General features: G+C 67.6%; 52 protein-coding genes (2 of these 52 only partly in view). 33 read left to right on the top strand and 19 right to left on the bottom strand.

Annotated features, from left to right (window positions below):
- The 4 genes in view from AC731_RS16040 to cysT are tightly spaced (at most 1 nt apart) and all read right to left on the bottom strand, a layout consistent with a single transcriptional unit that may run on beyond the window.
- A protein-coding gene (locus AC731_RS16040; protein ID WP_048707564.1) for a CysB family HTH-type transcriptional regulator crosses the window boundary here: on the bottom strand, window positions 1-174 show its 5' end (the start). 756 nt of this gene lie to the left of the window's left edge; 174 of the gene's 930 nt are visible here — the first part of the coding sequence; its start codon is at window positions 172-174; its stop codon lies beyond the left edge, outside the window.
- Complete coding sequence (locus AC731_RS16045; RefSeq protein WP_048707567.1) at window positions 171-1,268, bottom strand: sulfate/molybdate ABC transporter ATP-binding protein; 1,098 nt, start codon at window positions 1,266-1,268, stop codon at window positions 171-173. Before AC731_RS16045 ends, AC731_RS16040 begins: the two co-directional genes overlap by 4 nt.
- The gene (gene cysW / locus AC731_RS16050; protein ID WP_048707570.1) at window positions 1,265-2,173 is read right to left on the bottom strand and encodes a sulfate ABC transporter permease subunit CysW; all 909 of its coding nucleotides are present in this window, start codon (window positions 2,171-2,173) and stop codon (window positions 1,265-1,267) included. Before cysW ends, AC731_RS16045 begins: the two co-directional genes overlap by 4 nt.
- Window position 2,174: 1 nt before the next feature.
- Window positions 2,175-3,050, bottom strand: a complete 876-nt coding sequence (gene cysT / locus AC731_RS16055; protein WP_048707572.1) for a sulfate ABC transporter permease subunit CysT — start codon at window positions 3,048-3,050, stop codon at window positions 2,175-2,177.
- A 139-nt stretch (window positions 3,051-3,189) separates the two neighbouring features.
- On the opposite strand from cysT, the gene AC731_RS16060 reads away from it, so the two are divergent.
- Window positions 3,190-3,450 carry a hypothetical protein gene (locus AC731_RS16060; RefSeq protein ID WP_048707576.1) on the top strand — a complete coding sequence of 87 codons (261 nt, stop codon included), beginning with the start codon at window positions 3,190-3,192 and terminating at the stop codon, window positions 3,448-3,450.
- Window positions 3,451-3,501: 51 nt separating this feature from the next.
- Here AC731_RS16060 and AC731_RS16065 read toward each other — a convergent pair whose 3' ends face one another.
- Window positions 3,502-4,521: a sulfate ABC transporter substrate-binding protein gene (locus AC731_RS16065; RefSeq protein ID WP_048707579.1), complete on the bottom strand. Its 1,020-nt coding sequence runs from the start codon at window positions 4,519-4,521 to the stop codon at window positions 3,502-3,504.
- A gap of 97 nt (window positions 4,522-4,618) precedes the next feature.
- Window positions 4,619-5,509 (bottom strand): LysR family transcriptional regulator, encoded by an 891-nt coding sequence (locus tag AC731_RS16070; protein ID WP_048707582.1) that lies wholly within the window; start codon window positions 5,507-5,509, stop codon window positions 4,619-4,621.
- Window positions 5,510-5,647: 138 nt separating this feature from the next.
- Here AC731_RS16070 and AC731_RS16075 point away from each other — a divergent pair, with 138 nt between their 5' ends.
- From AC731_RS16075 to AC731_RS16100, 6 genes are all read left to right on the top strand, one after another.
- Window positions 5,648-6,184 carry a cytochrome b gene (locus AC731_RS16075; protein ID WP_048707585.1) on the top strand — a complete coding sequence of 179 codons (537 nt, stop codon included), beginning with the start codon at window positions 5,648-5,650 and terminating at the stop codon, window positions 6,182-6,184.
- Between the two features lie 30 nt (window positions 6,185-6,214).
- Window positions 6,215-6,772 (top strand): YceI family protein, encoded by a 558-nt coding sequence (locus AC731_RS16080; protein ID WP_048707587.1) that lies wholly within the window; start codon window positions 6,215-6,217, stop codon window positions 6,770-6,772.
- 61 nt (window positions 6,773-6,833) lie between these two features.
- A complete protein-coding gene (locus tag AC731_RS16085; RefSeq protein WP_048707590.1) occupies window positions 6,834-7,409 on the top strand; it encodes a YceI family protein in 576 nt (191 codons plus the stop codon).
- A 76-nt stretch (window positions 7,410-7,485) separates the two neighbouring features.
- Window positions 7,486-8,202: a pirin family protein gene (locus AC731_RS16090; RefSeq protein WP_082794421.1), complete on the top strand. Its 717-nt coding sequence runs from the start codon at window positions 7,486-7,488 to the stop codon at window positions 8,200-8,202.
- A gap of 126 nt (window positions 8,203-8,328) precedes the next feature.
- Window positions 8,329-9,459: a trans-sulfuration enzyme family protein gene (locus tag AC731_RS16095; RefSeq protein WP_048710263.1), complete on the top strand. Its 1,131-nt coding sequence runs from the start codon at window positions 8,329-8,331 to the stop codon at window positions 9,457-9,459.
- Between the two features lie 38 nt (window positions 9,460-9,497).
- Window positions 9,498-10,463: a D-2-hydroxyacid dehydrogenase gene (locus tag AC731_RS16100; RefSeq protein WP_048707593.1), complete on the top strand. Its 966-nt coding sequence runs from the start codon at window positions 9,498-9,500 to the stop codon at window positions 10,461-10,463.
- A 96-nt stretch (window positions 10,464-10,559) separates the two neighbouring features.
- On the opposite strand, the gene AC731_RS16105 is transcribed toward AC731_RS16100, so the two are convergent.
- Window positions 10,560-11,813 carry a D-amino acid dehydrogenase gene (locus AC731_RS16105; RefSeq protein WP_048707596.1) on the bottom strand — a complete coding sequence of 418 codons (1,254 nt, stop codon included), beginning with the start codon at window positions 11,811-11,813 and terminating at the stop codon, window positions 10,560-10,562.
- 31 nt (window positions 11,814-11,844) lie between these two features.
- Window positions 11,845-12,666: an IclR family transcriptional regulator gene (locus AC731_RS16110; RefSeq protein ID WP_048707599.1), complete on the bottom strand. Its 822-nt coding sequence runs from the start codon at window positions 12,664-12,666 to the stop codon at window positions 11,845-11,847.
- A 162-nt stretch (window positions 12,667-12,828) separates the two neighbouring features.
- Here AC731_RS16110 and xsc (AC731_RS16115) point away from each other — a divergent pair, with 162 nt between their 5' ends.
- From xsc (AC731_RS16115) to AC731_RS16135, 5 genes are all read left to right on the top strand, one after another.
- On the top strand, window positions 12,829-14,652 hold the full coding sequence (gene xsc, locus AC731_RS16115) for a sulfoacetaldehyde acetyltransferase (RefSeq protein ID WP_237266548.1): 1,824 nt from the start codon (window positions 12,829-12,831) through the stop codon (window positions 14,650-14,652).
- A 188-nt stretch (window positions 14,653-14,840) separates the two neighbouring features.
- Window positions 14,841-15,857, top strand: a complete 1,017-nt coding sequence (gene pta, locus AC731_RS16120) for a phosphate acetyltransferase (RefSeq protein WP_048707602.1) — start codon at window positions 14,841-14,843, stop codon at window positions 15,855-15,857.
- 56 nt (window positions 15,858-15,913) lie between these two features.
- The gene (locus AC731_RS16125) at window positions 15,914-17,794 is read left to right on the top strand and encodes a methyl-accepting chemotaxis protein (RefSeq protein ID WP_048707604.1); all 1,881 of its coding nucleotides are present in this window, start codon (window positions 15,914-15,916) and stop codon (window positions 17,792-17,794) included.
- Window positions 17,795-17,880: 86 nt separating this feature from the next.
- A complete protein-coding gene (locus AC731_RS16130; protein ID WP_048707607.1) occupies window positions 17,881-18,633 on the top strand; it encodes a sulfite exporter TauE/SafE family protein in 753 nt (250 codons plus the stop codon).
- A gap of 8 nt (window positions 18,634-18,641) precedes the next feature.
- Entirely contained in the window at window positions 18,642-19,898 is a 1,257-nt protein-coding gene (locus AC731_RS16135) for a putative Na+/H+ antiporter (protein ID WP_048707609.1), read from the top strand.
- Between the two features lie 13 nt (window positions 19,899-19,911).
- Here the strand turns inward: AC731_RS16135 and AC731_RS16140 are convergent, their stop codons facing one another.
- A complete protein-coding gene (locus tag AC731_RS16140; protein WP_048707611.1) occupies window positions 19,912-20,763 on the bottom strand; it encodes an IclR family transcriptional regulator in 852 nt (283 codons plus the stop codon).
- Window positions 20,764-21,023: 260 nt separating this feature from the next.
- Here AC731_RS16140 and AC731_RS16145 point away from each other — a divergent pair, with 260 nt between their 5' ends.
- From AC731_RS16145 to AC731_RS16155, 3 genes are all read left to right on the top strand, one after another.
- Window positions 21,024-22,619: a GMC family oxidoreductase gene (locus tag AC731_RS16145; RefSeq protein ID WP_048707614.1), complete on the top strand. Its 1,596-nt coding sequence runs from the start codon at window positions 21,024-21,026 to the stop codon at window positions 22,617-22,619.
- A gap of 79 nt (window positions 22,620-22,698) precedes the next feature.
- On the top strand, window positions 22,699-24,030 hold the full coding sequence (locus tag AC731_RS16150) for an MFS transporter (protein WP_048707616.1): 1,332 nt from the start codon (window positions 22,699-22,701) through the stop codon (window positions 24,028-24,030).
- 213 nt (window positions 24,031-24,243) lie between these two features.
- Window positions 24,244-24,627, top strand: a complete 384-nt coding sequence (locus tag AC731_RS16155; protein WP_048707619.1) for a hypothetical protein — start codon at window positions 24,244-24,246, stop codon at window positions 24,625-24,627.
- A 16-nt stretch (window positions 24,628-24,643) separates the two neighbouring features.
- On the opposite strand, the gene AC731_RS16160 is transcribed toward AC731_RS16155, so the two are convergent.
- The 5 genes from AC731_RS16160 to cobS all read right to left on the bottom strand — a co-directional run bounded on the left by AC731_RS16160 (window position 24,644) and on the right by cobS (window position 28,543).
- Entirely contained in the window at window positions 24,644-25,021 is a 378-nt protein-coding gene (locus AC731_RS16160; RefSeq protein WP_048707622.1) for a Lin0512 family protein, read from the bottom strand.
- On the bottom strand, window positions 25,014-25,367 hold the full coding sequence (locus tag AC731_RS16165; protein ID WP_048707625.1) for a Lin0512 family protein: 354 nt from the start codon (window positions 25,365-25,367) through the stop codon (window positions 25,014-25,016). Before AC731_RS16165 ends, AC731_RS16160 begins: the two co-directional genes overlap by 8 nt.
- A gap of 33 nt (window positions 25,368-25,400) precedes the next feature.
- On the bottom strand, window positions 25,401-25,769 hold the full coding sequence (locus tag AC731_RS16170) for a cupin domain-containing protein (protein WP_082794359.1): 369 nt from the start codon (window positions 25,767-25,769) through the stop codon (window positions 25,401-25,403).
- A gap of 63 nt (window positions 25,770-25,832) precedes the next feature.
- A complete protein-coding gene (locus tag AC731_RS16175) occupies window positions 25,833-27,566 on the bottom strand; it encodes a cobaltochelatase CobT-related protein (RefSeq protein WP_237266549.1) in 1,734 nt (577 codons plus the stop codon).
- Window positions 27,563-28,543: a cobaltochelatase subunit CobS gene (gene cobS, locus AC731_RS16180; RefSeq protein ID WP_048707631.1), complete on the bottom strand. Its 981-nt coding sequence runs from the start codon at window positions 28,541-28,543 to the stop codon at window positions 27,563-27,565. Before cobS ends, AC731_RS16175 begins: the two co-directional genes overlap by 4 nt.
- Window positions 28,544-28,785: 242 nt before the next feature.
- On the opposite strand from cobS, the gene xsc (AC731_RS16185) reads away from it, so the two are divergent.
- The 13 genes from xsc (AC731_RS16185) to AC731_RS16245 all read left to right on the top strand — a co-directional run bounded on the left by xsc (AC731_RS16185) (window position 28,786) and on the right by AC731_RS16245 (window position 46,136).
- Complete coding sequence (xsc, locus tag AC731_RS16185; protein ID WP_237266548.1) at window positions 28,786-30,609, top strand: sulfoacetaldehyde acetyltransferase; 1,824 nt, start codon at window positions 28,786-28,788, stop codon at window positions 30,607-30,609.
- A gap of 108 nt (window positions 30,610-30,717) precedes the next feature.
- The gene (locus AC731_RS16190; protein ID WP_048707634.1) at window positions 30,718-31,758 is read left to right on the top strand and encodes a YeiH family protein; all 1,041 of its coding nucleotides are present in this window, start codon (window positions 30,718-30,720) and stop codon (window positions 31,756-31,758) included.
- 21 nt (window positions 31,759-31,779) lie between these two features.
- Window positions 31,780-33,696: a phosphomethylpyrimidine synthase ThiC gene (gene thiC, locus AC731_RS16195; protein ID WP_048707636.1), complete on the top strand. Its 1,917-nt coding sequence runs from the start codon at window positions 31,780-31,782 to the stop codon at window positions 33,694-33,696.
- A 5-nt stretch (window positions 33,697-33,701) separates the two neighbouring features.
- Window positions 33,702-33,905: a sulfur carrier protein ThiS gene (gene thiS, locus AC731_RS16200; protein WP_048710273.1), complete on the top strand. Its 204-nt coding sequence runs from the start codon at window positions 33,702-33,704 to the stop codon at window positions 33,903-33,905.
- Window positions 33,906-33,943: 38 nt separating this feature from the next.
- The gene (locus AC731_RS16205; protein WP_048707638.1) at window positions 33,944-34,738 is read left to right on the top strand and encodes a thiazole synthase; all 795 of its coding nucleotides are present in this window, start codon (window positions 33,944-33,946) and stop codon (window positions 34,736-34,738) included.
- 46 nt (window positions 34,739-34,784) lie between these two features.
- Window positions 34,785-36,284: a MocR-like pyridoxine biosynthesis transcription factor PdxR gene (gene pdxR / locus AC731_RS16210; protein ID WP_048707640.1), complete on the top strand. Its 1,500-nt coding sequence runs from the start codon at window positions 34,785-34,787 to the stop codon at window positions 36,282-36,284.
- Window positions 36,285-36,543: 259 nt separating this feature from the next.
- The gene (locus tag AC731_RS16215; protein WP_048707642.1) at window positions 36,544-36,930 is read left to right on the top strand and encodes a nuclear transport factor 2 family protein; all 387 of its coding nucleotides are present in this window, start codon (window positions 36,544-36,546) and stop codon (window positions 36,928-36,930) included.
- A 30-nt stretch (window positions 36,931-36,960) separates the two neighbouring features.
- On the top strand, window positions 36,961-38,400 hold the full coding sequence (locus AC731_RS16220; RefSeq protein WP_048707645.1) for an NAD(P)/FAD-dependent oxidoreductase: 1,440 nt from the start codon (window positions 36,961-36,963) through the stop codon (window positions 38,398-38,400).
- Between the two features lie 106 nt (window positions 38,401-38,506).
- Window positions 38,507-39,505 (top strand): TRAP transporter substrate-binding protein, encoded by a 999-nt coding sequence (locus AC731_RS16225; protein WP_048707648.1) that lies wholly within the window; start codon window positions 38,507-38,509, stop codon window positions 39,503-39,505.
- A gap of 165 nt (window positions 39,506-39,670) precedes the next feature.
- On the top strand, window positions 39,671-40,222 hold the full coding sequence (locus AC731_RS16230) for a TRAP transporter small permease (RefSeq protein WP_048707649.1): 552 nt from the start codon (window positions 39,671-39,673) through the stop codon (window positions 40,220-40,222).
- A gap of 27 nt (window positions 40,223-40,249) precedes the next feature.
- Window positions 40,250-41,590 carry a TRAP transporter large permease gene (locus AC731_RS16235; protein ID WP_048707652.1) on the top strand — a complete coding sequence of 447 codons (1,341 nt, stop codon included), beginning with the start codon at window positions 40,250-40,252 and terminating at the stop codon, window positions 41,588-41,590.
- A gap of 61 nt (window positions 41,591-41,651) precedes the next feature.
- Complete coding sequence (locus tag AC731_RS16240) at window positions 41,652-42,518, top strand: cache domain-containing protein (RefSeq protein ID WP_048707654.1); 867 nt, start codon at window positions 41,652-41,654, stop codon at window positions 42,516-42,518.
- A gap of 156 nt (window positions 42,519-42,674) precedes the next feature.
- Complete coding sequence (locus AC731_RS16245) at window positions 42,675-46,136, top strand: transglycosylase domain-containing protein (protein WP_048707657.1); 3,462 nt, start codon at window positions 42,675-42,677, stop codon at window positions 46,134-46,136.
- On the opposite strand, the gene AC731_RS16250 is transcribed toward AC731_RS16245, so the two are convergent.
- Window positions 46,039-46,968 (bottom strand): LysR family transcriptional regulator, encoded by a 930-nt coding sequence (locus AC731_RS16250; protein ID WP_048707661.1) that lies wholly within the window; start codon window positions 46,966-46,968, stop codon window positions 46,039-46,041. The two genes, AC731_RS16245 and AC731_RS16250, sit on opposite strands and share 98 nt — an antisense overlap.
- Window positions 46,969-47,109: 141 nt before the next feature.
- Between AC731_RS16250 and AC731_RS16255 the strand changes: the two genes are divergently transcribed.
- Window positions 47,110-48,051, top strand: coding sequence for a sodium-dependent bicarbonate transport family permease (locus AC731_RS16255; protein WP_048707664.1), 942 nt, complete (start codon window positions 47,110-47,112; stop codon window positions 48,049-48,051).
- Here the strand turns inward: AC731_RS16255 and AC731_RS16260 are convergent.
- Together AC731_RS16260 and AC731_RS16265 are read right to left on the bottom strand one after the other, a co-directional pair.
- Window positions 47,990-49,324: an MFS transporter gene (locus AC731_RS16260; RefSeq protein ID WP_048707668.1), complete on the bottom strand. Its 1,335-nt coding sequence runs from the start codon at window positions 49,322-49,324 to the stop codon at window positions 47,990-47,992. The genes AC731_RS16255 and AC731_RS16260 overlap by 62 nt on opposite strands.
- A gap of 120 nt (window positions 49,325-49,444) precedes the next feature.
- The gene (locus tag AC731_RS16265; RefSeq protein ID WP_048707669.1) at window positions 49,445-49,825 is read right to left on the bottom strand and encodes a rhodanese-like domain-containing protein; all 381 of its coding nucleotides are present in this window, start codon (window positions 49,823-49,825) and stop codon (window positions 49,445-49,447) included.
- A 235-nt stretch (window positions 49,826-50,060) separates the two neighbouring features.
- On the opposite strand from AC731_RS16265, the gene AC731_RS16270 reads away from it, so the two are divergent.
- The 4 genes from AC731_RS16270 (at window position 50,061) to AC731_RS16285 (ending at window position 53,976) form a co-directional block, all read left to right on the top strand.
- Window positions 50,061-50,549: a PACE efflux transporter gene (locus AC731_RS16270; RefSeq protein WP_088179243.1), complete on the top strand. Its 489-nt coding sequence runs from the start codon at window positions 50,061-50,063 to the stop codon at window positions 50,547-50,549.
- Entirely contained in the window at window positions 50,542-51,567 is a 1,026-nt protein-coding gene (gene murB / locus AC731_RS16275) for a UDP-N-acetylmuramate dehydrogenase (protein WP_048707673.1), read from the top strand. The genes AC731_RS16270 and murB overlap by 8 nt, the downstream gene beginning before the upstream one ends.
- A gap of 74 nt (window positions 51,568-51,641) precedes the next feature.
- Window positions 51,642-53,039, top strand: coding sequence for an FAD-binding oxidoreductase (locus AC731_RS16280; RefSeq protein ID WP_048707675.1), 1,398 nt, complete (start codon window positions 51,642-51,644; stop codon window positions 53,037-53,039).
- Window positions 53,040-53,178: 139 nt separating this feature from the next.
- A complete protein-coding gene (locus AC731_RS16285) occupies window positions 53,179-53,976 on the top strand; it encodes a type IV pili methyl-accepting chemotaxis transducer N-terminal domain-containing protein (RefSeq protein WP_237266550.1) in 798 nt (265 codons plus the stop codon).
- Window positions 53,977-54,013: 37 nt separating this feature from the next.
- Here AC731_RS16285 and AC731_RS16290 read toward each other — a convergent pair whose 3' ends face one another.
- Together AC731_RS16290 and AC731_RS16295 are read right to left on the bottom strand one after the other, a co-directional pair.
- Window positions 54,014-55,714, bottom strand: a complete 1,701-nt coding sequence (locus AC731_RS16290; RefSeq protein ID WP_156480737.1) for a nitric oxide reductase activation protein NorD — start codon at window positions 55,712-55,714, stop codon at window positions 54,014-54,016.
- Window positions 55,698-56,332 carry the 3' portion of a CbbQ/NirQ/NorQ/GpvN family protein gene (locus tag AC731_RS16295; protein ID WP_048707679.1) on the bottom strand. Its footprint extends 163 nt past the window's final position, so 635 of the gene's 798 nt are visible here — the last part of the coding sequence; its start codon lies beyond the right edge, outside the window — the gene reads right to left on this strand; its stop codon occupies window positions 55,698-55,700. Before AC731_RS16295 ends, AC731_RS16290 begins: the two co-directional genes overlap by 17 nt.

The raw sequence follows: 56,332 nt of genomic DNA on the forward strand, positions 1-56,332 counted from the left end.
GCCGAGCAGGCGCTTGCCCTTGCGGGTGAACAGCTCCACGCCGAGCTCGTCCTCCAGGTCCTTGATGTGCTTGGAAACGCCGGACTGCGAGGTAAACAGGGCGTTCGCGACCTCGGTGAGGTTGAAACCCCGTCGCACCGTCTCGCGGATGATGCGCAACTGCTGGAAATTCATCGTGCGGCTCCCGCCGCGCGGGCGGCGTGTGGCTGTTCGAAAAGGCTCAGGCGAGAGGGTAGCAGGCGCACCGCCTGGCCTTCGTGCAGGGCGAGCTGGGCGACGCGGTCGCGCGTCAGTTCGACCTCGAAGTGCTGGCCGGTCGCGCCGTTGATACCGTCGAGCTCGACGCGGGCGGTCACGCCGAAGGCGAGGATGCGGCTGACCCGTGCGGCGACGCCTTCGCCGGCGCCGCCATCGACGACGATGTCGAGTTCGTGCGGGCGGGCGAAGGCCACGACCTCGGCGCCCTGGCCCAGGCCGCTCACGCCATGCTGCAGGTGATCGTCACCGACGCGCAGGCCTTCGCCTTCGACCCGGCCATGGAAGAAGTTCACCGCCCCGAGGAAGCCATACACGAACGGTGTCGCCGGGTGGCGATAGACCTCTTCCGGCGTGCCGATCTGTTCGACATGGCCGTGGTTCATCAGCACCACGCGGTCGGCCACCTCGAGCGCTTCTTCCTGGTCGTGCGTGACGAAGATCGAGGTGATGTGCAGGTCGTCGTGCAGTTTGCGCAGCCATCGCCGCAGCTCCTTGCGCACCTTGGCGTCGAGCGCCCCGAAGGGCTCGTCGAGCAGCAGCACGCGCGGCTCCACCGCCAGCGCGCGGGCGAGCGCGATGCGCTGGCGCTGGCCACCGGAGAGCTGCGACGGAAAACGGTCGGCCAGCCAGTCGAGCTGCACCAGGTTCAGCAGTTCATGCACCTTGTCCGCGATCTGCTTCTCCGACGGGCGCTGGCCGCGCGGCTTCATGCGCATGCCGAAGGCCACGTTGTCGAACACCGTCATGTGGCGGAACAGCGCGTAGTGCTGGAACACGAAGCCGACCTGGCGGTCGCGCACGTGCGTGCCCGAGGCGTCCTCGCCGTCGAGCAGCACCTGGCCGGCGTCGGCCTGTTCCAGCCCGGCGATGATGCGCAGCAGCGTGGTCTTGCCGCAGCCCGAGGGGCCGAGCAGGGCGACCAGTTCGCCGGTGGGGAAATCGAGCGAGATGTCGTCGAGCGCGTTGAAGGCGCCGAAGCGCTTGTGGATGTTGCGTACCTGGATGCTCATGATGCCTCGTCCTGTGAATGGCGGTGGGCCGCGGCGGCACGGTGTTCGATCCAGGTCTTGATGCCCAGGGTCACCAGCGCCAGCAGGGCCAGCAGCGAGGCCACCGCGAAGGCGGCCGCGAACTGGTATTCGTTGTAGAGAATCTCGACGTGCAGCGGCAGCGTGTTGGTCTGGCCGCGGATGTGGCCGGAGACCACCGACACCGCGCCGAACTCGCCCATCGCGCGCGCGTTGGTCAGGATCACGCCGTACAGCAGGCCCCACTTGATGTTGGGCAGGGTCACGTGCCAGAAGGTCTGCAGGCCGTTGGCGCCGAGCACGATCGCGGCCTCCTCCTCTTCCTTGCCCTGCGCCTGCATCAGCGGGATCAGCTCGCGGGCGATGAAGGGAAAGGTGACGAACACGGTGGCGAGCACGATGCCGGGCACGGCGAAGATGATCTTGATGTCGTGTTCGGACAGCCACGGCCCCAGCCAGCCCTGGGCGCCGAACACCAGCACGTAGATCAGGCCGGCGATTACCGGCGACACCGAGAACGGCAAGTCGATCAGGGTGATCAGGAAGTGCTTGCCGCGGAACTCGAACTTGGCGATCGCCCACGCCGCGCACACGCCGAACACCAGGTTCAGCGGCAGCGCGATCGCCGCGGCGAGCAGGGTCAGGCGTAGCGCCGACAGCGCGTCCGGGTCGACCAGCGCGCTGGCGTAAGTCTCCCAGCCCTTGCGCAGCGCCTCGACGAACACCGCGATCAGGGGCATCAGCAGGAAGACGGCGAAAAAGGCGAGGGCCGTGCCCAGGATCAGCCATTTGACCAGCGGCGTCTCGCGCGTCGCCGCGCGGGCCTCGAAGCGTGTCTGGCCGATGGCCTGGGCGGCGCCCAGGCGGAGTGTGGTGGCGCCGGCCATGTCAGCGGTCCCTCCCGGTGCGTTTGGCGGTCCACGCCTGCAGGCCGTTGATGACCAGCAGCAGGGCGAAGGACAGGATCAGCATCACGGTCGCGATCGCCGTGGCGCCGGTGTAGTCGTACTGCTCGAGCTTGGTGATGATCATCAGCGGCGTGATCTCCGACACCATGGGGATGTTGCCGGCGATGAAGATGACCGAGCCGTATTCGCCCACCGCACGGGCGAAGGCGAGCGCGAAGCCGGTCAGCAGCGCCGGCAACACGATGGGCAGGATCACGTGGCGGAAGGCCTGCCAGCGCTGCGCGCCGAGGCTGGTGGCGGCCTCTTCCAGCTCGGTGTCGAGGTCTTCCAGGATCGGCTGCACCGTGCGCACCACGAAGGGCAGGCCGATGAAGACCAGCGCCACCAGCACGCCGAGCGGCTTGAACGCCACCTGAATGCCGAGCGGCTCGAGGAACTGGCCGAGCCAGCCGTTCTTGGCGTACAGCGCGGTCAGCGAGATGCCGGCCACCGCGGTGGGCAGGGCGAAGGGCAGGTCGACCAGGGCGTCGATCAGCTTCTTGCCGGGGAAGGAGTAGCGCACCAGCGCCCATGCCAGCATCAGCCCGAACACCGCGTTGATGGCGGCGGCGAGCAGCGACATGCCGAAGGACAGCTTGTACGACGCCACCACCCGCGGCGCGCTGACGACATCCCAGAACTCGGCGAAGGTCAGCTGGGCGGTCTTCAGGAACACCGCCGCGAGTGGAATCAGCACGATCAGCGACAGGTAGCCGAGGGTGTAGCCGAGCGTCAGGTTGAAGCCCGGCAGCACGCGAAAGGGCGGGGCGGCAGAAGAAATGGGGCGGAGAGGAAGCGAGGGGGCGGCGGTAGCCATGATGAAGACCTGTACTCGGGAATGCGATCGAGTCTAGGCGCAAGGCTTATCGCTGGAAAAATAATAAAAACAGCGTTGCTTATTCGATTTGCTGCTAACCCGCCCCTACAATGGCGCCGGCAATCAAGGAGAGGATCGCATGTCGGATTTCACGGGCAATTTCCTGCTGGCCCTGCTGCTGGTCGTTTTGCTGCGCGTGCTCTATGCCGTCAGCGCGATGCTGGTGCGCACGGGCGACGGCGGAAACATCGCCTTCGGCATCGCCCTGCCGGCGGGCCTGCTCTACATCGTGGTGCGCAACCCGGTGCCGGTCAGCAGCTGGGCAGGGCTGGTTGCGGGGGCGCTCTCGGGCCTGGTGCTCTGGGGGGCGCTCTCGCTCTGGAAGCGACGTCGGTCCTGATCGTGCGAACCAGGCCGGGCGGCCTGGTTCGTCACGGTCCGAGCACCCCGCTTACTTGGCGTAGATCTGGTCGAACACGCCGCCGTCGGCGAAGTGCTTCTTCTGCACGGCCTGCCAGCCGCCGAGGTCGTCGATGGTGATCAGGCTCACCTTGGGGAAGCGGGCGACGTCGGCCGGGTCGGCATGCTCGGGTTTGATCGGGCGGTAGTAGTGCTTCGCGGCGATCTTCTGACCGACCGGCGAGTACAGGTACTCGAGATAGGCCTGGGCGACCTTTTCGGTGCCGCGCTTCTTCGCCACGCCGTCGACGACCGTGACCGGCGGTTCGGCGAGGATCGAGATCGAGGGCACGACGATCTCGAACTTGTCCGGGCCGAGCTCGTTGATCGACAGGAAGGCCTCGTTCTCCCACGCCAGCAGCACGTCGCCGATGCCGCGCTGGACGAAGGTGTTGGTGGCGCCGCGGGCGCCGGAGTCGAGCACCGGCACGTGCTTGAGCAGTTCGGTGACGAAGGTCTGCGCGGTCTGCTCGTTGCCGCCGGGCTGCTTGAGCGCGTAGCCCCAGGCGGCGAGGTAGTTCCAGCGTGCACCGCCGGAGGTCTTGGGGTTCGGGGTGATGACCTCCACGCCTGGCTTCACCAGGTCGCCCCAGTCCTTGATGCCCTTGGGGTTGCCCTTGCGCACCAGGAAGACGATGGTCGAGGTGTAGGGCGCGCTGTTGTGCGCCAGGCGCTTCTGCCAGTCGGCCGGGATCTTGCCTGTCTGCTCGGCGATGGCATCGATGTCGTAGGCCAGCGCCAGCGTGACGACGTCGGCCTCGAGCCCGTCGATCACCGCGCGCGCCTGCTTGCCGGCGCCGCCGTGCGACTGCTTGATGACGAGGTCTTCGCCGGTCTGTGCTTTCCAGTGCTTGGTGAACTCGGGGTTGAAGGCCTGGTAGAGCTCGCGCGTCGGATCGTAGGAGACGTTGAGCAGCGTGGTCTGCGCCTGTGCGCTGCCAACGAAACCGGTTGCCAGGGCCGGGGCTAGGACAAGCGCGAGCAGGCCGCGGCGGAAGGGGCTGAACTTCATGAATTTCTCCGTCAGGGGTGATTGCGATGGAGAAAATCTATCCGTCCGGCTTCATGACCTGAACGAAGAAAAAACGGATTACTTATTCAGATGCGCCCTATGCCGGCGCGGCAAGTCCCTTGGCGAGGAAATCGATCAGCACGCGCACCCGGTGCGGCAGGTAGCGGTTGCTCGGCAGCATCGCGTGGATGCCGAGCGGCGGCGGCGCGAAGCCCTCCAGGATCGGCTCCACCGCACCGCTCGCCAGATAGGCGTTGGCGATGAAGTCCGGCTGCACGGTGATGCCCAGGCCCTGCGCGGCCGCTTCCATCAGGGCGTCGCCGTTGTTGGCCTGCAGGCGGAAGGGCACGTGAATGTTCTCCATCCTGCCGTCGATGAGGAAGGCGAGCGGACGGTTCTGCGTCCTGGCCGAGTAGCCCAGGCAGCCGTGAGCGGTCAGTTCCGAGGGGTGCGCGGGGCGGCCGTGGCGTGCCAGGTAGTCGGGCGAGGCCACCGCGATGAGCCGGCTTTCGCCCAGCTTGCGCGCCACGTCGCCGGGGTCGAGACGCGGCGCGATGCGGATCGACAGGTCCACGCCCTCGTCGATGAGGTTGATCTGGCGGTCGGTGAAGTCGAGGGCTAGGCTGATTTCGGGATAGGTCTTCAGGAAGGCGGGCAGCAGCGGGGCGATCCGCTTCAGGCCGTAGCTCAGCGGCAGGCTGATGCGCAGGTTGCCGCGTGGCGTCAGGCGCGCCTCCATCACGTCGGCCTCGGCGCTCTCCACCAGGTCGAGGATGGTGCGGCACTTGTCGAGATAGCTGGCGCCCGCGCTGGTCAGGGTCAGCCGGCGGGTGGTGCGCACCATCAGCTTGACCCCCAGATGCTCCTCCAGCGCCGCGATCTGGCGCGTGACCACCGAACGGGCCACGCCAAGCTGGTTGGCCACCGCGGCGAAGCTGCCGAGGTCCGCCACCCGCACGAAAAGGTTCATCGCATCGAGCCGGTTCATTGTTGCTTCCCGAGCAATTTTGATTTTTCGATTGTCGCCTATTTCGCGACGCCGCCAGCGCCTAAAGTTCAGTCATCGCAATTGCCCGGACCGCGGTCCGGGCAGATCGTCAAAGGACTTCGGATCATGAGTGCCCCCATGAACGCCCATTACACCGCCACCGCCAAGACCCTGCACTGGCTCATCGCCGTGCTCATCTTCGGCATGCTGGGCCTGGGTTTCTACATGACCGGGCTGGATCTCTCGCCGACCAAGCTGCAGATCTACTCGTGGCACAAGTGGGTGGGCGTCACCGTGTTCCTGCTCGTCGTCGTGCGCCTCGCCTGGCGTATCACCCACCGCCCGCCGGCGCTGCCGCAGCACATGGCGCCGCTCGAACGCATCGCCGCCCACGCCGGCCACCACCTGCTGTACGTGCTGATGTTCGCCATCCCGCTCACCGGCTGGCTGATGAGTTCGGCCAAGGGCTTCCAGACCGTGTGGTTCGGCGTGCTGCCGATCCCCGACCTGCTGGCCAAGGACAAGGCGCTCGGCGACCTGCTGCAGACCGTGCATGTGGTGCTGAACTTCGTGCTGATCGCCGTGCTGCTCGGCCACGTCGGCGCCGCGCTCAAGCATCACTTCCTCGACAAGGACGACGTGCTCACCCGCATCCTGCCGCGCCGCCGCGACTGAACCCCTCCCGAATCGAAAAGGACCGAAATCATGAAACGCATCGCCCTCGCCCTGTTCTCCACCTTCGCCCTCGCCGCATCCGCCCACGCCGTCGAATACAGCCAGGTCCAGGCCGACCAGAGCCGCATCGCCTTCGCCTACCAGCAGATGGGCGTGTCGATGGACGGCGCCTTTAGCAAGTTCTCTAGCCAGCTCCGCTTCGACCCTGCCGCGCCGCAGGCGGCCTCGGCCACGATCGAGGTCGAACTCGCCAGCATCGACACCGGCAGCGAGGAAGGCGACGAGGAAGCGGCGCGCAAGACCTGGTTCAACACCAAGGACTTTCCCACCGCGCGCTTCGAATCCACCGGCGTCAAGGCGCTCGGCGGCAACAAGTACGAGGTCGCCGGCAAGCTGACGATCAAGGGCACGACCCGGGACGTCGTCGTCCCGGCCACCTTCGCCGAGCAGGGCAAGGCTGGCGTGTTCGAAGGCAGCCTGACGATCAAGCGCGGCGACTTCTCGATCGGCGAAGGCGCCTGGAAGGCCTTTGACGTCGTCGCCAACGACGTCGTGATCAAGTTCCGCATCACCGCCGCGGCGAAATGAGCCGCGGCATCGCTCACACCCCCACCCCGTTCAACACCCCCAACCCTGAGAGGACCTCAACATGAACCGTATCGCCAGGCTCTCTGCCGCCCTGATCATCTCGGCCGCTGCCACCTCCGCGTTCGCCACGCCCGAGACCTACGGCATCGACCCCACCCACACCTTCCCGAGCTTCTCGTACAACCACTTCGGCCTGTCGACGCAGATCTCGAAGTTCGAGAAGACCACCGGCACCGTCACGCTGGACAAGGCGGCCAGGACCGGCGCGGTCGACATCACCATCGACATGAGCTCGGTGAACACCGGCTACGCCACCTTCAACGAGCACATCCAGGGCGAGGACTTCCTCGACACCGCCAAGTACCCGACCGCCACCTTCAAGTCGACCAAGGTCACGTTCGATGGCGACAAGCCGGCGAGCATCGACGGCGAGCTGACGATCAAGGGCGTGACCAAGCCGGTGACCCTGAAGGTGACCCACTTCACCACCGTGCCGCACCCGATGCTGAAGAAGGACGCCATCGGCGCCAACGCCAGCACCGTGATCAAGCGCAGCGAGTTCAACGCCGGCAAGTACGCGCCCAACGTGGGTGACGAGGTGACGATCACCGTCTCGCTCGAAGCGATCAAGCAATAAGGCGGCAATGCGCGACGGGCGCCGTCCGATGGCGGTCCCGCCGGCACGCCCGCGCCAACGACAGGATCAGGACGTCATGGAACTTCGACCCGCCGCTGCGCGCGGCCTCGCCAACTTCGGCTGGCTGCACTCGCAGCACAGCTTTTCCTTCGGCAGCTACTACGACCCGCAGCACCTGGGGTTCTCGGACCTGCTGGTGATCAACGAGGACCGCGTGCGACCGGGACGGGGCTTCGACACCCATGGCCACCGCGACATGGAGATCTTCTCCTACGTCCTCGACGGCGCGCTGGAGCACAAGGATTCGATGGGCACCGGCTCGGTGATCCGCCCGGGCGACGTGCAGATGATGAGCGCCGGCACCGGCGTGCGCCACAGCGAGTACAACGCCTCGCGCGAGCAGGAGGTGCATTTCCTGCAGATCTGGATCGTGCCCGACCGCAAGGGCGTGGCGCCGCGCTACCAGCAGCAGCATTTCGACGCTGCGGAAAAACGCGGCCGGCTGCGCCTGATCATCTCGCCCGACGGCGCCGAGGGTTCGCTGTCCGTGCATCAGGACGCCCGCGTGTATGCCGGCCTGTTCGACGGTGCGGAACACCAGCGCTTCACCTTGCCGGCCAAGCGCTTCGCCTACGTGCATGTGGCGCGCGGCGCCCTCGATTTTAACGGCCAGCGTCTCGCGGCAGGCGATGCGGTCAAGCTGCGCGACGCGCGCGAGATCGAATTCGCCAAGGGCGAGCAGGCCGAGGTGCTGCTGTTCGACCTGCGGCCGAACGAGACGCCGCACTACTGAGCACATGCGCGGGGCCCCTCAGTTGGCTCCTCGTTGCCCCCTCTCGCGGCGCGCTGGATTAGGATGGCGGTCCTTCCGAATCCAGTGCGCGCGCCCGCCGGCGTGTCCGCCACCCAGGGGAACCGCATGAGCTCACTCGAAACCCTCACCGTGCATGGCCTTGGCCGCGTGGCCGAGCCCTACCGCGACATCGTCCCGCCCATCCACCTCGCCAGCACCTTCGAGCGCGCGGCCGACGGCAGCTATCCGGGCGGGCGGGTGTATGCGCGCGACGGCAGTCCCGCCTACATCGAGGCGGAAGAGGTGCTGCGCCAGCTCGAAGGTGGCAGCCAGGCCCTGCTGTTCGCCTCCGGCCACGCCGCGGCCTCGGCGGTGCTTCAGGCGCTGGAGCCGGGCGACCGCGTCCTGGCGCCGCAGTCGATGTACTGGGCGCTGCGCAAGTGGCTGCTGGACCTCGCCGAGCACGGCCGTATCCAGCTCGCCTTCTACGACAACGCCGACATCGCCGACGTCGAGCGCCAGCTCGCCGCCGCGCCGACCCGCCTGCTGTGGGTGGAGACGCCCGCCAACCCAACCTGGGAACTCACCGACATCCGCGCCGCGGCCGCGCTCGCGCGCCAGCACGGCGCCATGACGGTGGTCGATTCCACCGTGGCCACGCCGGTGCTGTGCCAGCCGCTGGCGCTCGGCGCGGACATCGTGCTGCATTCGGCCACCAAGTACCTCAACGGCCATTCCGACGTCGTCGCCGGCGCCCTGGTCACGCGCGAGGACTCGCCGCTGTGGCAGCGCATCCGCGTCATGCGCAACCTCGGCGGCGCCATCCTCGGCCCCTTCGAGGCCTGGCTGCTGCTGCGCGGCATGCGCACGCTGCACCTGCGGGTGCGCGCTGCCTGCGCGAATGCGCTGCAGCTCGCGACCGAGCTCGAACCGCACCCGGCGATCGCGCAGGTGCTGTATCCGGGCCTGGCTTCGCATCCGCAGCACGCGACCGCCGCCGAGCAGATGAACGGCGGCTTCGGCGGCATGCTGTCGATCCGGCTCAGGGAGGGCGAAGCCAGGGCCCGCGACGTGGCGGCGCGCGTGCGGGTGTTCAAGCGCGCCACCTCGCTCGGCTCGGTCGAGAGCCTCATCGAGCACCGCGCCAGCGTCGAAGGCCCGGGCAGCCGCTGCCCCACCGACCTGCTGCGGCTGTCGGTCGGCATCGAGCCGGTGGCCGACCTGCTCGCCGACCTGACGCAGGCGCTGGGCGACTGAGGTCGCGTCCTTCCTTCCCCAAGACAAACCCAACGCCCATGCACAAGATCGTTTTCCTCGACCGCGCGACCATCGCGCCGCAGATCCGCCTGCGCAGCCCGGCGTTCGCGCACGAACTGGTCGTCCATGACCGGACCGTGCCCGAGCAGATCGTCGAGCGCCTGGCCGGTGCCAGCATCGCCATCACCAACAAGGTGCCGCTGTCCGCCGCGGTGCTGGCGCAACTGCCCGCGCTGCGTCTGGTCGCGGTCGCCGCCACCGGCACCGACTGCGTCGACAAGGCGTACTGCCAGCAGCACGGCATCGCGGTGGCCAACATCCGCGGCTACGCCGTCAATACCGTGCCCGAACACACCTTCGCGCTGATGCTGGCGCTGCGCCGCAACCTCGTCGCCTACCGTGACGACGTGCTGGCCGGCGAATGGCAGCGCTCGGGCCAGTTCTGCTTCTTCAACCACGCCATCCACGACCTGCGCGGCGCCCGCCTGGGCATCATCGGCGAAGGCGTGCTGGGCCAGCGTGTGGCCGACATCGCGCGTGCCTTCGGCATGGTGCCGCTGTTCGCCGCACGCAAGGGCAGGGCGGGCGCCGGCCGCCTGTACACGCCCTGGGACGAGATGCTGGCGACCAGCGACATCATCACCCTGCATTGCCCGCTCACGCCGCAGAGCCGCGGCATGATCGCGATGCCCGAATTCCGCGCCATGGCACGGCGCCCGCTCATCATCAACACCGGCCGCGGCGGGCTGGTGGACGAGGCTGCGCTGGTGCAGGCTCTGGACGAAGGGCTCATCGCGGGCGCCGGCTTCGACGTCACCGACGGCGAGCCGCCCGCCGCCGACGGCCCGATGATGCGCATCGCCGCTCGCCCCAACGTCATCCTGACCCCGCACGTGGCCTGGGCCTCGGACGAGGCGCAGCAGACGCTAGCCGACCAGCTGATCGACAACATCGACAACTTCGTCGCCGGTCGGCCGAGCAACCTGGTCGAGCACGCCGACTGAGGGCGGTGCCGGGCCGCAGCCCCAGCCGCTGCCGCCCGGCGCATGGACCCGGTGTTTCGACCGGTGGTGAGTGTGACGCGGCAGGCGCGTCTGCAGTCAGTGAATGGGGGTCAGCGGGACGGCGGGCCGAATGCCGGCGATCAGGTCGCTCAATGCAGCGGCCGAGCCGCAGGCCATGGTCCAGCCCAGCGTGCCGTGTCCGGTGTTCAACCACAGGTTGTCGTGCCGGGTGGGGCCGATCATGGGGACGCTGCCCGGTGTGACGGGGCGCAACCCGCACCAGTGCGCGACGGGACCCGCTGGCCGCAAGGCCGGAAAAAGGGCGTTGACCCGACGCATCAGCGCGGCCTGCCGGGCCGGGCTCGGGCGCAGGTTGAAGCCGTCGAACTCGGCCGTGCCTGCGACCCGGAGCCGGTCCCCGAGCCGGGAGAAGACCAGCTTGTGTGCGTCGTCGGTGAGGCTGGTGTGAGGCGCGATGCTCTCGGGTGACAGCGGAATGGTCGCCGAGTAGCCCTTGGCCGGATAGACCGGGATATGGATGCCCAGCGGGGCGAGCAGGGCAGGGCTATGGCTTCCCGCCGCGATGACGAAGCCGTCGGCCTCGATGCGTTCGCCCTGCAGCGTGGTCAGCGCGGCGATACGTCCGCCTTCGGTCTCGAGTCCGGTGACCGTGGTGCCGAAGCGGAACCCGACCCCCGCCGCGGCGCAGCGTTCGGCGAGACGGCGGGTGAACAGATGGGCGTCGCCGGATTCGTCTTCGGCGGTGAAGTCGCCGCCGACCAGCTGATGGCGGACGGGGGCGAGCGCGGGCTCGATGTGGATGCACGCGTCGACGTCGACCGGCCGGCGGTCGCAACCGAAGGCGCGCAGCATCGTGGCGGCGTGCATGGCATGCGCGTATTCGCGACGGTCGGTGTAAATGTGCAGGATGCCGCGCTCGAGTTGCTGGTAGTCGAGCGGGTCTTCGTCCGCGAACAGGGCGCGCAGGCGCTGCAGTTCGCTACGACTGTAGCGCGCAAGTTCGACGATGCGGCCAATGTTCGTGCGCGTACGCCAGGGCAGGCATTCGCGCAGGAAGCGTGCGGACCACGACAGCAGGGCGCGCTCCGCGCGCAGCCGGAAGAGCAGGGGCGCGTCCTCGCGCGTGAGCCAGCGCAAGGCCTTGAGCAGGGTGGTCGGGCTCGCCCAGGGCTCGGCGTGCGACACCGAAATCTGCCCGCCGTTGGCGAAGCTGGTTTCAAGCGCCGCGCCCGGCTGGCGCTCGAACACCGTCACCGACAGTCCCTTGCTGCGCAGGTACCAGGCGGTCGTGATGCCGATCACGCCGCCACCGAGGACTGCGATCTTCACGTTCGTCTCCCGTCTCCGCCCAGAAGCGCCTTCAGGCGCAGGCTGTCTGGTCGGCCGTGGCGTGTTCGGCCTCGATCGCGGCCAGGGCCGATGCGGCGCGGCGCAGCGCGGGCAGGGAGTCGAGCGCATTGCGCTCGGTCATCCGCATGATCGGGGCCTGGATCGCGATGCCCATGTTCGAGCGGCCACCGGGCGAGGGCACCAGCACGGCGATGCAGAACAGGCCGGGCAGGAATTCCTCGTTGTCGAAGGCGTAACCGTCCCGGCCCACCCGTTCGATCTCCGCCTCCAGTGCGTCGAGTTCGGTCAGGGTGCGGCTGGTGTATTGCGACAGCGGTGCATGCGCCAGCAGTCGCCGGCGCTGGGCGGGCGTCATCTGGGCGAGGAACAGCTTGCCGCTCGCCGAGCAGTGGGCCGGCACCCGCGAGCCGGGATGAAGGTAGAAGCGCAGCGGCGCGGCGGTCTCGACGCGGTCGAGGTAGAGCACCTCGCTGCCCGACAGTGCCGTGATGTTGCAGCTCTCGCCCACGTCCTCGACGAGCCGGCGCAGCACCGCATGACGGGCGCCATGGATGGTGTCGTTGAGCAGCAGGTTCTCGGCCAGCCGGCGCAGGCGGGCACCGGTGCCGTACTGCCGGCCGTCGCTGTCGCGCTGGAGCATGCCGGCGGCCTCGAGCTGCTGCAGCATGCGATGCAGCGTCGGCTTGGGCAGGCCGGTTTCCTCGACCAGGCCCTGCAAGGACACGAGTTGGTCCTTGGCGGCAATCACTTCAAGCAGGGCGAGCAGGCGCATCGTGGGGGTGTCGCCGTCGATCTTGACCACTTCCGAGCGGTCGGTCCGGTTCTCGGTCATGCGGAGGTCTCCGATGGTTTATTTCTAAAAGATGAACGAATCGTACCGTTTTTTAAAACTTCTTGTTGACCTTTTGGTTTTGGGGTCCTAGAGTTCGTTTGCGTATCTCGGATATCGGAACTTTTTGTACCGATTTGAACGAACATAAACCGGAGACCTTCCATGAGCCAGACCCAGACGCTGCCCGACGGCCGCACGATTCCCAGCGGCCCGACCAAGATGACCCCCTCCGAAGCCTTCGTCGAAACTCTGGTGGCCAATGGCGTCACCGACATGTTCGGCATCATGGGCTCGGCCTTCATGGACGCGATGGACATTTTCGCGCCGGCCGGCATCCGGCTGATTCCGGTGGTGCACGAGCAGGGCGCGGGCCACATGGCCGACGGCTACTCGCGGGTGTCGGGCCGCCACGGCGTGGTGATCGGGCAGAACGGCCCGGGGATCAGCAACTGCGTGACGGCGATCGGCGCGGCGTACTGGGCGCACAGCCCGGTGGTGATCGTGACGCCGGAGACGGGCACGATGGGCATGGGCCTGGGCGGGTTCCAGGAATGCAACCAGCTGCCGATGTTCCAGGAGTTCACCAAGTACCAGGGCCACGTGACGCACCCGGCGCGCATGGCCGAGTACACCGGCCGCTGCTTCGACCGCGCGATGAGCGAGATGGGTCCGACGCAGCTGAACATTCCGCGCGACTACTTCTACGGCGAGATCACCTGCGAGATTCCGAAGCCGCAGCGCCTGGAGCGCGGCGCCGGTGGCGAGCAAAGCCTGAATGAAGCGGCCGAGCTGCTGGCCAAGGCCAAGTTCCCGGTGATCATCTCGGGCGGCGGCGTGGTGATGGCCGACGCGGTCGAGGAGTGCAAGGCGCTGGCCGAGCGGCTGGGCGCGCCGGTGGTCAACAGCTACCTGCACAACGACTCGTTCCCGGCGAGCCACCCGCTGTGGTGCGGCCCGCTGGGCTACCAGGGCTCGAAGGCGGCGATGAAGCTGATCAGCCAGGCTGACGTGGTGGTGGCGCTGGGCTCGCGCCTGGGGCCGTTCGGCACGCTGCCGCAGCACGGCATGGACTACTGGCCGAAGAACGCGAAGATCATCCAGATCGACGCGGACAACAAGATGCTGGGTCTGGTGAAGAAGATCTCGGTGGGCATCTGCGGCGACGCCAAGGCGGCGGCCAAGGCCCTGGCATGGCGCCTGACCGGGCGCGAGCTCGACTGCGACGCGACGCGCGAGCAGCGCTTCGAGAAGATCCAGGCCGAGAAGGCGGCGTGGGAGAAGGAGCTGGACGAGTGGACGCACGAGCGCGACCCGTTCAGCCTGGACATGATCGAAGAGAACGCCAAGGAGAAGCCGTTCTCGGGCGGCGAGTACCTGCACCCGCGTCAGGTGCTGCGCGAGCTGGAGAAGGCGATGCCCGAAGACGTGATGGTGTCGACCGACATCGGCAACATCAACTCGGTGGCCAACAGCTACCTGCGCTTCGAGAAGCCGAGGAGCTTCTTTGCGGCGATGAGCTTCGGCAACTGCGGCTACGCGTTCCCGACCATCATCGGCGCCAAGGTGGCCGCGCCGCACCGTCCGGCGGTGTCGTACGCCGGCGACGGCGCGTGGGGCATGAGCCTGATGGAGACGATGACCTGCGTGCGTCACAACATTCCGGTGACGGCGGTGGTGTTCCACAACCGTCAGTGGGGCGCGGAGAAGAAGAACCAGGTGGACTTCTACAATCGTCGCTTCGTGGCCGGTGAGCTGGACAACCAGAGCTTTGCCGAGATCGCGCGCTCGATGGGTGCGGAGGGGGTCACGGTGGATCGTCTGGAGGACGTGGGTCCGGCGCTGAAGAAGGCGATCGATCTGCAGATGAACCACGGCAAGACGACGATCATCGAGATCATGTGCACGCGCGAGCTGGGCGACCCGTTCCGTCGTGACGCGCTCTCCAAGCCGGTGCGCTTCCTGGAGAAGTACAAGGACTACGTCTGAGCGCGCCTGCTGTCCGAACTCCCGCCGCGCACTGCCCAAAGGCCAGGGTGCGGCGGGCTCCTCCGCTCAATCCACTCCCTCCCTCCCCCTGGGATTGAGCTTGGCCGGCGCCAGGGCATGCGGCCCTGGCGGCCGGCATCTTTTCCCGCTCCCGCGTGCGCAGGACGGGATTACGAGGATCCTGAATCATGAAGGCCATCAATCGAATCATCGATCGTGCCCGCGCCAGGCCTGGCCGCATCGTGCTGTGCGAAGGCGATGATCCGCGCGTGCTGCAGGCCGCGCTGCGCGCGACGCGCGAGGGTACGGCGCGCATCCTTCTGGTTGGCGATCGTGCCCGCATCACCCAGGTGGCGGAGAACGAGGCCATCGACCTGAGCGGCATGACCCTGATCGATCCGGTCGATTCGCCCTTGTCCGCGGGGTATGCCGAGGAACTGTTCAGGCTGCGCGAGAAGAAGGGCCTGACGCGCGCTGCGGCTGCGGAGGAGGTCCGCAAGCCGCTCGTGTTCGCCAACCTCATGGTGCGCATGGGCGACGCCGACGGCTCGGTGGCAGGCGCGGTGCACACCACCGCCGACGTGGTGCGGACCGCGATCCAGGTGATCGGCACCGATCCCTCATTCAAGCTCGTGTCGAGCTTCTTCCTGATGATGCTGTGCGAGCCTTTCCACAGCCTCAAGGGCGGGCTGATCTTCTCCGACTGCGGTCTGGTGGTCGATCCCAACGCCGAGGAGTTGTCCGAGATCGCGATGGCGGCCGCCGACAGTGCGCGCAACCTGCTCGACGAGGAGCCGCGAGTGGCGATGCTGTCCTTCTCCACGAGCCGCAGCGCCAAGCATGCCGCGGTGGACAAGGTCGTCGCCGCGGCCGAGCGCGTCAAGGCGCTGCGTCCCGGGCTGGCGATCGACGGTGACGTCCAGCTCGACGCCGCGATCGTCGCCGAGATCGCCAACCGCAAGCTGCCGCACTCGCAGGTCAAGGGCAGGGCGAACGTGCTCGTCTTCCCCAACCTCGAGGCCGGCAACATCGGCTACAAGCTGGCCGAGCGGGTGGGGGGCGCGGTGGCGATCGGACCGCTGCTGCAAGGTCTGGCCAAACCCGCCAACGACCTGTCGCGCGGCTGCAGCGCGGAAGACGTGTTCCATGTCATCGCCGTGACCGTCGTGCAGGCACAGGAGGCCGCCGCAAGAGCGGCCCGCTGAGTGCAGTAGCGGGCGTTTGCGCCCGCTGGCCCGGTTTCGGGCAGGGAGGAGACATCATGAGAATATCCTACAAGGTGGGTGCCGCCGGCGCCCTCCTGCTGTTCGTCACCCTCAGCCTGCTGTCGTTCCTGCAGGTCGCTCAGGTGCGTGCCAGCCTGCGCGCGCAAGCCGAGGCCAGCATCGGCGAGGCCGGCACCGGCCTGGCGCGCCAGATCGAGCATTGGCTGAATGCCAAGCTCAATCTCATGGACATGGCGGCACAGAGCATCGATGCGGACTTCGGTGCCGCCCAGATCCAGCGTGTGTTCGACCGGCCGCTGCTGCGCGAGCAATTCCTGCTGGTCTTCGGCGGACTCGACAGCGATGGTGCGCGCATCACCAATACGCCGAGTTGGGACCCGCCCGGCTGGGATGCGCGCAAGCGGCCCTGGTACGCACTGGCGCAGCGGTCCGAACGCGCGGTCCTCACCGAACCCTATCCGGACGCGGCCAGCGGAGAGATCCTGATCTCCGCGGTGGCCCGGCTCAGCGACCGTGGCCGTTTCATGGGCGCCTTCGGGGGCGACCTGAGCCTCAAGACGATCGCCGAGGCGATCAACACGCTCGACTTCAACGGCGCGGGCCATGCCTTCCTGATGACGCGTGACGGGCGCATCATTTCCCATCCCGACGCGGCGCTCAACGGCAAGCCCTATGCGGAGCTCTTCGATGGCGCACAGCCCGCGCTCGACAAGGCGCTTGCGGAGACGACGGGCGGCGGCCGACATCTGCTGGTGTCGTTTACTCCGCTGACCGGGCTCACCGGCATGGACTGGTTCGTCGGCATCGTGCTCGACGAGGCGGTGCTGATGGCCGAGGCCGACGCACTGAGCCAGCGCGCGATCGCCGGCACCGTGGTTGGGGTGCTCCTGAGCATGCTCGTGCTGGCGGTGCTGATGGGCCGTCTGCTCCACCCGCTCGCGCGGCTGCACCACGCGCTGGAAGAGGTCAATCGCGGCGAGGGTGACCTCACCCGCCGGCTCGGTGAAACGGGGCGCGACGAGATCTCGGATGTGTCGCGTGCGTTCAACGGCTTTGTCACCCACCTGCAGGCGCTGATCCGCAAGGTCAAGGGCAGCGCGCAGCAGCTCGGCGAGGCGAGCGCCCATACCTCGACAGAGGCCGACCATGCCGCCGGGCGCCTGCGCCGGCAGATGGACGAGCTCGAGCGGCTGGTCGGCGCAATGAACGAGATGAGCTCCGCCGCGGAAAACGTCGCCGTCCATGCCCAGGAGGCCGCGCAGGCTGCCGTCGCAGCGCATGACGAGACGGGGGAAGGGGTGCGCGTGGTGTCGAGTTCGACGGCGGCCATTCGCCAGCTCGCCGGGGAGATGGGTGCCACCAGCCACTCGATCAACGAGCTGGTGCGCCTGAGCCAGAGCATCGAGTCGATTCTCGCCAAGATCACCGGCATCGCAGATCAGACCAACCTGCTCGCGCTAAACGCCGCGATCGAGGCGGCACGGGCGGGCGAAGCCGGCCGCGGTTTTGCCGTCGTTGCCGACGAGGTGCGCAACCTCGCGGCGCTGACGCAGGAGTCGACGCGTGACATCCGCGGCATCATCGAGGAGTTGCGTACCGGCGTGCAGCAAGCCGAAAGCCGCATGCTCCAGAGCAGCGAGACCGCTGCGCGGACCGCCGTCGAGGCCGAAACCGCGAACGACATTCTCGCCCGTGTGCGCGATGCGATCACCCACATCAGCACGATGAACCTGCGCATTGCCGAGCTCGCCCAGCAGCAGAGCGCGACTGCACGCGAGATCGACCGTAACACCTGCGTGATCCGCGACATTGGTCGCGAAGTGGCCGAGGGCGCAGAGCGTCAGGTCGGCCACTGCCAGGTCATGGTTGCGCGCGTGCGCGACCAGGACGCGTTGCTGGGTCAATTCAAGGTCTGAGCGACCATGGCCCTCGGCGGGCAGGCCATCCGGACGGCGCCCGAAGCCCATGACGCGGGCACTCTTGAATCCACGGAGGTGAAGCGATGAGCATCGAGACTGCTGCGGCCCTGTTGGGCGTGATCGCGATTGGCACGTACTTCCAGACCGTGACCGGCTTCGGACTCGGGATGATCGTCATCGGTGTCACCAGCGGCTTCGGCCTTGCGCCGATTGCCCTGGTGGCAGCCATCATCAGCCTCGTCACCTTGATGAACAGCGCAGTGGCGCTGCCGGGCAAGCTGCATCACATCGACTGGCCGGCCGCACGCTATGTGCTGGCAGGCGTGCTGCCTTCGACGGTCGCGGGCGTGCTGCTGCTCGAATACATGAGTGCGACCGCCTCGACGCTGCTGCAGCTGCTCCTCGGACTCACCATCATCTACAGCGGCATCGTGTTCATGCTGCGGCCCGCGCCGCTCACCCAGCGTTCGTCGAACGGCAGCTTCTTCCTCAGCGGCTTCCTCTCGGGCCTGTTCGGCGGGCTGTTCGGCATGGCGGGGCCGCCGGTCATCTTCCATTTCTACCGTCAGCCCTTCGACCTGGCGACGGTGCGCAACATGCTGTTGCTGACCTTCGCCTTCACCGCCGGAACGCGGACCATCTTCGCCGGCACCCAGGGGACATTCACCCCCGAGGTCTGGGTGCTGATCGGTTTCACCGTGCCGCTGGTGGCCCTGGCCACCCTGGCAGGGCGGCGCTATCCACCCCCGTTCTCGCAGCTCACGATGCGGCGCATCGCCTTCGGTGTGCTGATCGTGATCGGCGGCGGGCTCGTCTTCAACACCCTGTTCCGCTAGCCCTGACGATGACGCCGACCCTGCTTCAAGTCGTCGGCACGGCGCTCTTCGCGACCGCCGTGCTGCACACCTTCCTGACCAAGCACTTCGAACGCCTCGCCCACCAGACGCCAGCCCATGCGGGGATCTGGCATCTGCTCGGAGAGGTCGAGGTGGTGTTCGGCTTCTGGGCCTTCGTGCTGCTGGGCTTCATGCTCTTCGCCAGCGGGGCGGGTTCGGCCACCGGGTATCTTGAAGGTCTCAACTACACCGAACCCGCCTTCGTCTTCGTCATCATGGTGGTCGCCGCCAGCCGGCCGATCCTGCAGCTGTGTGCAGGCGTGTGCCGCGCGCTCGCGCGCTACGTGCCGGTCGCCGATGGCCTGGCGTTCTATTTCGTGTGCCTTTCGGTCGTGCCCTTGCTCGGCTCCTTCATCACCGAGCCGGCGGCAATGACGCTTGCGGCCTTGATGCTGCGCGACAACATCTATTCACAACGCATTTCGCACGGGCTCAAGTACGTGACCCTGGGCACGCTGTTCGTGAACGTTTCCATCGGCGGCACGCTGACCCATTTCGCCGCGCCTCCGGTGCTCATGGTTGCCGCGCGCTGGGACTGGGACCTGTGGTACATGTTCGGCCATTTCGGCTCGAAGGCTGCGGTCGCCGTGATCATCAACGCCGCAGTCGCCGCCTGGCTGTTCAGGCGCGAGCTGCAGGGACTGGGTCTGCGTCCCGAGACCGGACGCTGCACGGTGCCCACCGCGCTGATCGCGGTCCATGTCGGCTTTCTGGCCGGCATCGTCTATTTCGCCCACCACCCCGAGGTCTTCATCGGCCTGTTCCTGCTGTTCCTCGGCGTGGCCGAAGGCTACCGCCATCACCACGACCGGCTGATGCTGCGCGAAGGCTTGCTGGTGGCCTTCTTCCTCGCCGGCCTGGTGACCCTCGGCGCGCAGCAGCAGTGGTGGCTGCAGGACCTGCTCGCGGGCATGGATGCGGATGTGCTGTTCTACGGCGCAGCGCTGCTGACCGCCATCACCGACAATGCGGCGCTGACCTATCTCGGTTCGCTGGTCGAGGGCACCGACACCGCCTTCCGGCATGCCCTCGTCGCCGGTGCGGTGACCGGCGGCGGGCTCACGGTCATCGCCAATGCGCCCAATCCGGCAGGGTTCGCGATTCTGCGCGGGCATTTCGACCAGGAAGCGATCAACCCCCTCGGTCTGCTGGTCACCGCCCTGCCGCCGACGCTGGTCGCGGTGCTGGCGTTCAGGCTGTTGTGAGCCGCTGCCCGCGCTATGCGCCGGGCGTCGGAAACAGAACGGTGCGCATGACCTCCGCGGCGATGCGCATGTTCGACACCTTGGCCATCAAGTCGTCGAGCGAGACGCGCGCTGTCGGCGCGTGGCAGGCAATCGCCGCAACCGCCTTGCCGCCTTCACCGAGCACCGGAACCGCGACCGCGATCATTCCGCGTACGAATTCCTCGTTATCGATGCCGAGGCCCAGTTTGGCGTTGCGCGCGAGCTCGGCTTCGAGCACCGCCGGGTCTATCAGTGTGCGCGGCGAATGGCGCGTCAGGGTGAGGTTGGCCAGCAGTCGGCGGCGTTCCAGCAGGGACATCGAGGCCAGGAAGAGCTTGCCGCTGGCTGTGCAATGCATCGGCACGAAGGTGCCGGGCTGCAGGTGCATGCGCAGGGGTTCGGTCGTCTCGACGCGCTCGACATAGAGCACCCGGCCTGCGTCGGGAACGGTGAGGTTGCAGGTTTCCCCGAGCTTGTCGACCAGGTTACGCAGTACCGCCCGGCATTCGCGACGCATGTTCGAGCCGCGCAGGGTGCGCAAGGCGAGCGTCGTGGCGCGCGTTCCCGCCACGAAGCCGCGCTCGGCCGGCAGGTGCAGCACGTAGCCCTCGACCTCCATCGCGCGCAGCAGGCGCATCACGGTGCTCTTCGGCGCCTGCATCAGGTGTGCGAGCTGGGCCAGGGTGAGCGGCTGGGGAGACTCTGTCAGGTGTTCCAGGACGGTCAGGGCACGCAGCCGGCGGATGTCGTCGCCAGGGCCGTCGTCGACGTCCCGCGCGTCCCTTCCTGCGGCCTTTCGATTGGGGGACGGCCGGGAAGAACTGGTTGACGGGGTGTTTTTCATGTTTCGCCTGTCTGCATGTTAGGGGCGTGGGGTCTGCATGGATCGCGCCGACGCCCTGGCTGCGGCGTCGGCGCGCCGTCTCTCGTTGCGCACGTTCTGGTCCACTTTTCCGCGCTTACGTTGCACTTCGGGCGTGCGCTGCGGTTTTTTCTTTGCTTCCTTTATGAGCGGATCAATATTAACGATACGAGGTTTTGAAACGCAACATTTCAAAACCGACGGTCGTACTGATCTGCAATATCACGAGGAGGCCTTTCCTGATGTCCATCGAAGTCGATTACATCGTCGTCGGCGCCGGCTCCGCTGGTTGCGTGCTGGCGAATCGGCTCAGTGCCGACGGACGTAACCAGGTGCTGCTGCTCGAGGCCGGCGGCCGCGACACGAATCCCTGGATCCACGTACCGGTCGGCTATTTCAAGACCATGCATAACCCGAAGCTCGACTGGTGTTACCGGACCGAGCCCGACGAGAAGGTTGCGGGTCGCCAGATTCAGTGGCCGCGTGGCAAGGTTCTGGGAGGGTCCAGCTCGCTCAACGGCCTGCTCTATGTGCGTGGCCAACGTGAGGACTACGACCGCTGGGTGGAGTTGGGCAACGAGGGCTGGAGCTTCGACGAGGTCCTGCCCTACTTCAAGAAGTCCGAGGACCAGGAGCGTGGTGCGAGCCAATACCACGGTGTGGGCGGACCGCTGAAGGTTTCAGATCTACGCCTGCGCCGACCGATTGCCGATCATTTCATCAAGGCGGCCCAGGAGATCGGCATCCCCTACAACGAGGATTACAACGGCGAGCGCCAGGAGGGCGTCGGCTACTTCCAGCAGACGGCCTACAAGGGTTTTCGTTGGAGCACTGCGAAGGGATTCCTGCGGCCGGCGATGAAGCGCCCGAACCTGCGTGTCGAGACCGGTGCGCAGACCCTGCGCGTCGTCATCGAGGGCAAGCGCGCCGTCGGCGTCGAGTATCTGCAGGGCGGTGTGCGGCGCATTGCACGGGCGCGCAATGAGGTCGTGCTGTCGGCCGGCGCGATCGGCTCGCCGCAGATCCTGCAATTGTCGGGGGTCGGGCCCGCCGATGTGCTGCAGCGCGCTGGTGTCCCCGTCGTGCATGCGCTGCCCGGCGTCGGTCGCAACCTGCAGGATCATCTGCAGGTCCGGCTAGTGTTCAAGACCCGCGAGCGGACCCTCAACGACGAGGTCAACAGTCCCTTGCGCAAGCTGTGGATCGGTCTGCAGTACATGTTCTCGCGCACCGGCCCGCTCACCTTGGCCGCGAGCCAGGTCGCGATCTTCACGCGTTCGTCGCCGGACGTGGCGCGGCCGGATATCCAGTTCCACATGCAGCCGCTATCGGCCGACAAGCCGGGCGAGGGCGCCCATCCGTTCTCGGCCTTCACCGCCTCGGTGTGCCAGCTCCGTCCGTGGAGTCGAGGTCACATCGAGATCCGTTCGCCGGATCCGCTCAGTTATCCGGCAATACATGCCAACTACCTCGGCGACGAGCGGGACCATCCGGTTGTCATTGGCGGCGTCAAGGTCGCGCGCCGCATTGCCCAGGCCGATGCGCTCCGGCCCCACATCATCTCGGAGTTCGTTCCAGGCGCCCAATTCGCGAGCGATTCCGAGCTGCTCGAGGCCGCTCGTCGTCACAGCCAGTCGATTTACCACCCCGCTGGAACCTGCAAGATGGGGCGCGACGAGCTGGCGGTCGTCGATGCGCGGCTCAGGGTCCGCGGCCTGGCAGGCCTCCGGGTTGCCGACGCTTCGATCATGCCCGAGCTGGTCTCGGGGAACACCAACGCGCCAACCATCATGATCGGTGAAAAGGCCGCCGACATGATCCTCGCGGATGCCGCGTAATCCCGTGGGCCCTGCCTCCCAGGCCGGACTCCCCCGGTAGTTGAAGAGCCTTGCCAACCATAATTATTAGGAGACATCGATGGATCAATCGACGAAGAAGGATGCGAAGGAGGTCAGGCGGGTCGTAAGCGCCAGTCTGATCGGCGCGACGATCGAGTGGTACGACTTTTTCCTCTACGGCGTCGTCGCCGGAATCGTCTTCAACAAGCTCTACTTCCCGACCGGCGATCCGCTCGTGTCGACGATGCTGGCGTACGGGACGTTCGCGGTCGGCTTCATAAGCCGCCCGCTCGGTGGCGTCATCTTCGGTCATTTTGGCGACAAGGTCGGGCGCAAGAGCATGCTGGTGCTGACCTTGATGATCATGGGGGTCGCGACGGTGTTGATCGGCCTGGTCCCAACCTACGACCAGATCGGCCTCTGGGCGCCGGTGCTGCTGCTCATCCTGCGTATCGCCCAGGGCATTGGTCTCGGTGGCGAGTGGGGCGGGGCGGTGCTGATGGCCTTCGAGTATGCACCGAAGAACAAGCGCGGCTTCTACGCGAGCATTCCCCAAATCGGACTTGCCTTGGGGCTGTGCATGGCCTCGGGTGTGGTAGCGCTGCTGTCCTCGCTCCTATCCGACGAGCAGTTCCTGGCCTGGGGATGGCGGATCGCCTTCCTGCTGTCCTTCCTGCTGGTCGCGGTCGGAATGTACATCCGCCTCAATGTGATGGAGACGCCGGAGTTCGCCAAGGTCAAGGCGACGGGTCAGGAGATCAAGCTGCCGATCAAGGAAGTCATCACCAAGTATCCGCGCAACGTACTCGCCGGCATGGGGGCCCGCTACATCGACGGCGTGTTCTTCAACATCTTCGGGGTGTTCTCGATCGCCTACCTGACCCAGACGCTCGAACTCTCACGTACCGATGCGCTGCTCGGGGTGATGGCCGCGGCGCTGGTGATGGTGGTCACGATCCCGCTGTTCGGGGGCCTGTCGGACCGCATCGGCAGGACGCGCATCTACTTCTGGGGGTCGCTGCTGACCGGGCTGTCGGCGTTCGCCGGGTTCTGGTTCATGAAGCACAGCGACGGCAGCCTGCTGGTGGTGTGGCTGTCGATCATCATCCCGTTCGGCGTGTTCTATGCGTCGGTCTACGGCCCGGAAGCCGCCCTGTTCTCGGAACTGTTCGACGCCCGTGTGCGCTATTCGGGGATCTCCTTCGTCTATCAGTTCTCCGGCATCTTCGCCAGCGGCATCACGCCGATCATCGCGACGTACCTGCTGCAGCGCGGTGGCGGAGAGCCCTGGCTGATCTGCGCGTACGTTCTCTTTGCCGGCATCGTCAGTGCGCTCTCCGCACTGTGGATCGGTCGCGACAAGAGCCGTAATCTCGCGAACGCGGTCGTGAGGGAACGGACGGCGATCTGAGCAAAGCCTTAGCAGCGCTCGGGGCCTGGGGATGTCTGACCCAGGCCCCGAGTTCTTTTGGCTGGCTTATAACAATTGGTTTTATGGATAGGGGTGATTGAGAACTCGCCTCGTCTTATTCTCTCGGCTCATGGTGGTGAGCAGGGAGGCGCTCCCGGGCCGTTCGGGGCTGTCCTCTCTGTCAGCATGCTGTCTTTACGAGAGGAGTCGACCATGCTCGAGTTGCTGACGGGTTTCGTGGCGCTGGCCGCCTTTCTGGCGATCTCATATTTCCGGGGACGGAGCAAGAAGGAGAGCGCGCTCGCGACGGCGCTGTCGTCGCCGAGCGAGGTCGCGCGCCTCTACCTGCGGCATTCGCCCGAGATGAATGCCCACTGGCTTCACGTGCAGTTCCGCAATGGCCGCAAGCGTGTGATTGCAGCCCCCTGGGAGCTCGACGACATCCTGGCCCGGCTCGAAGCGAAGGGTCTCCGACTCGACGAGGCAGATCGAAACCTGCTGGCCACGGTCGAGTCCCCCGAGGCGTCCGCGCGCAGGCCGGGCGAAACCCGCCGCCACACTGCGGCGCCGGGAACACCGTTGCGTGCAGGCGCCTGAGCCGCGACAGCGGTCCTCAGGCCTGCGTTGACGCGCTCAACCGCCAGGCCCCCGGTTCGATCGGCAGCAGCGCCGCCACCGCCGCGGTGGCGATCACATGCGTGGTCTCCTGCACCGGGTCGTGCACGTCCAGCCCGCCGAACACCACGGTCACCTCGGCACGCCCGCGCGGCAGCGTGGCGGCGACCACCGCGGCATCGACCTTGTCCGGCTGCTGCACGCCGATCGTGACCTGGACGCGCATGTCCAGGTGGTCATAGCCGAGCGACTTGAACAGTACGATGGAGGAATGGTGCAGGGCATCCTGCACTGCACGGCAGGCGGCCTTGGTGTAGTCGCCGCCATAGAGGTCGTTGCCGGTTCCCATCTCGAGGATGATGCGTTTCTCAGCCATGATTGCGCTCCATGTCGAAGGACACCACTAGGGCGGCGTTGGCGATCACGGTGAGGCCGGTGCCGTCGGGCTTGGTGACGTCCAGGCCGCCGGGGACGACGCGGATCGTCGGTTGGCCATAGGGAAAGATGGCGAGCAAGGCGGCGGTGTCCACCGCCTCCGGCTTCTGCACGCCGATCTCCACGTCGATCAGCATCGCCTCGCGCGGGAAGTCGAACGCGGTCGCCACGTTGAGCGAGTTGTGCCACAGCGCGTCGCGGATCGCGCGCGCCGCAGCCTGGGTGTAGTCCTGGCTGCGGATCGAAGTCCCCATGCCGAACTGCGTGACCATGCGGGTCTTGGCCATTGTCGGTGCTCCTTTGTCGAGTGTTCGGCGCCTTCAGTCGTGCCCGTAGCGCCGGATGGCGAAGTGCTTGGTGGTGTTCTCGATCACCTCCCAGTAACCGCGGAAACCGTCCGGGATCAGGAATGCATCTCCCGTGCGGAAGGTTTGCGCGCTGCCGTCTGCCGCGATCAGGCGGACATGGCCGCTGACGATGTAGCAGAACTCGTCGCGGTCGGTGAATGCGTGCCACCGGCCCGGGGTGCTGGTCCAGGTGCCGGCGATGAAGTCGCCGGCCGGGTTCTCGAAGTAGGTGGTGCTGTGGTGCAGGGGGTCGCCTTCGACGACGCGTCCGGGTAGATCGGCGAGCCGGCGGCTTTCGCGCTGTCCGTCGTCCTGGTTGAAGTCGATGACCTTGATCGTCATTTTCGTGTGGCCTCCTTGGTCGATGCCGTGCAGCGTTCGGGACTTTCCTTCTCGGCGCGCGCTTCAGCGCCGATGGCGGCCGCCGAACAACTGCACGATGTCGAAGAACAGTTCGTTGTCCAGCCCGCGCGTCATGTCGGTGGCCAGGCAACGGCGATAGAAGGGGCTGAGGTCGAGGCCGACGCCGAGGCCGAGGATCTCCACGGCGCCCTGCTGCTCGCGGCGTGCGACCACGTCCTTGAGGTGGTTGTCGAGGTAGAAGGGGTCGTTGGCCAGCCCGGTCGCGCCGTCGGCCGGGCAGCCGTCGGAGATCACGACCAGGATGCGCCGCGCCTCGCCGCGCGCCAGCATGCGGTTGCACGCCCAGTCCACCGCCTCGCCGTCGATGCCCTCGCGGAACAGGTCGGCCTTGAACAGCGCGGCGATGTCGGTGCGTGCCCGCCGCCAGCTGCGGTCGGCGTCCTTGAACACCATGTGGCAGACCTCGTTCAGGCGACCCGGGCGGGGCGGGCGGCCGCGGGCGAGCCATTCACGATGGGGGCGGCCACCGTTCCATGCACCGGTGGTGAAGCCGAGCAGTTCGGTGCGCACGCCCACCATCTCGAGCGCGCGGATCATGAGGTCGACCATCATCGCCACCGGCTCGATGTGCGCCTTCATCGAGCCGGAGCAATCGAGCAGGAAGCTCACCAGGCAGTCGGCCGCCGGCTTGTACTGCTCCTGCCGGAACAGGCGGCGCTCGGTCGGCGAGCTCACGAGCTGGCTCAGGCGGCGGCCGTCGATGTGGCCTTCTTCCTCGCCGAACAGCCAGCCGTCGCGCTGCGGCTCGGCGAGGATGGCGGCGAACAGGCGCGCCAGCCGCGGCAGGTTGATGCCCTGGGCGGCGATGCGCTTGTCCAGGCGCTCGCGGTACTCGCGCAGCAGGGCCTTGCGCACCAGCGTGCCGGCCTGCACCTCGGTGTCGTAGCGGGTGGTGAACACGCGGTAGGCCTGTTCGGCGTCCTCGAAGGCCTTGCTGTGGCCGGTGACGGCCGCGGCGATGCCGTTGTCGTCGCCTTCGTCACGGTCGAAGTCGAGCAGCAGGGCGAAGCCGCGCCGGATCTCCTCGTCCTTCGCTTCGGCCCCCTCGTCGCCGGCCGAAGCGGCGGTCTCAGCATGGATCGTCTCGGCCACGATGCGCGCGATCTCCAGCGCATGGGCTGCGAAGCGGCGCTGGTCGTGGCGATTGCGGCGGATGCCGGCGAGCGCGCTGCCGAGCTGGGAGACGAGCGAGAAGCGGGTGCTCTCGATGTAGTCCTCGGTTTCCTCCAGCACCGGCCTGGTGGTCAGCCGCGACCAGCAGATCTGCGCCACGGTGTACAGCAGAATGCCGAGCCGCCCCTCGGTGAGGCCGGACCGGTAGAAGGCGCGCGACCAGTTCTCGAAGCGGTGGTGCAGGTTGGCGGCCATGCCCGGCATGTCGGCCGGTACGAGGGTTTCGACGCGCAGCTGCTCGAGCAGCTCGAACAGCAGGCGCTCGATCGGGTCGGCGGGGCACAGGCTGCGGTGCAGCTCGGCGTCCGAATGCAGCAGGCGCAGCGCCATGCCGTCGGCGGCGGCGCGACAGTCGGCGAAGTCGTCGTGGTCGGGGTCGATGCGCAGGTGCGGCGCATGCATCGGCAGCGGCCGCGATCCGCGGTGCAGGCGCCGGCCGCGGTAGTGCAGGCTTGCGTCCCCGGTCAGTGCGCGCAGGCTGGCGGCGCACAGTTCCTCGACCTTCTGCTGCCGCTTCGCGTTCTGCTGCGCCGTCGCCATCATTGCGCTTCCGAGCTGCGCATCCAGGACTCGTCCAGTTCCTCGCCGAAGCAGCGCTGGTAGTACTCGGCGACGATCGGGCGCTCGACCTCGTCGCACTTGTTGAGGAAGGACAGGCGGAACGCCAGTGCGGGGTTGCGGAAGATCTCGCAGTTCTCGGCCCAGGTGATGACCGTGCGCGGCGACATCAGCGTGGAGAGGTCGCCGGCGGCGAAGCCCTTGCGGGTGAGGTCGGCGACCGCGACCATCGAGGCGATCAGCTTGCGGCCCTTGTCGTAGTTCTTGCCCGGCACGCGCGCCAGCACGATCGCCACTTCCTCGTCGCGCGGCAGGTAGTTCAGCGTGGCGACGATGTTCCAGCGGTCCATCTGGGCGTGGTTCAGTACCTGGGTACCGTGGTACAGGCCCGTCAGGTTGCCGAGGCCGACGGTGTTGGCGGTGGCGAACAGACGGAACCAGGGGTGGGGGTGGATCACGCGGTTCTGGTCGAGCAGGGTGAACTTGCCGTCGCGTTCGAGGATGCGCTGGATCACGAACATCACGTCGGGGCGGCCGGCGTCGTACTCGTCGAAGATCAGCGCGACCGGGCGCTGCAGCGCCCAGGGCACGATGCCTTCCTGGAATTCCGTCACCTGGAGGCCGTCGCGCACGACGATCGCGTCCTTGCCGACGAGGTCGAGGCGGCTGATGTGGCCGTCCAGGTTCACCCGCACGCAGGGCCAGTTCAGGCGCGCGGCCACCTGTTCGATATGGGTGGACTTGCCGGTGCCGTGCAGACCCTGCACCATCACCCGGCGGTTGCGGCTGAAACCGGCGAGGATGGCCAGGGTGACGTCCGGATTGAAACGGTAGGCGTCATCGACGTCCGGCACGTGGTCGTCCCGCTCGGCGAAAGCCGGCACCTTGAGATCGCTGTCGATCCCGAACACTTCGCGCACCGACACCATCAGGTCGGGGCGGCTCGACACACTTTCCGTCACGCCAGTCTCCTCGTGTTTCCCTTGCTTGCTGCGCGCCCGCGGGCTGCGCCGCCGCTTCATCGCCGGGTGCCGATTGCAGCCGGTGATGCATCATAGACGAGTTTCAAAAAAACATTCAATGCGTACCGTTTTTTAAAATTTGTCGTTGACCTTTTAGGTTTGGGGTCCTAGAGTTCGTTTGCGCATCTCGGATATCGGAACTTTTTGTACCGATTTGAACGAACATAAACCGGAGACCTTCCATGAGCCAGACCCAGACGCTGCCCGACGGCCGCACGATTCCCAGCGGCCCGACTAAGATGACCCCCTCCGAAGCCTTCGTCGAAACTCTGGTGGCCAATGGCGTCACCGACATGTTCGGCATCATGGGCTCGGCCTTCATGGACGCGATGGACATTTTCGCGCCGGCCGGGATCCGGCTGATTCCGGTGGTGCACGAGCAGGGCGCGGGCCACATGGCCGACGGCTACTCGCGGGTGTCGGGTCGCCACGGCGTGGTGATCGGGCAGAACGGCCCGGGGATCAGCAACTGCGTGACGGCGATCGGCGCGGCGTACTGGGCGCACAGCCCGGTGGTGATCGTGACGCCGGAGACGGGCACGATGGGCATGGGCCTGGGCGGCTTCCAGGAATGCAACCAGCTGCCGATGTTCCAGGAGTTCACGAAGTACCAGGGCCACGTGACCCACCCGGCGCGCATGGCCGAGTACACCGGGCGCTGCTTCGACCGCGCGATGAGCGAGATGGGTCCGACGCAGCTGAACATTCCGCGCGACTACTTCTACGGCGAGATCACCTGCGAGATTCCGAAGCCGCAGCGCCTGGAGCGCGGCGCCGGTGGCGAGCAAAGCCTGAATGAAGCGGCCGAGCTGCTGGCCAAGGCCAAGTTCCCGGTGATCATCTCGGGCGGCGGCGTGGTGATGGCCGACGCGGTCGAGGAGTGCAAGGCGCTGGCCGAGCGGCTGGGCGCGCCGGTGGTCAACAGCTACCTGCACAACGACTCGTTCCCGGCGAGCCACCCGCTGTGGTGCGGCCCGCTGGGCTACCAGGGCTCGAAGGCGGCGATGAAGCTGATCAGCCAGGCCGACGTGGTGGTGGCGCTGGGCTCGCGCCTGGGGCCGTTCGGCACGCTGCCGCAGCACGGCATGGACTACTGGCCGAAGAACGCGAAGATCATCCAGATCGACGCGGACAACAAGATGCTGGGTCTGGTGAAGAAGATCTCGGTGGGCATCTGCGGCGACGCCAAGGCGGCGGCCAAGGCCCTGGCGTGGCGCCTGACCGGGCGCGAGCTCGACTGCGACGCGACGCGCGAGCAGCGCTTCGAGAAGATCCAGGCCGAGAAGGCGGCGTGGGAGAAGGAGCTGGACGAGTGGACGCACGAGCGCGACCCGTTCAGCCTGGACATGATCGAAGAGAACGCCAAGGAGAAGCCGTTCTCGGGCGGCGAGTACCTGCACCCGCGTCAGGTGCTGCGCGAGCTGGAGAAGGCGATGCCCGAAGACGTGATGGTGTCGACCGACATCGGCAACATCAACTCGGTGGCCAACAGCTACCTGCGCTTCGAGAAGCCGCGCAGCTTCTTTGCGGCGATGAGCTTCGGCAACTGCGGCTACGCGTTCCCGACCATCATCGGCGCCAAGGTGGCCGCACCGCACCGCCCGGCGGTGTCGTACGCCGGAGACGGCGCGTGGGGCATGAGCCTGATGGAGACGATGACCTGCGTGCGTCACAACATTCCGGTGACGGCGGTGGTGTTCCACAACCGTCAGTGGGGCGCGGAGAAGAAGAATCAGGTGGACTTCTACAACCGTCGCTTCGTGGCCGGTGAGCTGGACAACCAGAGCTTTGCCGAGATCGCGCGCTCGATGGGTGCGGAGGGGGTCACGGTGGATCGTCTGGAGGACGTGGGTCCGGCGCTGAAGAAGGCGATCGATCTGCAGATGAACCACGGCAAGACGACGATCATCGAGATCATGTGCACGCGCGAGCTGGGCGACCCGTTCCGTCGTGACGCGCTCTCCAAGCCGGTGCGCTTCCTGGAGAAGTACAAGGACTACGTCTGAGCGCGCCTGCTGTCCGAACTCCCGCCGCGCACTGCCCAAAGGCCAGGGCGCGGCGGGCTCATCGCTACACTTGCTGCCCCTGATAACCAGAACCGGAACGCGCTGCCCATGAATGCCCCGACCAAGTCCCTGCCCGTGCCGATGTTTGCCGAATTCCGCAGGCTGCTGCCCGGATTCATGCTGTGCAGCGTGATCGGCATCACCGCCGCCTTCGTGTCCGATCACTACGGCGGCCCCAAATTCCTCTACGCGCTGCTGATCGGCATCGCCTTCCATTTTCTGTCCGACAACGACAAGTGCATCCCGGGCATCGAGTTCTCGGCGAAGAAGCTGGTCCGCCTCGGTGTTGCCCTGCTGGGTGCGCGGATCGTGTTCAGCGACGTGTCCGATCTCGGCCTGGCCGGTGTCGGTGCGCTGGCAGGTGCCGTGGTGCTGACGATCGGCTTCGGCCTGATGATGGCCCGCATCCTCGGCCTGCCGTCCATGCTCGGCCTGCTCTCGGGTGGCGCGACCGGCATCTGCGGCATTTCCGCGGCGATGGCGATCTCCGCCACCTTGCCGCAGACCAAGGAGAACGAGCACTACACCCTGCTCACCGCGATCGGCGTCGCAACGTTCTCAACCGCGGCCATGATCCTGTATCCGCTGGTGGTGACCGCCAGCGGCCTGTCGGTGAACGAGGCCGGCATGTTCCTCGGCGGTTCCATCCATGACGTCGCCCAGGTGGTCGGTGCGGCCTTCATGATCTCGCCCTCGGTCGGCGATGCGGCCACGCTGGCCAAGATGTTCCGCGTCGCCATGCTGGTGCCGGTGGTGATGGTGTTCGCGCTGACCTTCCGCGCCGAGGCCGCGAAGGCCGGCGGTGCAGGTGGAAAGAAGGCGCCCCTGCTGCCCTTCTTCCTGATCGCGTTCGCCGGACTGGTCGTGATCAACAGCCTCGGCTGGATTCCGGCGCAGGCGGTCGAGGTGAGCTCGGATGTATCGCGCTGGTGCCTGGTGATCTCGATCGCCGCGCTGGGGGTCAAGACCTCGTTCGAGAAGCTGGCTGCACTGGGCTGGAGGCCGATCGTGCTGCTGTCGAGCGAGACGCTGTTCATCGCCTTCTACATGCTCGCGATCGTTTTCCTGATGCGCCTGCTGTCCGCCTGACCTTCGCTCCAAGGAGAGCCCATGAACGCCAACGAAAAATTCATCGCTGCCACGGCCCAGGTGGATGAAGCCGCGATTGCCCCGCTGCCCAACTCGCGCAAGATCTACGTCGAAGGCTCGCGCCCCGACATCCGGGTGCCGATGCGCGAGATCACCCAGAGCGACACCCCCGCTTCCTTCGGCGCCGAGCCCAACCCGCCGGTCTTCGTCTACGACTGTTCCGGCCCGTACTCCGACCCCGCGGCCAAGATCGACATCCGCTCCGGCCTGCCCGCGCTGCGCCAGCGCTGGATCGAGGAGCGCGGCGACACCGAGGTGCTGCCCGGGCTGTCCTCCGAGTACGGCCGCATCCGCGCCGCCGACAGCGCGCTCGACGAGCTGCGCTTCCCCGGTCTGCACCGTTCGCCGCGCCGCGCCAAGCCGGGCGCCAACGTGACCCAGATGCACTACGCCCGGCGCGGCATCATCACGCCCGAGATGGAATACATCGCCCTGCGCGAGAACCTGAACCGCGAGCAGTACATCGCCTCGCTGCGCGCCACCGGCCCCAAGGGCCAGAAGATGGCCGACATGATGCTGCGCCAGCACCCGGGCCAGAGCTTCGGTGCCAGCCTGCCGCCGGTGATCACGCCCGAGTTCGTGCGTGACGAGGTCGCCCGCGGTCGCGCCATCATCCCCAACAACATCAACCACCCCGAATCCGAGCCGATGATCATCGGCCGCAACTTCCTGGTGAAGATCAACGCCAACATCGGCAACTCCGCGGTCACCTCCTCGATCGCCGAGGAAGTCGACAAGATGACCTGGGCGATCCGCTGGGGCGGCGACACGGTGATGGACCTGTCCACCGGCAAGAACATCCACGAGACCCGCGAGTGGATCATCCGCAACAGCCCGGTGCCGATCGGCACCGTGCCGATCTACCAGGCGCTGGAAAAGGTCAATGGCAAGGCCGAGGACCTGAGCTGGGAGATCTTCCGCGACACCCTGATCGAGCAGGCCGAGCAGGGCGTGGACTACTTCACCATCCACGCCGGCGTGCTCTTGCGCTACGTGCCGCTCACCGCCAACCGTATGACCGGCATCGTGTCGCGCGGCGGCTCGATCATGGCCAAGTGGTGCCTGGCGCACCACAAGGAGAGCTTCCTCTACGAGCACTTCGAGGACATCTGCGAGATCATGAAGGCCTACGACGTGGCCTTCAGCCTGGGCGACGGCCTGCGCCCGGGCTCGATCTACGACGCCAACGACGCGGCGCAGCTGGGCGAGCTCAAGACCCTGGGCGAGCTCACCGACATCGCCTGGCGTCACGACGTGCAGGTGATGATCGAGGGCCCCGGCCACGTGCCGCTGCACCTGATCCGCGAGAACATGGACCTGCAGCTCGAGCAGTGCAAGGAGGCGCCCTTCTACACCCTGGGGCCGCTCACCACCGACATCGCGCCGGGCTACGACCACATCACCAGCGGCATCGGCGCGGCCACCATCGGCTGGTACGGCACCGCGATGCTGTGCTACGTGACGCCCAAGGAGCACCTGGGCCTGCCCAACAAGCAGGACGTCAAGGAAGGCATCATCACCTACAAGCTCGCCGCGCACGCCGCCGATCTGGCCAAGGGCCACCCGGGCGCGCAGATCCGCGACAACGCGCTCTCCAAGGCGCGCTTCGAGTTCCGCTGGGAGGACCAGTTCAACCTCGGCCTCGACCCGGACAAGGCGAAGGAATTCCACGACGAGACCCTGCCCAAGGACTCGGCCAAGGTGGCGCACTTCTGCTCGATGTGCGGCCCGCACTTCTGCTCGATGAAGATCACCCAGGACGTGCGCGACTTCGCCGCGCAGCAGGGCCTGGATGAGGCCGAGGCGCTGAAGAAGGGCATGGAGGTCAAGGCCGTCGAGTTCGTCAAGAGCGGGGCCGATCTTTATCGAACGGTGTGACGACGATGATGACAGTGACCTTCAATGGACAGACCCATGCGTTGATGTACCGCATGACGGTGCGCGACATGCTCGAACACATGGGCCTTGCCGGCAAGCGGGTGGCCGTGGAGCGTAACGGCCGGGTGGTGCCGCGTGCCGAGCATGGCGAGATCCTGCTGTTCGACGGCGACCGCCTGGAAGTGATTGCCGCGGTCGGCGGTGGCTGACGCGTGCGGTGAAGCTCGATACCAAACAGGAGACAGCAATGAACGACCCTTTGATCATCGCCGGCAAGACCTACGCTTCGCGGCTGCTGGTGGGCACCGGCAAGTACCGGGATTTCGACGAAACCCGCGCGGCGGTCGAGGCTAGCGGTGCCGAGATCGTCACCGTCGCCATCCGCCGCACCAACATCGGCCAGCATGCGGGCGAGCCCAGCCTGCTCGACTACCTGCCGCCCTCGCGCTACACCTACCTGCCCAACACGGCGGGCTGTTACACCGCCGAGGACGCGGTGCGTACCCTGCGACTGGCGCGTGAATTGCTGGATGGCCATGCCCTGGTCAAGCTCGAGGTGCTGGGCGACCCGCAGAACCTGTTCCCCAACATGCCCGAGACCCTCAAGGCGGCGGAGACGCTCGTCCGTGAAGGCTTCGAGGTCATGGTGTATTGTTCGGACGATCCGATCCAGGCGCGCATGCTCGAGGACATCGGTTGCGTCGCGGTGATGCCGCTGGCCTCGATCATCGGTTCGGGCATGGGCATCCTCAATCCGTGGAACCTGCGCCTGATCATCGACAAGGCGCGGGTGCCGGTGCTGGTCGATGCCGGCGTCGGTACCGCCTCGGATGCCGCGATCGCGATGGAACTGGGCTGCGACGCGGTGCTGATGAACTCGGCGATCTCCCATGCGCGCAACCCGGTGCTGATGGCCAGCGCGATGAAGAAGGCCGTGCAGGCCGGGCGCGAGGCCCACCTCGCCGGGCGCATGCCGCGCAAGCTCTACATGGCCGAACCTTCCTCGCCGACCGAGGGCTTGCTGACAGCGCTCGCCGCGTGAGGGTTTGCGGCCGGGCCGTGCCGGCGTTGGCGGGAAGAAGACGATCATGAGCAGCAAGATGAGCGGGACGATGTGGAATCAGTTCTTTCAGCGCTGGGCCGGGAACGGCCTCAGCCTGCAGGGGCAGATCCGCCAGATGCTGGTGTCGGCCATCCTCGACGGCCAGTTGCCGCTCGAGCTGCCGATCCCGTCGAGCCGCGAGATGGCGGCGCAACTCGACGTTGCGCGCAACACGGTGGTGATCGCCTACCAGCAGCTGGTTGACGAGGGCTACCTGGTTTCGCGAGAGCGCAAGGGATACTTCGTCAATCCGAACATCCTCGCCGGTCGCGTGGCGCCCCCCAAGACGCAGGCGGAGGCGGTGGGGTATTCGCCGGAGTGGTCGCGCCGCTTCCGCTTCCGGCCGACGCTGCAGCGCAACATCCGCAAGCGCGCGGACTGGCAGCGCTTTCCCTATCCCTTCGTATACGGGCAGTTCGATGCCGGCCTGTTCCCGACCGCGGACTGGCGCGAGTGCTGCATGAAGACCCTGAGCGTGCTCGAGATCGGCGAGTGGGCCCAGGACATGATCCTGCGCGACGATGATTCGCTGGTGCAGCAGATCCGTACGCGGGTGCTGCCGCGGCGCGGGGTGTGGGCCGACGATGACGAGATCGTGATCACGGTCGGGACCCAGCAGGCGCTGTACCTGCTGGCCGACCTGCTGGTCAGCACCGATACCCCGGTGGGGATGGAGAACCCCGGGTATCCCGACGCGCGCAACATCTTCAGCAGCCGCAGCGAGCGCATCGTCGACCTCAAGGTCGATGAGGGCGGCCTCGTCGTCGATGCCGCGCTGGGCGGTTGCGACTATGTGTACGTGACGCCCAGTCACCAATGCCCGACCACCGTGACGATGCCCCTCGAGCGGCGTGAAGCCCTGTTGCGCATGGCCGACGAGGCCGACTTCATCCTCATCGAGGACGACTACGAGAGCGAGAACCGGACCGAGGGCGAGGCGATTCCGGCGCTCAAGAGCCTGGATCGCAGCGGCCGCGTGATCTACATCGGCAGCTTGTCGAAGACCCTGGCGCCCGGGGTGCGCCTGGGCTATGTGGTCGGCCCCGCCGAGGTGATCCGCGAGCTGCGCGGCGCCCGTCGCCTCAACCTGCGCCACCCCACCGCCTACATGCAGCGCGTGTTCGCGCTCTTCCTGTCGCTCGGACATTACGACGCCCTCTTGCGCCGGCTCTCGCACGCCCATCAGGAGCGGGCGAGGGCGCTTGCCGCCGCGCTCGCGGCGCGCCTGCCCGAACTGCGGCCGGTGCCGATTTCGGGCGGCTCGTCGTGCTGGGTGGAAGGGCCAACCTGGCTCGACGCCGAGGCGCTCGCGCTCGCGGCCGAGCCGCATGGGGTGCTGATCGAGCCCGGCAACGTCTTCTTCAGCGCATCCACGCCGACCCGGAACTGCCTGCGTCTCGGATTCTCCGCGATCGCCACCGAGCGCATCGAGGAGGGCGTCGAGCGCCTGGCGATCGCGTTGCGCGAACTCGCGCCCCGGGGCTGAGGGCCGGCGCTGGTCGCGTGCGCCGCGCTTGTCGTCGCATGCCCGGCAGTCCCACGGAGAACGCCTGGAACGAAGCTGCGGGACATTCCCCTGCACGGCGGAACTCGTTTGGGCCAGCTGTCTTCGCGCTGGACCAAACGATTGCAGCCAAGTGGACCTAAGGGATTAATCCAGTGATGTCTATGATAAGGATCATGAATGAACGAGGTGCGCCGACTGGCGGCGAGCACCAAATTTCGCCCTTTCTGAGGAGATCCGCATGAGTCAACCTACTGTAGAGTTCCTGAAGGCTTTCGGCGACGCCTGGAACCGTCACGATATCGAGGCCCTGATGAGCATGATGGACGACGACTGCGTCTTCCATGCGGTCGCCGGCCCCGATCTGATGGGCAAGAGCTTCGTCGGTCGCGACGAGGTTCGCGCGGGTTTCGAGCTTGCCTGGAAGACTTTCCCTGACGCTGCCTGGCTGGATGGCGAGCATTTCGTCGTCGGCGATCGTGGCGTATCCGAGACCACCTTCTGCGGCACCAAGGCCGACGGTACCCGCATCGAGGCGCGCATGGTGGATGTCTTCACCTTCCGCAACGGCAAGATCGCGATCAAGAACGCCTTCCGCAAGGATCGTCCGCCGGTTTCCGGCGCCTGATCCCGCGCACGCACGTCGAGGAGCCTGACCATGGAAGCCGCAACCTTGAAGCAGTCCTTTGCCGGCGGTGGGGCCACCGAGCCCACCGCGCCCTACGATCCGGCCTACGATCCGCTGGTATCGGCCACGCCCGGCCACGGTCGCCAGTACGCGCCGACCTACTGGATCGGCACCGCCGGTGAGCCGCCCGAGGACGACGGTCCGATCACCCACGACATCGACGTGGACGTGGCGATCATCGGGTCGGGCTTCACCGGCCTGACCACGGCGATCTTCCTGGCGCAGGAGTACGGCATCAAGGCCACCGTGCTCGAGGCCAACCGCACCGCCTGGGGCTGCAGCGTACGCAACGGTGGGCAGGCGCAGTGCGCCTCGGGCCGCCTCAAGCGCTCGCAGTGGATCGAGCGCTGGGGCCTGGACACGGCCCTGAAGATGCACAAGGAATGCCTCGACGGCATGGAGAACTTCAAGGAGCTGATCAAGGACATCGACTGCGATCCGCAGCCCGGCGGTCACCTCTACATCGCGCACCGCGACAAGGTCATGCCGGCGCTGGAGAAGGAAGCCAGGCTGCTGCGCGAGACCTTCAAGTACAACGCCCGCATCCTCGACGCCGCGACCGTACGTCGCGAGTACGTCGACGACAAGGAAGCCTGCGGCGCGATGCACGAGCCCGAGGGCATCGGCATCCACGCCGGCAAGCTCGCCTTCGGCTACCTGAAGAAGGCGCGCGCGCTCGGCGCCAAGGTGCACCCGGCCAGCCCGGTGCAGGGCTGGGAAACGCGCAACGGCGTGCATTACCTGCGCACGCCCGGCGGCATCGTGCGGGCGCGTGCGGTCGGCGTGGCCACCGGTGGCTACACCTCCAACAGCCTGCATCCCGAGCTGAAGAACCGCCTGTTGCCGATCCTCTCGAACTCGATCGTGACCCGGCCGCTGACCCAGGCGGAAATCGATGCCTGCAACTTCCGCACGACACAGGTGATCACCGACACCCGGATCCTGCGCCATTACTACCGCCTGATGCCGGACAACCGTGTGCAGATCGGTAGCCGCAGCGCGATCACCGGCCAGGATGCGCCGCAGAAGAAATACGAGGACTTCCTCATCCGCGACCTGCATCGCAAGTTCCCGGCGCTGGAAGGCATCAAGATCGACTACTCGTGGTGGGGCTGGGTGGACGTCAGCCACGACATGATGCCGCGCATCTTCCAGCCGGACCCCGCGCAGACGATCTACTACGCGCTCGGTTACGGCGGGAACGGCGTCATGTATTCCGCGCAGGCCGGTCGCCGCCTGGCGCAATGGATCGCCGGCAAGGGCAAGGAGCTCGATCTGCCGATCTTCACCTCCAAGCTGCCGTTCCCCAACGTCCGCGAGATGGTGGAGTCGCAGGCCTTCGCGCCCTTCCGTCGCTTCGGTCAGTGGTGGCTCTACCGCTGGTACAACCTCAAGGATGAAGTGCTCTGAGCTCTTCGCCGGCATCCCGGTTCGGCGCCCGGGATGCCGCTGTCACACTAGCCGGCCCAACCTGAAGCACCATTCCAACAGCTATCGAGTGATAGAGGAGACGACCATGAAATTCAGGAAGAACGTACTCGTATCGATGTTCGCAGCCGCCAGCCTGGCGCTCGCCGCCCCCGCGGCGCTGGCCAACACCTTCAAGATGGCGATCGGCGACGCCGCCGGCGGCACGCAGTGGGAGCTGGGCACCAGCTTCGCCAAGGCCTTCAGCGAGAAGACCGGCGGCAAGCACAAGGTCGACCTGTTCCCGAACGGGCAACTGGGCGATGAGCAGGACACGGTGAACAACGCCTCGATGGGGCTGCTGGACTTCTCCATCCTCGCCATCAACAACGTCACCCCGTTCTCGCCGACGGTCGGCGTGCTGACCCTGCCGTATGTCATCCAGAGTGCCGAGGATGCCAAGAAGCTCACCCAGGGCGAGATCGGCAAGCAGCTCACCGAGAACACCATTCGCGACGCCGGCGTGCGGATCGTCGGCTGGGCGTACTCGGGCTTCCGCGTGCTGACCAACTCGAAGAAGCCGGTGAAGACGCTGGATGACCTCAAGGGTCTCGTCGTCCGTGTGCCGAAGAACGAGATCATGATCGCGACCTACCAGGCCTGGGGTGTCAACCCGACGCCGATGTCGTGGGCCGAGACCTTCACCGCCCTGCAGCAGCGCGTCGTCGATGGCCAGGACAACCCGTACATCACGGTTGCGGCGATGAAGTTCAACGAGGTGCAGAAGTACATCACCAACATCCGCTACATCTTCTCGCTCGAGCCGCTGATCATCAGCGAGCAGGTGTTCCAGGCGCAGAAGCCCGATGTGCAGAAGGCGATCCTCGAGGCCGGTCAGGCGGCCTCCGAGCATAGCTACAAGTACCTGCTCGAGACCGAAGAGAAGATCCGCGCCGAGCTGACGGCCAAGGGCATGGAGATCTCCGATCCGGCCAACGGCGAGAAGGAGTGGATCGAGAAGGCGACCACGACCGTGTGGCCGAAGTTCTACAAGAGCATCGGCGGCAAGGACAAGCTCGACGCCGCGCTCAAGTCGCTCGGCCGCTGAGCCCCGGAGGGCCGCGCTCCCGTCCCGGAGCACGGCCCGGCCTGCCAGGCCCAGAGTTCTCCTTCAAAACCCCAACATGCGCGGGTCCGCCCCGCCCGCCACGCCGCTCCGGCGTAGCGCGGCTCAGGCCCCGGTGCCGCGCAGCTCCGTCCGGGAGAGATCGCCATGTCGGCCAAACGCGCCATCCTCAAGTTCATCTCCAACGCAGAGGAGTATTTCTGCGAAGCGCTGCTGGCGTTGTTCGTCGTGCTGCTCTTTGCCCAGATCCTGCTGCGCCAGTTCTTCCAGTACTCGATCCCCTGGGGCGAGGAGGTGGCGACCTACATGTTCGTGTGGTTCGCCTATCTCGGCGCGGTGGTGGCGGCCAAGATGTCCGCGCACAACCGGGTCGCCTTCCAGTTCCGCTTCTTCCCGCCCATCGTCAAGAAGGTCAGCGAGGCGCTCGCCGATCTGCTGTGGGTCGGCTTCAACCTCTATTTCGTGTGGCTGAGCTACGACTTCGTGTTCAACCGCATGAACCTGTTCTGGAAGTCGCAGACCACCGGGATCCCGATGAAGTACTTCTACATGATCCTGCCGGTCGCCTTCCTGCTGATGTCGATCCGCATCCTGTGGAACAACTACCTCACCCTGTTCAAGGGCGTCGAGATCCTCGATCCCGAGGCGGAAGAAATCGAAAACATCAAGCGCGCTGCCGCCTCCGCGGCAAAGAGCTGACCGCCGCCGCGCACAGGAGAGACAACGATGGAAGAGTACCTGGTAGCAATATTGTTCGGCAGCTTCTTCGCGCTGCTGCTGTTGGGCGCGCCGATCACGGTGTCGCTGGCCGGCTCGGCGATGCTGGCGTTCATCGCCCTGGACAAGAACCCGATCGCCTTCGTGCAGATCGCCTTCACCTCGGTGGGCAGCTTCCCGCTCATGGCCTTGCCGGCCTTCGTGCTGGCCGGTGCGCTGATGGAGGCGGCGGGGATCTCTAAACGCCTGGTGGACGTCGCCGAAACCATGGCCGGCCCGATCACCGGCGGCCTGGGCGCCGCCACCGTGCTGGCCTGCCTGTTCTTCGGCGCCATCTCGGGCTCCGGCCCCGCCACCACGGCTGCGGTCGGCATGCTGATGATCCCGGCCATGACCAAGCGCAACTACGAGAAGAGCTACGCCTCCGCGGTCACCGCGTCGGCGGGCGGCCTGGGCATCATCATCCCGCCCTCGATCCCGATGGTGATCTTCGGCATCTCCGCGCTGGGCCTGCAGCCGCCGGCCGAGGCGATCGCCAAGTTCGGCGAGTTCGAGTCGCTGTCGATCCCCAAGCTCTTCGTCGCCGGCGTGGTGCCGGGCCTGATCATGGCCGTCAGCCTGATGACGATGAACTACATGATCTCGAAGAAGCGCGGCTACCGCGGCCTCACCGAGAACTGGTCCTTCGGCGACATCGGCACGGCCCTGCGTCGCGGCGTGTGGTCGCTGCTGGCGCCGGTGATCATCCTCGGCGGCATCTACACCGGCCTGTTCACCCCGACCGAGTCGGCGATCGTGGCGATCTTCTACACCTTGTTCGTGGGCATCTTCCTGCACCGCGAGCTCAAGTTCGCCGCGCTGCTGAACTCGCTGCGCACGACGACCTGGATCACCGGGCGCGTGCTGCTGATCCTGTTCGCAGCGACCGTGTTCGGGCGCCTGCTGGTCGAGCAGCAGATTCCGGCCTCGGTGGCGGCCTCGCTGCTCAGCATCACGGACAACATGTACCTGATCTGGACGATCATGATCGTGTTCCTGCTCTTCGTCGGCATGTTCATGGAGACGCTGGCGGCGATCATGATCCTGGTGCCGGTGCTGCTGCCGGTGATGTACATGCTCGGCGCCGATCCCACCCACGTCGGCATCGTCCTGATCTGCGCGCTGTCGATCGGTTTCATGACCCCGCCGCTCGGCGAGAACCTGTTCGTCGCCTCGGGCATCGGTGGTTCGACCGTCGAGGAAATCGTCGCCCGCGTCCATCCCTTCGTGCTCGCCCAGCTCACCGCGCTGTTCGTGATCGCCTTCTTCCCGGTGCTGAGTCTTTGGTTGCCCCGGTTGGTGGGGTATTGAGCGTGAGGCTGGCGCGGGTCCATCCGCTGTCGTCCGACAATCCTGTTTCGGGAGTCATTCAATGAGAACCCTCGTGTTTCCGCTCGCTGCCGTGCTGGTGCTGGGTGTTGGCGCACTTCCCCATGCGGTCTTGGCCCAGGGGGGCGAGATTGCCGTCAGGAGTGCGGTCGAGTTGCGTGCCAAGGATCTGCTCGAGATTGCGGCGCGCCACGTCCAGACGCACGGCGAAGCCGGTACGCTGGACTTTGCCCGCCAGTCCGCCTTCGTGGATCGCGACCTTTACGCCTATGCGCTGCGCACCGATGGCCGCTTCCTGGCAAGCGGTGGCGCCTCGGCGGCCCTGGTCGGCGACAACGTGCTCGACTACCGCGACAGCGATGGCAAGGCCTTTTTCCGCGAGATGATCGAGATCGCCAAGCGCGACGGCGAAGGGCAGGTCGAGTACCGCTGGTTCAATCCCGCCGACAGCCGGGGTGAGCCCAAGGTGACCTTCTTCCGCAAGGTCGGGGAGGTTATTGTCGCCGTCGGCTACTACCCGCCGCGCGCCACGAGCCTGCAGGCCCGGGAGATGCTGGACGATGCGGTTGCAGCGCTGCGCAAGGACCGCGCGGGGAGCCTGAAGCGTTTCCAGGACCTGAACGGCGAATTCATTCGCAACGACCTCTATGTCTTCGTCGCGGACACGGCGTCGGGCCGTTTTCTCGCGCATGGCGCCTCGCCTGCGCTGGTCGGAACGAACGCCTTCGAACTCAAGGACCCGCGCGGGCGAGCAATCGTCCGCGAAATGGTGGAGATCGGCCAGAAGAAGGGCAGGGGCGAACTCGACTACCTGTGGCGCAATCCGATGACCCAGCAGTTCGAGAGCAAGCACACCTTCTTCCGCATCGACGAAGGGCTCCTGGTGGGCGTCGGGAGCTACAACCGCTGAGGCGAACGAGTCCGATCGTCACCGGGCATGGGGGCGGTCGGACTGCCACGGCTGTTCGAACGTCATCTCCTGAGCATGAAGCCAGGCTTGTAACAGTGTCGCTTCCGGCCGCGAAGCACGGATAATTGCGGCGATGCAATATCGATTCGCCCGCCCGTGAGTTCCGACGTTCAGACCCCCACGCCTTCCTCGCAAACGGCCCCGCCCCGGCACCGCCTCCGCCCGTTCCGGCTGCTCGGCGCGCTGATCCTCGTCCTCGTGCTGGTCGTGCTGGTGGCGGGCGGCCTGCTGCTTGCGCACGAGATGCACACCTCGCGCCTGCAGGCGCGCGAGATCTCGCGCTTCGCCGCCAAACTCGACTACGAGCGCGTCGCCGGCCGCAGCGACGCGGTGCGCTATCCGCAGCATGGCCCCTTCGACCAGCGCCTCGGCTACACCGAACTGCCGCGCTTCATCGAGCGGCTCGAGGCGCGCGGTTTCGAGCTCACCGCGCAGACCCGCTTCAGCCCGGACCTCATCGACTACGTCGACCGCGGCCTGTTTCCGCCTTACCGCGAGAAGACGCGCACCGGCCTCGACGTGCTCGACTGTCGCGCCGGGCCGCTCTATGACTTCCGCTATCCCTACCGCGGCTATGCCGACTTCGCCGCTGTGCCGCCGGTGGTGGTGCAGGCGCTGCTGTTCATCGAGAACCGCGACCTGCTCGACGAGAACCAGCCGACGCTGAACCCTGCGGTCGACTGGGTGCGCTTCGCGCGCGCCGCCGCGGCCCAGGTCGGGCGCATGGTCAAGGAAGACCTCGACGCCCCCGGCGGCAGCACGCTGGCGACGCAGATCGAGAAGTACCGCCACTCGCCCGACGGCATCACCTACGACGCGCGCGAGAAGCTGCGCCAGATGGTGTCGGCCAGTGTGCGTGCCTACCGCGAGGGCGAGCAGACCTTGCCGGTGCGCCGCAATCTGGTGCTCGACTACCTGAACACCGTGCCGCTGTCGGCCGCGCCCGGCCACGGCGAGGTCAACGGCCTGGGCGACGGCCTGTGGGTGTGGTTCGGCGCCGATTTCGAGCGCGTCAATGAACTGCTGTCGGCGCCGGAAGGGCAGGGCGATACGCTGAAGGCGCAGGGCCTTGCGCTGCGCCAGGTGGTGGCGCTGATGATCGCCCACCGCCGTCCGTCCTGGTATCTGGCGCGTGGCCGCGAGGAGCTGACGCGCACCACCGACGCCTACCTGCGCCTGCTGACCGAAGCCGGCAGCATCAGCGCGGCGATGCGCGACGCCGCGCTGTCGCAGCCGTTGCTGTTCCGCGACCTGGTTGCCAACCCCGCGGTGCTGCCGGCCAACCCCGGCAAGGGCACGACCGCGGTGCGCGCGCGCCTGGCCGGCATGCTCGGCACCTCGCTGTACAGCCTCGACCGTCTCGACGCGGAGGTCGACACCACCCTGCACGGCGGCCTGCAGCAGGCGGTCGGTGCCTATCTCAACCGGCTGTCGGATGCCGACTTCGCCCGCAGCCAAGGGCTGATCGGCGACCGCATGCTCAATCCCGCCACGCTCGGCGCAGTGCGCTACAGCTTCACGCTGGTCGAGCGCACGCCCGGCGGAAACCGCGTGCGGGTGCAGACCGACACCACCGACCAGCCGCTCGACATCAACGAGGGCAGCAAGCTCGAACTCGGCTCCACCGCCAAGCTGCGCGTGCTGACGACCTACCTCGAGATCGTCGCCGAGCTGCACGGCCGTCTGGCCGAACTCGACGTGCCGGCGCTGCGCCAGGTCGAGGTCGCGCGCCAGGACAACCTCACGCGCTGGGCGATCGACCATCTCGCCACCGCCAGCGACCGCAGCCTGCCGACGATGCTCGAGGCCGCGCTCGAACGGCGTTTCTCCGCGAACCCGGCCGAGAACTTCTTCACCGGCGGTGGCGTGCATACCTTCGGCAACTTCAACCGCAGCGATGACGCGCGCGAGCCCACGCTGCGCGAGGCGCTGCAGGCCTCGATCAACCTGCCCTTCGTGCGCCTGATGCGCGAGATCGTGCGCCACACCATGTACCAGGTGCCGGGCAGCACGGCGCGGCTGATGGAAGACGCCGAAGACCCGCGCCGCGCCGAGTACCTGGCGCGCTTCGCCGACCGCGAGGGCCAGACCTTCCTGCGCCGCTTCTGGCGCAAGTACCAGGGCCGCAGCCCCGAGGAGATGCGCACGCTGCTGCTCGACGGCCTGCGCCCGAGCGCCGAGCGCCTGGCCGCGGTGTTCCGCTACCTCGAGCCCGAGGCGCCGCCCGAGGCGCTGGCCGCCTTCCTCGGCCGTCGCCTGGGCGATGCCCAGCTGTCGGAATCGCGCATCGCGCAGCTCTACACCCGCCATGCGCCCGAAGCCTTCGACCTGCCCGACCGCGGCTACGTCGCGCGCGTGCATCCGCTGGAGCTGTGGCTGGTGGGCTACCGCATGCGCAACCCGCAGGCCAGCCTGTCCGAGGCGGTCGCCGCCAGCGCGGACGAACGCCAGGTGGTGTACCGCTGGCTGTTCCGCACCCGTTCGCGCAGCGCGCAGGACTCGCGCATCTTCACGATGCTCGAGGTCGAGGCCTTCCTCGACATCCACCGCCGCTGGGCGCGGCTGGGCTACCCCTTCGGCCATCTCGTGCCTTCGCTCGCCACCGCGCTCGGCAGCTCGGGCGACCGCCCGGCGGCGCTGGCCGAGCTGATGGGCATCATCGTGAACGACGGTGTACGCCTGTCGACGCGGCGCATCGACCGCGTGCGCTTCGCCACCGACACGCCCTACGCAACCGCCTTTTCGGTAAGGCCCGGCGCGGGCGAGCAGGTGATGGCGCCCGAGGTGGCGGCGGCGCTGCGCGGCGCGCTGTCCGACGTGGTCGAGAGCGGCACCGCGCGCAGGCTGGCGGGCAGCTTCCGTCTGGCCGATGGCAGCGCGCTGACGCTGGGCGGCAAGACCGGCACCGGCGACAACCGCATCGTCATCGGCGGCCGCCCCGGCATGGCGCTGAACCGCACCGCCACCTTCGTCTTCTACCTCGGCCCGCGCCACTTCGGCTCGCTCACCGCCTACGTGATCGGCCCCAACGCCGCCGCCTATCGCTTCACTTCCGGGCTGCCGGTGCAGATCCTGAAGTCGATGGCGCCGGTGCTGGTGCCGCACCTGGCGCCGGGTGCCGACATCGCCTGCCTGCCGGTGGCGGATCTGCCGCTGCCGGTCAGTACCCCGGCAAGGGCCGGCGAGATGGCCGCACCGGTGGCGGAGGAAGTGCTGCCGGGCGATGCGGGCGGGGCGCTGCCGGTGGCGCCGGTGCCGGTCGAGGTCGAGCCGCCCGTGCCGGATGCGCCGCAGCCCGCCAACGAGGGCCTGCTGCCGGTCACCCCGCTGCCAGACGGCAGCAGTGTCGCGCCGGATGCCGCGAGTACCGCGGATGCGCGTGTGCCGGACGCGGTGGCCGATGAGGGCACGGAGGCCGCGCCGCCGCGCGCCCGCGCTGGCCGCATCGATGCCGGCCCGGCTATCCCCGTGCCGCTGACAGCCGAGCCTGGGCTGCCCGGTTCAGCTCCGGCGCCCGCGCCTGCAGGAAGCGCAGGAACGCGTCCGCCAGCGGAGTGAGGCGCTTGCCGGTCGGGTGCACGACCTGCCACTGGGTCACGACCGGCGTGTCCTTCACCGCGAGCACGGCGATGCCTTCGTCGGGCGCATGAGCCAGTGCGTGGGCCGACAGCAGCGACAGCCCCAGTCCGCCCGCCACCGCCTGGCGCACCGCCTCGTTGCTGCCCAGCTCCAGCCGTGGCCGCAGCACGATGTCGTGCTCGGCGAAGAAGCTCTCCGCCGCCTGGCGCGTGCCCGAGCCGGGTTCGCGCAGCACGAACTCCTCGTCCGCCAGCGCTTCGATCGGCACCGCGCGTCGGCCGGCCAGTGGATGGTCGGCGGCGGCGATCACCACCAGCGGGTTGGCGAGGAAGGGCGTGGCGGTCACCGGCGGCGCGGCGGGCGGGCGGCTCATGATGTAGAGGTCGTCGCGGTTGTCCGCCAGCCGGCGCAGCACCGCGTCGCGGTTCAGTACCACCAGCGACACCTCCACCGCCGGCCGTTCGCGGCGGAACTCGCCCAGCAGGCGCGGGATGAAGGTCTCGGCGGTGCTCACCACCGCCAGCCGCAGCTTGCCGCCGACGTCGCCGCGCAGTTCGGCCAGGGTCTCGTCAAGGCGCTCCAGCTCCTCTTCCAGCCGCGTCGCGCTGTCGACCACCGCCTCGCCGGCGGGGGTCAGGTGCAGGCGGCGGCCGATGCGCTCGAACAGCGGCAAGCCCACCTGATCCGACAGCTGGCGCAACTGCGCCGACAGCGTGGGCTGGGTCAGGTGCAGGCGCTGGGCGGCGCGTGAGACGCTGCCTTCGCGGGTCACGGCGAGCAGCAGGCGCAGCTGGTGGAGGGTGAGGCGCATCTTTATATAGAGTTATGTCTATTCAAAGCAAAATAATAAATCAATTTTCTGCATGTGTGCGCTGCGGCAGAATGCTGCACAAGGTTTCGCGTCGAAGTTCGGCGCGAGACAGATGAATGCCACTTGACGGAAATTGAATTCATGATCGATGCTGTTCCCTTCTTTTTTGCCCTCGGTGCCGTCGCCTCGCTGGTCAAGAGCGGGCTGCGCCTGCCGGCGGCGGTGTTCGAAACCCTGTCGATCTACCTCCTGCTGGCCATCGGCCTGAAGGGCGGGGTCGAGATCGCGCGCTCCGAAAGCGCCACGCTGTGGGTGGATGCGCTACTGGCGATCGGCCTCGGCGCGGTCATCCCGTTGCTGGTGTTCCCGCTCTTCCGCCTGCGCTTCTCGCGCCCGGATGCCGCTTCTCTGTCGGCGCACTACGGCTCGGTGAGCATCGTCACCTTCGCGGTGGGTGCGGCGGTGCTGGCCGGCCGTGGCATCGAGGTGGAAGGCCACCTGGCCCTGCTCGCCGCACTGATGGAGGCGCCGGCGCTGATCGTCGCGACGCTGATCGCGCGCTGTGGGGTGAAGTCGGCCGATGGCAGCTCCACCGCGAGCGCGCTGGTGCACGAGGTGTTCGCCAACAAGAGCGTGGTGCTGCTCGGGGGCGGCATCCTGATCGGCTGGGTTGCCGGTCCGCAGGGCCTGGAGCCGCTGTCGCCGCTGTTCGTCGATCTGTTCAAGGGCGCGCTGTGCCTGTTCCTGCTCGAGATGGGCCTGATCGCCGCCGACCGCCTGCCGGACCTGAAGAAGGCCGGGCTGTTCCTGGTCGGCTGCGCGCTTGCTCTGCCGCCGGTGCTGGCCGTGCTCGGCTGGGGCGTGGCGCAGGTGATGGGCCTGGGCGTGGGCGGGACGGTGCTGATGATGACCCTGGCCGGCAGTGCGTCCTACATCGCCGCCCCCACCGCGATGCGCATCGCGGTGCCCGAGGCCAACCCCGCCCTGGGCGTGGCCGCGGCACTGGCGGTGACCTTCCCCTTCAACCTGCTGGTGGGGATCCCGCTGTACCTGTGGTGGGCGCAGACGATGGCGGGGGTGTGAGCGGCGGCTCGGCGTCGGTCTGAACCGCGTCGGCCTGCTGCGCGGTTACGATGCCCGACTCGGGCGCGACCATCTCCAGCACCGTCGGCGAGGTGCGCAGCATCGGTGCGAACTGCGCCGCCTCATCCACAATCTCGTCGGCCCCGCGCCGGGCCTGCAGCATCGCGAATACGGCCAGCGGCGCGAAGGCCAGCGCGAAATGCAGCGGCAGGCCGACCGAGCCGACCCAGCCCAGCAGCACGCCGGCCAGCATCGGCCCCAACGCCGCGCCCGCGCCATGCAGGAACAGCACGCCGGTGTTGCCGGCGAGGATGTCCTGCTGGTGGAGGTGGTCGATGAGGTGCGCGACCACGATCGGATAGACCGCGAAGGCCGCCGCGCCGAACACGAAGAAGCCTGCCAGCGCGACCGAGGCGAAGCTGCCCAGCGCCACCATCACCGCGCCGCTGGCCGCGGCCACGGCGGCGACCAGACCCAGCGCGCGGCGGCGGTCGCCGCTGTCGGAGAAGCGGCCGATCGGCCACTGCAGCAGCGCGCCACCCAGGATCGCGCTGGTCATCAGGGTGGCGACGCCGGCCGCATCCAGTCCGACGCGCTCGCCGTAGATCGGCCCCAGGCTCCAGAACGCGCCCATCGCCACGCCCGACGACAGCGCGCCGACGAAGGCGGCCGGCGCGGCGCGCCACACCATGCGCAGGTCCAGCCTGGGCGTATGGCCGAGCTGGGGTTGGGGCAGGCGGGTCATCGTCACCGGCAGCAGCGACAGGCAGACGAAGATCGCCGCCACGGCGAACAGCGTGAAGGTCTCGGGGCCGTCCAGGCGCAGCAGTTGCTGCGCGCCGGCCAGCGCCAGCAGGTTGACCGCCATGTACACCGCGAACACCTGGCCGCGCCGTTCGGCGGCCGTCTGTTCGTTGAGCCAGCTCTCGATCACCGCGTAGAAGCCGACCAGCGCGACGCCGGTGATCACGCGCAGCAGCATCCAGAACGCCGGCTGCACCACCAGCGCGTGCAGCAGCATGCAGGCCGCAACCGCCGCGCCGAAGAAGGCGAAGGCGCGCACGTGGCCCATGCGCCGGATCAGGCGCGGCGCCACGAAGGTGCCGAGGAAGAAGCCGAAGAAGTAGGTGGAGCCGATCAGGCCCAGCGTGGTGTCGGAGAAGCCTTCCAAGCTGCCGCGCAGGGCGACGACGGTATTGAGCAGGCCGGAGCCGAGCAGCAGGAGGGCGATACCGGCGAGCAGGGCGCCGATCGGCAGCAGGGTAGGGAGCATGGGCGAAACCTTGTGAGCCGGCCGCAGCCCGGCGGGTGCGGCGCATGGATCACGGTCCGATAACTATTTGGCCAAATAGTTTAATCGGCCTTGCGCCGCCCGCCCAATCGCGGAAGACCGTCAGCCGAAGGACGGCAGGCTCGGTTTGGCCACCGGCTTGCCCGCCGCGGCCCAGGCGTCGAAGCCGCCGAGGATGGACTTCACCTGCGCGTAGCCCATGTCCTGCATCGCGCAGGCCGACAGCGCGGCGCGGCCGCTGGTCTTGCAGTACAGCACCACCTTCAGGTCGCGCGAGTCGTACTCGGGCAGGCTGCCGAGCTTGAATTCCAGCAGTCCGCGCGGAATGTTGACTGCGCCGGGGATGTGGCCGGCGCTGAATTCGTCGGGTTCGCGTACGTCGATCACGACATCCGCGTCGCGGATCGCGGCTTCGGCGGCGTCGATGCCGATCTCGTGGGTGCGGGCCTTGGCTGCGGCAACGAGGTCCTGGGCTGTCTTCATGGTGTCGTCCTGGGGGAGGGGGGTTGAGGTGCGCAGATGTTAGCAGTGGGCACGGCTTGCCAGGCAGCCGGCCGATTTGCTAAAAAGGAGGGCGGCCCGATGCGGCCGATCTGGTTCCGACGCGGGGACGACCCCGCCCGCCATGCGCAACGACGCAGCGACCGTCGGTTTTACACGGGACGACCCGTGCTGATGGAACCCCGCCCCGGGGTCGCTTTCGTTGCAGGACTTCATCGTGTCATCCAAACCCAAGCTTCGCTCTTTCAGCGATCGGCTGCGCCAGATCGCGATGTTCGAGATCGGCGGCCTGTTGCTGATCACCCCGCCCTTCGCCTGGGCCAGCGGCGTGCCGATCGCCGAGTCCATCGGCCTGCTGGCGCTGCTCGCGCTCGTGGCCGCGATCTGGAACGGCTGCTACAACACCAGTTTCGACTGGGTCGAAGGCCGGCTCACCGGCCGCACCGCCGACCGCCGGCCGTTCCGCCTGCGTTGCATTCATGCCGTCGGTTTCGAGGCCGGCCTGTTTACGATGACGCTGCCCATCATCGTGTGGTGGACCGGCATGGGCTGGATCGAGGCCGCCGTGGCCGACGTTCTGCTGGCCATCACCTACACGGTGTACGCGCTGCTGTTCAACCTCGGCTACGACCGCCTGTTCCCGATTCCGCAGGACGCCGCGCGCGCTACCGGCGATGCGGTGATCCTGGAGCGCGGGCATGGCTGAGCCCGCGCACGTCGAGTACGACGCCGACCTGTCCGGCCTCAACACCTTCGGCCTGAAGGCGCGCGCGGCGCGCCTGCTGCGCCTGCGCTCGGCCGAGGAGGCTGTCGCCGCGGTGCACGCGCCCGGCTGGGCGGATGCGCCCCGGCTGGTGCTGGGCGGCGGCAGCAACCTGGTGCTCACCGGCGACTTCGCCGGCACCGTGCTGAAGGTCGAGATCGCCGGCCGCCGACTGATGCGCGAGGAGGCCGACGCCTGGATCGTCGAGGCCGGCGCCGGCGAGAACTGGCACGACTTTGTGCGCTGGACGCTGATGCAGGGCTGGCCCGGGCTGGAGAACCTGTCGCTGATTCCCGGCACGGTCGGCGCCGCGCCCATCCAGAACATCGGCGCCTACGGGCTGGAAGTCGTCGACCGCTTCGATTCGCTCGACGCGGTGGACCTCGAGACCGGCGCCTGCCGCAGCTTCGCGCTCGACGACTGTGGCTTCGGCTACCGCGACAGCGTGTTCAAGCGCCAGCCGGGGCGCTGGCTGGTGACGGCGGTGCGCTTCCGCCTGCCGCGCCCCTGGCAGCCGGTGACGCGCTACGCCGACGTCGCGCGCGAGATGGAAGCGCGCGGCGTCACCGCGCCCACACCCCTCGACGTTTCCGACGCGGTCATCGCCATCCGCCGCCGCAAGCTGCCCGATCCCGCCGAGATCGGCAACGCCGGCAGCTTCTTCAAGAACCCGGTGGTCGACGCTGCACACTGCGCGCGGCTGCTGGCCGACCATCCCGCCATGCCGCACTACCCGCAGGCCGACGGCGGCGAGAAGCTGGCGGCCGGCTGGCTCATCGAGCAGGCCGGCTGGAAGGGGCGCAGCCTCGGCCCGGTGGGCAGCTTCGAGCGCCAGGCGCTGGTGCTGGTCAATCGCGGCGGTGCCTGCGGGGCGGACGTGGCGCGCATTGCGCAGGCCATCATGGCCGATGTCGAGGCGCGCTTCGGCGTGCGTCTGGAGCCCGAGCCGGTCTTCGTCTGACCGGTCGCGGGCTGCGCGAAAGCGCCGGGCATGGCAGCATGGCGGCCCTGTCCCGATCCGATCCGCGAGCCGCCATGTCCCACGCCAATGCTGCTGCATCCCCTGTAATCGATGCGCTCGTCGCCGCCTTCGGTGCCGACGAGGTGCTGGCCGGCGACGCCAGCCCGCGCCACCTGAAGGACTGGAGCGGCGTGGCCGGTGGCGTGCCGCTGGCCATCCTGCGTCCGCGCAACACCGACGAGCTGTCGCGCATGGTGGCGATCTGCCACGCGCACGGCCAGCGGGTGGTGGTGCAGGGCGGCCTCACCGGCCTGGTCGGCGGCGCGGTGCCGGGCGAGGGCGAGGTGGTGGTGTCGCTCGAGCGCATGAACCGCATCGAATCCATCGACGTCGATTCGGGCACGGCGACGGTGCAGGCCGGCGCCGTGCTGCAGGCCGTGCAGGACGCCTGCCGCGACGCCGGCGCGCTGCTGACGGTGGATCTCGGCGCGCGCGGCTCGTGCCAGATCGGCGGCAACGTGGCGACCAATGCCGGTGGCAACCGCGTGATCCGCTACGGCAACACGCGCGAGTCGGTGCTCGGGCTCGAGGTCGTACTCGCCGACGGCACCGTGCTGTCGATGATGAACCGCATGGCCAAGAACAATGCAGGCATGGACCTCAAGCACCTCTTCATCGGCAGCGAAGGCGTGCTCGGCATCGTCACTCGCGTGGTGCTGCGCCTGCAGCCGCTGCCGCGCGGCACCAGCACGGCGCTGGTCGCGCTGCAGGACTACACGGCGGCGCTGCGCTTCCTGCGCCACGCGCAGCAGAGCCTGTCGGGCCAGGTCAGCGCCTTCGAGATCATGTGGCGTGACTATCTGGAAACCGCGGTCGAGGCCAACCGCCTGCGCTGGCCGCTGGCGGGCGACTACCCGGTGTATGTGCTGATCGACATGCACTGCGGCCAGCCCGAAACCGACGGCCAGCGTTTCGAGGCAATGCTGGAGCAGGCCATCGAGGCGGGCTGGATTCTCGACGCGGCAATCGCGCAATCGGTGGCGGACGCCGAGGCCTTCTGGGCCATCCGCGACGGCATCGCCGAGGTGCTGCGTGACTACGCGCCGACGCTCAACTTCGACGTCTCGGTGCCGGTGGCCGACATCGGCGACTGCGCCGTCCGCGTGCGCGCCAACCTCGAACGCGACTGGCCGCAACTCAGGGCGCTGTTCTTCGGCCACGTCGGCGACGGCAACCTGCACGTCGTGGTGTGCCGGGTGCCGCAGGACGCCGACAGCCTGCACCGTATCGAGGATGCGGTGTACAGCGTCGTGCGCGAGCAGGGCGGCTCGGTGTCGGCCGAGCACGGCATCGGCCGGCTGAAGAAGGACTGGCTGCACTACTCGCGTAGCGAGGCGGAAATCGCGCTGATGCGCACGCTCAAGACCGCGTTGGACCCGCAGGGCATCCTCAACCCCGGCCGCATGATCTGACTTGCAGCCGAGCGTGAAATCCTCCACGGCGGCGCCGGTGCATGTGCACGGAACTTGAGCGCGATCATGACGCCCGGTTTGACGGACGCCTAGACTCCGCTCCCTGTCCGAACACTGCAACATGCCCAAGGAGTTTTACATGATCCAGCCGCACTCTGGCCTGCGGGCCGCGTTCGTCGCCCTGCTGATGGTGCTGTTCATGCAGCCGCTGCTGGCCACCGCGCAGGTTACCGACATCAACTCGGCGATCAACAAGGCCGGTCGCGAGCGCATGCTGTCGCAGCGCATGGCCAAGGCCTACTTCCAGCTTGGCCAGGGCATCGACACGGCCCGTTCGCAGCGTGTGCTCGACGCGTCGATCGCGCTGTTCGACCGCCAGCTCGTCGAGCTGAAGAACTACGCCCCCAATGCCCAGACCCGCGAGACCAGCCTCAAGCTGGAGAAGGCCTGGATCGCCTACAAGGATGTGCTGGTCGGCGCTGCGCCCTCGCGCGAGCGTGCGCCCGAGGTGCTGAAGCTGTCCGACGAGGTGCTCGGCCTCGCGCACCAGCTCACCGGCCAGTTCGAAGCGCTGTCCGGCACACAGGCCGGCCGTCTGGTGAACATCTCGGGCCGCCAGCGCATGTTGTCGCAGCGCATGGCCAAGCTGCACCAGGCGCTCAACTGGAACCTGCCGGCAGGCACCATGCGCGAAGATCTGGCCGCGGCACGCAAGGAGTTCGCCGCCGCGATGGCCGAGCTTGAAGCCGCGCCGATCAACACCGACAAGCTCAAGAGCGACCTGAAGCTGGCGTCGCAACAGTGGTTCTTCTTCCAGAACGCACTCGACGAAAAGGGGCAGGACACGCTGACCCGCGCCACCAACGTGGCGACCACCAGCGAACGCATCCTGGAGATGATGGAAGCGGTGGTGAGGGGCTACGAAGCCCTGCACTGATTTTGGCCGGCGCCTGCCGCTGCGGGCGCGCGCAACTTCAGCCGCCGGCCAGTTCGGCGTAGCTGCGCGCCAGCACGGCGGCGAGCCGTGCCGGATCGTCGACGATGCGGTAGCCCGCGTGGCCGAAGATGCGGCGCACATCCGCTTCGGACGCGCGGTCCAGGCTGAGGCAGAAGCAGCGCACGCCCTTGCGCCGCGCCTCCACCACCGCGCGCGCGGCGTCTTCCACCAGATGCCGGGCGTCGAACACGTCGATGTCTGACGGCGTGCCGTCGGACAGCACCAGCAGCGTGCGTTGCGCGCTGGTCTCCTTCGCCAGCCGCGCCGTGGCGTGGCGCAGGGCCGCGCCCAGCCGGGTGGACAGGCCCGGCCGCGCGGCGCCCAGCACTGTCGCCGGGTCCGCCGGCGCGGGCTGGCCGAAATCAAGCAAGCGCAGGTAATTAACCGCCTGCCGGCCATCCGAATCGAAGCCGGCGACTTCCAGCCTGTCCTCACGATCGCGCAGCGCATCCATCAGCAGCGCGGCGGCCTCGCGTTCCAGATCCAGCACGCTGCGCCCGCAGGGCTGCAGGTCCGCCGTGGAGGCGGACAGGTCGAGCAACAGCAGCAGGCTGGTACGCGGCACCGCGCGGCCGTTGCGGCGGAACAGGCGCGGGTCCGGCGCCAGCCCCAGCCGGCGGTCGATGAAGACCTCGGTGGCCGCATCCAGATCCAGCTCGTCGCCTTCCCACTGGCGGCGGATGCGTTGGCTACGGTCGATGCGGCGGCTGCGCGCCAGCCGCAGCGGCGCGCGGGCGGGCGGTGTCGGTGCTGAGGCCAAGGCGGGCGGCACGGCGCGCTCGATCACGGTGCACCAGTTGTCGCGGGCACGCTCCAGGCGATAGTGCCATTCCGGGTAGTCGTGGCGGCCGAGCTCGGGCAGGGGGGCCGGGTCCGAGGCGTCTTTCGGCGCCTGCGGCGGTGTCGGCTGGGGTTCGCCCTTCGGGGGCGGGCGTCGCAGCGGGGTTTCGGCCTGCTCGGCGTTTGCGCCGTGCGCCCACAGGTGGCTATTGTCGTCGTGCCAGGGCAGGGGCGGGGCGTAGGTCTGCAGGTTCATGCGCACACGCAACTGGCCGAGATCATTGGCCAGCACCGACACCAGCTCGCGGAAGGCCTCGGCATCGTCCAGGCGTGCGGTCTGCGCCTCGAACAGTGCACGGCCCTTGCGCACCCAGGCGTCGCCGCCGTCCTTGTCGTGGTCTTCGGCCTGCGGGTCGAGCAGCACGCGCTGCAGGCGCGCAACCAGCGCCTCGAAGCCCACCTGCGGCAGTTCCGGCTGGCCGCGCAGCAGGCGGCGGAACAGACGTCCGACGCCGGGGTGGCGGCGCATCAGCAGGCGGTCGACGCGCACGTCCTCGATGGCGCCGGCCAGCGCCAGGCTCATCGGCTTGCGCTTGCCTGCCGCCTGGCGGCGCGGGGAATGGCGCAGGTGGCCGATGGCGTGCAGCGTGGCGGCGAGGTGGAGCTCGTCGGCAGGTAGCGCCCACGCGGGCGGCGCCTCGGGCAGCAGCAGGGTGGCGCCGTGCAGCACCGGGCGCGGCGCAGGGCCGTCCTGCGGTGGGCGTTCCAGCGCCTGCACGTCGCCGTCGTCGATGCCGAAGGCGTGCATCACGTGGCCGAGCGTGGCCAGGCGCGGGGCGAGGCTGTCGATAGCGGCCACCGGCCACCACGCCGCAGGCAGGTCAGAAGGCCGATTCAAGGAGGGCCCCCAGCGCACGCTGCATGTCGGGGTCGTCGGTGATCGGGGCGGTCATCGCCATGCGGCAGCTATCGACCGGCGGCAGGCCGTCGCGGATCAGCACGCCGGCGTAGATCAGCATGCGGGTGGAGATGCCCTCGTCCAGCCCGCGCTCGCGCAGGCGGCGCGACTGGTGGGCGATGTCGACCAGCCGCGCGGCCAGCGCGCGCTCGATGCCGGCCTCGTGGGCGACGATGTCCGCCTCGGCCTCCGCCGCCGGGTAGTCGAACTCGAGCGCGGCAAAGCGCTGGCGGGTGGATTGCTTGAGGCTCTTGCTGTGGCTCTGGTAGCCGGGGTTGTAGGAGACGACGAGCTGGAAGTCGGGATGCGCGGCGACGATCTCGCCCTTCTTGTCCAGCGGCAGGATGCGGCGGCTGTCGGTGAGCGGGTGGATCACCACCGTGGTGTCCTGGCGCGCCTCGACCACTTCGTCCAGGTAGCAGATGGCGCCGTGGCGCACGGCGGTGGTGAGCGGGCCGTCGTGCCAGCGCGTGCCCTCGGCGTCGAGCAGGTAGCGGCCGACTAGATCGGCGGCGGTCATGTCCTCGTTGCAGGCCAGGGTGATCAGCGGCTTGCCGA

Source organism: Thauera humireducens (assembly GCF_001051995.2).
Taxonomy (GTDB): domain Bacteria; phylum Pseudomonadota; class Gammaproteobacteria; order Burkholderiales; family Rhodocyclaceae; genus Thauera; species Thauera humireducens.

Excerpts from the sequence above, each read along its gene's own strand:
- AC731_RS16175 (WP_237266549.1), bottom strand. The coding sequence starts at position 27,566 with ATGATGGCGACGGCGCAGCAGAACGCGAAGCGGCAGCAGAAGGTCGAG.
- cysT (WP_048707572.1), bottom strand. The coding sequence starts at position 3,050 with ATGGCTACCGCCGCCCCCTCGCTTCCTCTCCGCCCCATTTCTTCTGCC.
- AC731_RS16090 (WP_082794421.1), top strand. The coding sequence starts at position 7,486 with ATGGAACTTCGACCCGCCGCTGCGCGCGGCCTCGCCAACTTCGGCTGG.
- xsc (WP_237266548.1), top strand. The coding sequence starts at position 12,829 with ATGAGCCAGACCCAGACGCTGCCCGACGGCCGCACGATTCCCAGCGGC.
- AC731_RS16240 (WP_048707654.1), top strand. The coding sequence starts at position 41,652 with ATGAGAACCCTCGTGTTTCCGCTCGCTGCCGTGCTGGTGCTGGGTGTT.
- AC731_RS16260 (WP_048707668.1), bottom strand. The coding sequence starts at position 49,324 with ATGCTCCCTACCCTGCTGCCGATCGGCGCCCTGCTCGCCGGTATCGCC.
- AC731_RS16150 (WP_048707616.1), top strand. The coding sequence starts at position 22,699 with ATGGATCAATCGACGAAGAAGGATGCGAAGGAGGTCAGGCGGGTCGTA.
- AC731_RS16130 (WP_048707607.1), top strand. The coding sequence starts at position 17,881 with ATGAGCATCGAGACTGCTGCGGCCCTGTTGGGCGTGATCGCGATTGGC.
- AC731_RS16075 (WP_048707585.1), top strand. The coding sequence starts at position 5,648 with ATGAACGCCCATTACACCGCCACCGCCAAGACCCTGCACTGGCTCATC.
- AC731_RS16110 (WP_048707599.1), bottom strand. The coding sequence starts at position 12,666 with ATGACCGAGAACCGGACCGACCGCTCGGAAGTGGTCAAGATCGACGGC.
- AC731_RS16125 (WP_048707604.1), top strand. The coding sequence starts at position 15,914 with ATGAGAATATCCTACAAGGTGGGTGCCGCCGGCGCCCTCCTGCTGTTC.
- pta (WP_048707602.1), top strand. The coding sequence starts at position 14,841 with ATGAAGGCCATCAATCGAATCATCGATCGTGCCCGCGCCAGGCCTGGC.
- thiS (WP_048710273.1), top strand. The coding sequence starts at position 33,702 with ATGATGACAGTGACCTTCAATGGACAGACCCATGCGTTGATGTACCGC.
- AC731_RS16265 (WP_048707669.1), bottom strand. The coding sequence starts at position 49,825 with ATGAAGACAGCCCAGGACCTCGTTGCCGCAGCCAAGGCCCGCACCCAC.
- AC731_RS16140 (WP_048707611.1), bottom strand. The coding sequence starts at position 20,763 with ATGAAAAACACCCCGTCAACCAGTTCTTCCCGGCCGTCCCCCAATCGA.
- AC731_RS16145 (WP_048707614.1), top strand. The coding sequence starts at position 21,024 with ATGTCCATCGAAGTCGATTACATCGTCGTCGGCGCCGGCTCCGCTGGT.
- AC731_RS16205 (WP_048707638.1), top strand. The coding sequence starts at position 33,944 with ATGAACGACCCTTTGATCATCGCCGGCAAGACCTACGCTTCGCGGCTG.
- AC731_RS16100 (WP_048707593.1), top strand. The coding sequence starts at position 9,498 with ATGCACAAGATCGTTTTCCTCGACCGCGCGACCATCGCGCCGCAGATC.
- AC731_RS16155 (WP_048707619.1), top strand. The coding sequence starts at position 24,244 with ATGCTCGAGTTGCTGACGGGTTTCGTGGCGCTGGCCGCCTTTCTGGCG.
- AC731_RS16230 (WP_048707649.1), top strand. The coding sequence starts at position 39,671 with ATGTCGGCCAAACGCGCCATCCTCAAGTTCATCTCCAACGCAGAGGAG.
- AC731_RS16280 (WP_048707675.1), top strand. The coding sequence starts at position 51,642 with ATGTCCCACGCCAATGCTGCTGCATCCCCTGTAATCGATGCGCTCGTC.
- AC731_RS16060 (WP_048707576.1), top strand. The coding sequence starts at position 3,190 with ATGTCGGATTTCACGGGCAATTTCCTGCTGGCCCTGCTGCTGGTCGTT.
- AC731_RS16080 (WP_048707587.1), top strand. The coding sequence starts at position 6,215 with ATGAAACGCATCGCCCTCGCCCTGTTCTCCACCTTCGCCCTCGCCGCA.
- AC731_RS16190 (WP_048707634.1), top strand. The coding sequence starts at position 30,718 with ATGAATGCCCCGACCAAGTCCCTGCCCGTGCCGATGTTTGCCGAATTC.
- AC731_RS16235 (WP_048707652.1), top strand. The coding sequence starts at position 40,250 with ATGGAAGAGTACCTGGTAGCAATATTGTTCGGCAGCTTCTTCGCGCTG.
- murB (WP_048707673.1), top strand. The coding sequence starts at position 50,542 with ATGGCTGAGCCCGCGCACGTCGAGTACGACGCCGACCTGTCCGGCCTC.
- xsc (WP_237266548.1), top strand. The coding sequence starts at position 28,786 with ATGAGCCAGACCCAGACGCTGCCCGACGGCCGCACGATTCCCAGCGGC.
- AC731_RS16250 (WP_048707661.1), bottom strand. The coding sequence starts at position 46,968 with ATGCGCCTCACCCTCCACCAGCTGCGCCTGCTGCTCGCCGTGACCCGC.
- thiC (WP_048707636.1), top strand. The coding sequence starts at position 31,780 with ATGAACGCCAACGAAAAATTCATCGCTGCCACGGCCCAGGTGGATGAA.
- AC731_RS16095 (WP_048710263.1), top strand. The coding sequence starts at position 8,329 with ATGAGCTCACTCGAAACCCTCACCGTGCATGGCCTTGGCCGCGTGGCC.
- AC731_RS16165 (WP_048707625.1), bottom strand. The coding sequence starts at position 25,367 with ATGGCCAAGACCCGCATGGTCACGCAGTTCGGCATGGGGACTTCGATC.
- AC731_RS16065 (WP_048707579.1), bottom strand. The coding sequence starts at position 4,521 with ATGAAGTTCAGCCCCTTCCGCCGCGGCCTGCTCGCGCTTGTCCTAGCC.
- AC731_RS16255 (WP_048707664.1), top strand. The coding sequence starts at position 47,110 with ATGATCGATGCTGTTCCCTTCTTTTTTGCCCTCGGTGCCGTCGCCTCG.
- AC731_RS16220 (WP_048707645.1), top strand. The coding sequence starts at position 36,961 with ATGGAAGCCGCAACCTTGAAGCAGTCCTTTGCCGGCGGTGGGGCCACC.
- AC731_RS16170 (WP_082794359.1), bottom strand. The coding sequence starts at position 25,769 with ATGACGATCAAGGTCATCGACTTCAACCAGGACGACGGACAGCGCGAA.
- AC731_RS16225 (WP_048707648.1), top strand. The coding sequence starts at position 38,507 with ATGAAATTCAGGAAGAACGTACTCGTATCGATGTTCGCAGCCGCCAGC.
- AC731_RS16215 (WP_048707642.1), top strand. The coding sequence starts at position 36,544 with ATGAGTCAACCTACTGTAGAGTTCCTGAAGGCTTTCGGCGACGCCTGG.
- cysW (WP_048707570.1), bottom strand. The coding sequence starts at position 2,173 with ATGGCCGGCGCCACCACACTCCGCCTGGGCGCCGCCCAGGCCATCGGC.
- AC731_RS16285 (WP_237266550.1), top strand. The coding sequence starts at position 53,179 with ATGATCCAGCCGCACTCTGGCCTGCGGGCCGCGTTCGTCGCCCTGCTG.
- AC731_RS16070 (WP_048707582.1), bottom strand. The coding sequence starts at position 5,509 with ATGAACCGGCTCGATGCGATGAACCTTTTCGTGCGGGTGGCGGACCTC.
- AC731_RS16045 (WP_048707567.1), bottom strand. The coding sequence starts at position 1,268 with ATGAGCATCCAGGTACGCAACATCCACAAGCGCTTCGGCGCCTTCAAC.
- pdxR (WP_048707640.1), top strand. The coding sequence starts at position 34,785 with ATGAGCAGCAAGATGAGCGGGACGATGTGGAATCAGTTCTTTCAGCGC.
- AC731_RS16085 (WP_048707590.1), top strand. The coding sequence starts at position 6,834 with ATGAACCGTATCGCCAGGCTCTCTGCCGCCCTGATCATCTCGGCCGCT.
- AC731_RS16135 (WP_048707609.1), top strand. The coding sequence starts at position 18,642 with ATGACGCCGACCCTGCTTCAAGTCGTCGGCACGGCGCTCTTCGCGACC.
- AC731_RS16160 (WP_048707622.1), bottom strand. The coding sequence starts at position 25,021 with ATGGCTGAGAAACGCATCATCCTCGAGATGGGAACCGGCAACGACCTC.